Origin of the sequence: Streptomyces sp. Inha503, assembly GCF_047215865.1 — a bacterium.
Lineage (GTDB): Bacteria > Actinomycetota > Actinomycetes > Streptomycetales > Streptomycetaceae > Streptomyces > Streptomyces lycopersici.
On sequence record NZ_CP178360.1, the window covers coordinates 1,489,510 to 1,547,180 of the forward strand.

Here is a 57,671-nt window from a genome sequence, read left to right on the forward strand (position 1 = left end):
TCGTGCCGTACATGTACGCTCCACCCTTTTCGCCGCGGGGATCCTGTGCAGAAACGTTGGGTCACCGGCGAGAGTAGGGCTCGGTCACGCACTCCACCCACACATTTGGTCACGCATCGGTAAAGGTGCTTCACCGGGCGTGACGGGATGTCACGTGATTCACCTCATGTCCGTTTTCCCCTTCGTCGCAGGTGGGCGGGGTTGTGCCGGGGGCACGTGCCCGGCACCGGGGGTCGCCCGGGGCGGCCCGGGAGCCATCCGCGCCGCCCTCGCCCAGGAGCGCTACGCCGCGGAGGAGTCCTCCGGATGTCTTACGGCTCTCTTCACCGCCCGCTCCACCTCGAATCTGCTCAACCCGGCCGATGTGGCGTGCTCCGTGATCGCCGCCTGCACCCGCTCCGCCGCCGCGCGCCACCGCTCCCACTGGTCCCGGCGCTCCTCGCCGTCCAGTCCGGACACCCGCCGATGCTCTGCATCGGCGGATTTTTGCAGGTCAATCAGCTCATCAGTCACCAGATCAGACATGCGAGCGATTCTAAGGAAACCGTACGAGGAAGAGCGCGGAGGCGCCGCTGATCTCTCGCAGCGAAGGTGAGTGACTGCTGCGGCCAGGCTGTCTGGGGAGATGGTGGGGGACCGTTACACGCGTACGGCGATCCCGTGCTCAGCGTCTTCGACCCGGACTTCTTCGACGCCGGGCTGCGTCGGCGTGTCACGTTAGGCGCCAGTTGGAACGTCCGCTTCGAGAACGTGCCGCCTTACGCGGATTCCGCTGGAACAAGGGCGATCGCAGTTTCCCCGGCTGGGGTCGCCTCCCAGCCGTTCTGGCTGCGCTGGCGCGAGGGGGACGAGCGCCGGCGGCACGCGCCGGACTACTTCGTCCGACTGGCCGACGGCTGTGCCCGAGTGGTACCCGGGCCACAGCGTGCCCAGGACCAGGATGGGCGCACGTTCGGGGTCGGTGAGCAGGGAGTGCACAGCGGCGGTGATGCGTTCGCCGAGTCCTTGGCCGGCGCCGAGATAATGCTGAGCCTCGTTGAGCCAGACCACGGTGCGAGGAGCGACGCGCGCGAGGTCGGCGAGCGCCGCTTCGGCGCGGGTGGGGTCGAAGAGGTGCCACAGCCTCCACCCCAAGGGGGCGAGCGGCTGGACGGCCTCCCAGCAGGCGCGGGTCATGCCCGTCGAGGACGAGCCCACCAACACCGCCATCCGACTGTGCCCGTTCGCGGCGGCAGCGACGAGGCCGGCCAGTTCCCCATCGTGTGGGCGGGACACATAGCCCGGCAGCACAGGGGCCACATGACCCCGCCTCTGCGGGCCGCCCGCCCGGCTGCGTTTCTCGTCGGCGGGGGCGTACACGGCCGGGTGGACTTCCAAATCGTGGGGGTCCCAGTCACCGATCGGCCGGCCCACCACGCCGTCAGGGCTTTCGACTGGCCCGGAGGCGGTGGCCAGCAGATCCAGCAGAGACCGGACCTCCTTGCCCAGTCCGAGGGCACGGGCCAGCCCGGCCACGGTCTGCGCCGACGGCGCGGGCGCGGAGTCACTGAGCGCCTGATTTACGACTGTGCGGCCCAGACCGGCGCGACGAGCCAGCTGCCCCTGGGTCCCGCCCCACGCGGCATGACCAGCCTTCAGCCGGGCGCGCAGCTCTGCGAGCGCATCCGCTGGATCCCGGAAACGGTCCGTATCCACACACCCCCTGCCCGTGCCGCTGTTCGTCGTTGTTCATCTTCGACCGCCCGCACCACCCGCGCGGCCGCCGCCTTCTCCACGACCCTCACTCTGGCCGCCGCCATCACCACCGCTCTGGCCTCACTGGTCAACTAGCTGGTCAACTAGGCCGTGTCTGCTAATTCGGTTGTCCGGGGATCCAGATGCGGTGGCCGGCCAGGTCCGCAGGACTGACCCGGGGTGCGTCAGCCAGCGGGGGCCGGGACCGACCAGGAGCTCCAGGGGTGCGTCCAGGAGTCGTTCGGCGCTGATCCCGGCCGGGACCTGATCTGCCGGCAGGGCATGGAAGGACGCGTCGACGGTCCCTTCGAGCACCGCTTGGGCGGCCTGGGCGGCGTTCTCCGTGCTCAGCGTGACCGCGTCGAGGTCCAAGCAGCGTGACCTCGATGTGCCGCTCCAGGGCCGCGATCCGCTTGGAGACCGCCTGCTGGCTGACCCCCAACTCGTCGGCCCCAGCCTGGCACTGGCCGCTCTCGGCGACGGCCACGAACGTCCGCAGCGCCTCAACATCCACGCTTTCACCTTACTTCCACAACCTTTGGTTGTGTCTGGTCTGCTCAGGGTTGTTTGATCGACTGGTCTGCGCGGTGGTGAGATCAGCGCATGTCTACCCGCACAGAGCAGGTCATGCATGTCCATACACCTGAGTTCACGCGTCACGCGGAGCGGATCGTGGAAGTGACCGATGCGACGTCCCGACTGAACGTGCTTCCGTTCAGCGACAGCGAAGGCCGCGCGGAACTACTTACTGTTGTGTTCGGTGGCCCGCTGCCGGAATCGGTGACGATCTACCCGCCGTTCTTCACCGAGTACGGGCTGAACACGACGTTCGGGGAGAACGTCTTCGTCAACCAGGGATGCACCTTCATGGACAAGGGGGGCATCCGTATAGGGAACGGCGTCATGATCGCCCCGAAGGTCAGCCTCATCACCGGAGGCCATCCACTGCCCCTGGCCGAGCGCCGCGAGTACCTCTCCTTCGCCCCGATCGTCATCGAGGACGACGTCTGGATCGGGACGGCTGCCGTGATCACGCAGGGGGTGACCATCGGTGTTGGTGCGGTGGTCGCTGCCGGTGCGGTGGTCACTCGTGATGTCCCTGCCGGCACTGTGGTCGCGGGAGTGCCCGCCCGGGTGATCAAGAAAATCGACTGAGCCCGGCCGGGCCGGGCTGCTGGCCCGGGTGCGCAGCACCTCGTCGGTCTGTTCCTGATGCCTCGTCACGCCCCGCTCACCGACCGGCAGTGGGACCGCTTCCAACCTCTGCTGCCCTCCAGTACCGGTCGTCGTGGCAGGCCGTGGGCCGATCACCGCCGCATTGTGGAGGCGATCGTCTTTCGGTACCGCACCGGTATTCCTTGGCGAGACCTACCAGCCAGGTTCAGCTCCTGGAAGACCGTGCGGGCCCGCCACCGCCGCTGGGCCGCCGACGGGACATCACCCGGGCCCACCAGACGGCCAGTCTCTGCCGTTGCTGCTGGGCGACCTGCGAGTCCCCAGGACCGGAGCAGGCCGCCCGCGTACGACCCCGACCATGCTGCTCGGGAACAAGGCCTACTCCTCCCGCGCGATCCGAGCGGTTCTCAAGGCCCGCGGGATCACCGCGGTCATTCCTGAACGGCGTGACCAGCCCGGTTCAGCAGGCGGGCGTCCGTCGAATTTCGATCCGATGGCTTACAAGAACCGCAACTGGTCGAGCGGTCCTTCGCCCTGCTCAAGCAGTGGCAGGGCCTGGCTACGAGGTTCGACAAGCTCGCGATCGTCTACCACTCGGCCGCAGTCCTCGCCGCAGTGCTGGTCTGGACGCGCATTTAACGGACACGCCTTAGCAACACCTTGGCGGGCAGTACAGGATGACCTGGCCGATCCGGGGCGAAGGGTCTTCAGCGAAGTGGAGTCGTCGTACGGTGATGTGCCCCGGCAAGAGTGCCGCACTCAGCCCACTCAATGTTCGGTGAGAACCGCTTAACCTTCGCTGCGACAGGTCACCAGGTGCCGGACGCGCAGGGGCTGGTGTGACAGTCTCGGCGGCACCGCCTGCACCCCGCCCTGGTGCTGTTCGGCGACCGCTGCGGGGAGGAGCCGCTGAAGGCGGTGCCCGGCCAGGCCCACAACCTGGGCACGTTCGAGGGGGCGGGCGAGGCCAATCAGCTGCTGGCACCGCTGCGGGCGGTCATCATTCCGCCCGGTATGCGGGCATGAGCGCGCGGGGTGGCACGGGGTCCGCCCCGCGACCCCGCCCGGCACCGGCTCAGCCGGTGCCGGGCTCCGGTCCGTACAGCCGTACGGCGAAGCTGACCCGCAGCCCGAGCCGCAGCTGGTCGCCGTCGCGGACGGGGGTGCGCACACCCGCCGCGATCCGGGCCCCGTTCAGATACGTACCGTTGCGGCTGCCCGCCTCGGGCTCCTCGACCCAGGCGGTGCCGTCCGGCTCCACGGTGATCGAGGCATGGTGCCGGGAGACCTTGTTCCAGCCCTCGAACGCGGCGGCGGTCCGCGGCGCCCAGTCGGGGTGGCGGCCGAGGCGCAGCGGTGGGCCCGGTCCGTGGCGGAGCTCCAGACAGGGCTCGGTGCAGACCAGCAGCGCATGGGTGCGCGCACGGCCGCAGGACGCGCAGCGGGTGTCCCGGGGGGCCACCGGCGCACGGCAGTTCCAGCAGGGGGCGGACACCTCGACCCCGGCCGGGAGCGGCGCGGGCCGGGGTTCGGGCCGAGGTTCGGGCCGAGGTTCGGGCCGAGGTTCGGGCCGAGGTTCGGGCCGCGCCTCCGGGGCCTCCGCGTCCGCCTTCCCCGACGCGTCCGGCTCCGCCGGTGCCGCCGCCCCCGCCGGTTCGGCCGCTTCCGCCGGACCCGCCGGTGCTTCCGCCGCCTCCTCCTCGTCGTCCGGCTCGCGCCACCACCCCGCCGGAGCGGCCCCACCGCTCATCGGCCGCCGCCGGGACCGGGATCCGCGGCCCCGGTGCGCACCACCCGCAGGTCCAGCGCCACCGTTCCATCCGTGGCGGGCCGCACACCGGTGACGGTGACCGCCGTGCCCGCCAGCCGCTCCTGGTCGAACAGCGCCCGTGCCAGCGGGTTGATCAGATGCGTCTCCAGCAGCATGCCGATGCCCCGGCCGCCGTTGTCGACATCAGCCGTGCAGTAGGCGGACAGCGCCTGGTGCGCCTCGTCGGAGAGGCGCAGATGCACCCCTTGGTCCTCGCGGAGCACCCGCTGGATGTTGCCCACCTGGGAGTCGAAGATCTCGGCGGCCACCTTGGCGTCGATGTAGTCGAAGACCACCACATTGCCGCCGAACCGGTTCATCAGCTCCGGGCGGCCGATCCCCTCCACGAAGTGTTCCTTCACATTGGCCAGGATGATCTCCTCCAGCTGGTGGTACGGCATACCGGGCTCGGCCACCCGCCCTTCGCGGCCGCCCTCGCCGGTCCGCTTCCTGACCCCGAGGTTGGAGGTGAAGATCAGCACACATTCGCTGAAGTACGTGGTGACCCCCTGCCCATCGGTGAGCCGGCCGTCCTCGAGCACCTGGAGGAACTTGTCCAGCACACCCTTGTCGGCCTTGTCGATCTCGTCGAACAGCACCACCCGGAAGGGGTCGTTGCGCACCGCGGTGGTCAGCTCGCCACCCGCCTCGTAGCCCACGTATCCCGGTGGCGCGCCGAGCAGCCGGTCCACCGAGTGGGGTGCGGAGAACTCGCTCATGTCGAAGCGCAGACAGGCGTCCTCGGTGCCGAACAGCAGCTTGGCCACCGACTTGGCCAGCTCGGTCTTGCCGGTGCCGGTCGGCCCGGCGAAGAACAGCACACCGCGCGGCCGGCTGCCGGGGTGGGACGCCTGGGCGCCGGACAGGCCGAGCGCGGCGCGCTTGAGGATGTCGAGGGTCTTGCCGACCGCCTTCTCCTGGCCCTTCACCCGGGCCCGCAGATCCGCCTCGCCCTTCTTGATCTGCGCGCGGATGTAGTCCGCCTGCCACGGGTTGTCCTTGACGCCGAGCTGGTAGACCCGGACCGCGTCCCGCATCTCGGCGAACGACAGCCCGCGGTCGAGCGCCATCCGGGCGCTCTCCCGCATCGCGCGCAGGGTCAGCCCGGCGGTGGCGCGGGCGAAGGTGTCGAGGTCGTGCTCGTCCGGCGGCCGTCGCTTGTCGAGCCGCACCGGCCCGTCGCCCCAGTTGTCCCTGTCGTCCCCTTCGTCCCCGGGTGCGGACGCGGCGGTGTGCTCCTCGGCCAGCAGCTCCGCCATCCGCCGTCTGCTGCCCAGGTCGGGCAGCGGAATGCCGATGGTACGGACCCGTTCGCTGCCCGCCACCAGCCAGGTGGGCAGGTCGCGCTCCCCGTCGGCGAGCCAGATCACGGGGTTGAACAGCCGCCGTCCGCTGCCCGGGGAGTGGATCGGCCGCGCGTCCTCGGCCAGCTTCAGGCAGTTGAGGAAGAAGTCCCGCTCCGCATCGCTGAGCCGGGTGACATCGGTGGGGATCCGGGCGGCATAGTCGATCAACAGCACCACCCGGTAGGGCTGTTGGCGCTGTGCGGTATCCGGGCGGGGGCGTCCGTCCGGTGTCTTCCGTTGCCGCCCCTGCTGCTTCCAGCCGCTGACGATGTCACCCAGGATCCGCTCGGCGTCGGCCAGGTGGACGGGGGTGTCGGTGCGGCGGGCACGCCCGAGTCCGGTGGCGTCCCGGCCGTGCAGCAGCTCGCGGACCTCCTTGTCCGCGGGGCCCGCGACGACGGTGAAGCCGTCGGCGATGTCGAAGCGGATCAGCGCCTCGTACCCCTCCTGCCACAGGGCGTTCCACAGCACCTCGGTGAGGGTGTGGTGGGCGTCGTACGTCCGCTCGGGGCCGCCCTCGTCGGGGTCCTTTTCGTGGCGGACGAGGTGGATGTCCCGGATGCTGCCGTGCAGGACGTACTGGGAGTGGACGCTGAGCGTGCCGACCAGCTCCTCGGCGAAGGCCGGGAGGCTGCGGTCTCCGCGGTCCGGGGAGGTGGCTGCCTCGGTCATGACTGCTTCTCCTGGTCACGGTGGCGGACCTTGGGTCCGGTGCGATGGCCATGGGCGGGGCGGGCCGCCGGGCGCGGGACCGGCCGCGCGGGTGGCTCGTCGAACTCGAACGGCACGCTGAGCCCGGCCCGTTCGGCCAGCTTCCGCAGCTCGCGCAGATGGTCGGGGGCCTCGACGCACCGCTGCCAGTCGAGGTCCAGATCGTCGTCGGTCTCCTCGGCGGGGTCGCGCTCGCGGTGCATGGTGGAGACCCGGGCGGTGCCCTCGGCGTCCACGCTGACGCGCAGCCAGTGGTCGTCTCCCCAGCCCGGCGGGGTCCAGTCGATGTACTGCACCGCTCCGGAGGCGGCGTATCCGGCCGTCTCGGGCTCCGACCGCTGGACCGCCGCGCGGATCACCTCCGCGGCGTACATCCGCTGATACGCGTCGACCCGCTCTCCCACGCGGGCCGCGACGCGGGCGCGCTCGGCCTCCTCCAGCGTCCCGCCCTGGTGCAGAAGGCGCTCCAGGACGGCGATCTCGGCCCCGGCGTCGGGCAGTGGAACGGGCGTGCCGGGGTGGTCGGCGCGGAGGAAGGCGAGCTGCTGGGCGGCCCACTCCTCGGTCTCCTGCCGCCGCTCGGCGTCACGCGAGACCCGCTCGGCGAACCGGGCGGCCTCCCGCAGATGGCGCTTGGCCGCGGCGGGCCGCCGGGCGGCCACCTCCGCGGCGACGGTGACCTTCTCCTCCACCAGCCGGTAGTCGGCCACCGCCACATTCCGCGGCAGCATGGCCAGCAGATCGGCGCCCAGCCGCGCCACCTCCGCCTCGCTCGGGGCCGCGGTGGCGGCGGGCGGCTGCTGCGGCAGCGCATCGCGGGCCTCGGTTTCGGTGGCGGCCTCCTCGTACGCCTCCAGGGCCTTGACGCGGCGGGCGCGCAGGGTGGCGTGCCAGCCGGAGTCCGCGGGGTGCGTCCCGGCCACCGGGCGGGCGGCGGCCTCCATGGTGGCGCGTGCGTACGCGGCCTCCGCGTGGCGCAGTCGGCGGTCGGTGTCGGCCAGCCGTCGCCACACCTCGTCCAGGCTCATACCGGTCAGGGCCAGCGGCGGCGGCAGGTCGGGCGGTTCCGGGGGCCCGTCGGGTCCGGCCGCCGTGGCGGCCCGCCGGACGCGCGCGCGGAGCGTATCGAGGCGGGCATTGGCCCGGACGGCGGCGAAGGCGGCGTCCCGCCAGCACTCGGCGGCCTGCCGGGCGTCCAACTGCCGCTGCCGCAGCTCGGCCTGGTGCTCGGCGGCGCGGATGGCGGCGGCCGCGAGCACCTGCGCCCCGGCCATGGTGGCGCGGCCGACGAGCAGCGCCCCGCTGAGCGAGCCGAGGCCGATCAAGGCGGGCACCATCAGGTCGTGCAGCTGGTCCATGGCGGCGTGCAGCGCATGGCCCCCGGCGTTCTGCACGGCGTCGCCGAGGTGCTGGCCGACGCTGGTACCGATGTGGTCCGAGAGCCCGGTGCCCTGGGCCGTCTGGTGCGGCACTCCGGTGTTCTGGACGGTGTCCTGGACCGTGTGCTGAAAAGTGTGCTGAAACGTGTGCTGGACGGTCTCGGCTGCCGGAGGCTGGGGGAAGTACACATCCGGCATCACATCGCCGATGCTGGGGATGGCCTGGCCCGAACTCATGTGACGCTCCCTGACGTCGGCGGGGCGGCCGCCCTCGGCCGGCCGGGGCGGACCCGGCCGTCCCGGCCGCGCAGCTCCGCCATGTAGCGGCGCCAGCACCGCGTCCGGTGCCAGGTCCACCAGAGAAGAACGGCCACCGTGGCGATCGGCCACGCCCAGGGGGCGTAGGCCACGGTGGCCCACAACAGGGCGATGGCCGGGAGGATCAGCAGGCCCTGGACGGGGAAGCGGGAGCCGGGACGGCGGATGAACCGGGCCACGGGCAGCGCACGGTCGATCAGCAGCCCGGCCAGGGAACGGTCCGGATGGTAGCCGGGGCTGCCGATGCGATACGCCGTCCACAGCTCCAGCGCCAGCACGGCGGCGGCCGCCGGGACGGCCAGCATCCACGCCGTCAGCACCGCGCGCTGGGCCGGCCATCCCACCAGATCGCCGAGGCCGATCGCGAAGATCCACGGGAAGACGAGGCCGATGGCTCCGCCGAGGGCCCAGCCGAGAGTGGGCAGCGTGTCCTGTCTGCGCACCCACAGCGTGGCCACGTCCAGGTCGCGCTCCTGGCGGAGGAGGGCGCGCTCGTCGTTCACCCGGCGCTGCGCCTCCGTGGACTCCTGCTCGGCGAATCCGGCCAGCCACTCGGCCAGTTGCATCCGCACCAGGTCGTCGGGGTCGCGCAGCAACCGGCCGTACCAGGCCACCGGCTGTGGGAACGCCGCCTGGATCCGGGCGGTCCGCTCCTGGAGCCTGCGCCGGTGCGCGGTGGGCGCGGCGGCGAGCGAGAGGAGGGCGGTCAGCCGGGAGCGGTCGAGGCGGGTGGCGGCGCGCACCTCGGCGCGGCGGTCACGCAGCCAGGTCGACGCGTGCAGCGCCTCGTCCACGGTGTGCTGCCAGCGGGAGCGGGCCGTCAGCCAGCGCTGCTGCACCTCGGCGAGCCCTTCGCCGCCGGGCCGTGAGTCCAGCAGCGGCAGGATGGTGTGGTCCCGCAGGTCCGCCACGACGGAGAGGGCGAACTCATCGCCGCGCCCGGCCTCCCGCAGCAGATCGCCCAGTCCCGCGTGGTCCAGCGGCACCCCGCGGTAGGAGGCGTCGAGGGTGGGGCCGAGCCAGGAGATCAGCCGCACCATCGTGACCGGCTTGGGCTCACGCGGCGGCGTGGCGGGGTGTTGCGGCTCCAGGAGGCCGAGCAGCGCGGTCAGTTCCTCGGCGTCACGGCCCGGGGCGCCCTCGAACTGCCGTAGCCAGCGGGTGAACTCACCGCGGCCGCGCCGCCGGGCGAGCAGCTGCCGGGCGGGCCGCCAGTTCTCGCTGAACGCCCTGGCCAGTTGCTTCGGCCGGGTGTAGCGCTCGTCGAGGAAGGCGAACGGCTCGATGTCCGGGTCGTCCGCCGGGTCCGGGGCGCCGGGGGCCGCGCCCGTCTCCCAGGGGGCGACCGGCGGCGAGCCGCCCACCAGCCACTGCGCCACCTCGTCGGTGCCCCAGCGGTGGTCGGGGTCGCGGGTGAGCAGCCCCCGGCAGAGCAGCCGCAGCCGGTGGTCGGTGACCAGGGACAGGTCCGGGGCGCGGGAGCTGATCTCCTCCCGGACGAAGTCGTTGTCGGTGAACCGGATGGGGTGGCGTCCCCCGGCCATCTCGGCCACGATCATGCCGAGCGACCACCAGTCGGCGGGCGGATGGATCAGCTGGTGGCGCAGCGACGCCTGCGGGGACATGTAGAGGGCGGTGCCGACCCAGCGCTCGTCCCGGGTGTAGCGCTCGGCGGGTTCATGGGCGGAGACGGCGAAGTCCACGAGGACGAGGTCCGGGGCGGCCGGGTCGAGGCTGCCGAGCACGACGTTGGCGGGGCTGAGGTCCCGGTGCACGATGTTCAGTTCGTGCAGAGTGGTCAGGGCCTCGTGCAACTGCCGTACGACGCTGTGGATGAGCGCGGGGTCGGCCGGGCCGGGATCGGCCCTCAGATGTCCGGCCAGGTCGGTCTCGCCGTAGGAGGGCGCCAGGTCGTACGGATGGCCGTCGGCCCCGGTGTCGCTGGTCTCGGTGAAGTGGGTGAGGTGGCGGCGCGGCCGGTCCCGCAGCAGCTCCCACACCCGGCGGTCCGGGGCGTGGCCGCGGTGGTACCACTTCAGGATGTGGCTGCCACGGTCGTCCTCGACACGGTAGACGGCCGCCTGGTGCGGATGGTCGGGGCGGCGCAGCACGGCCCTCAGCCGGAACCGGCCGCGCAGCGAGACGGGCAGCGCTCCGGTGTCCCCGCGCAGGTCGCGTCCCCCGTCCGCGGCCTGCGCCGAGGCCGCCGAGGGGATCTCGTCCTCGGTGGGTCCGGCCGATGCGGCGGCGGCCGACGGGGGCGGCTCCTCGTGTTCGGTGGGCGGCGGCCCGGCGTCGTGCGGGCGCCGCCGCTCTTCGGGCTCCCCGGAGACTCCGTACTCCTCGTCGTCCTCGTATTCCGTGGGAGGCGGTTGCTGGTGCGGATGGGTCACAAAGGTCACCTCGTGAACGGGCGGGCGCTGTCGGATTCGTGGCGGCTTCATGGCGGCTTCATGGCGGCTTCATGGCGGCTTCATCGCGGCGACGACGGCGGCCGGGGGCCGCCGGACCGTGGATCATCCGTGGGTCAAGAAAGCGGAATCCCGGAAATCGGAAATCTGTTCCAGCACGGCGTGAATTACCGGCGACGCAAAGCCCGGCAGGGAACGGCCGCCGGGAGACCGATTTCCTCTTTCCCGGCCGGTCGCTAGCCTGGTGACCATGAGTCAGGAGCCATTTGAGTCAAATTTGCCCACATACGATCAACTCCTGGAAGAACTCAAAGGCATACGCAGGCCCGGACTGCCAGATCTGCGCAGCATCGATCGGCCGGCGCTGCGCGCCGCGGCCGTGGCGGGCGGCTTCTGCGATGGCTCCGACGACGCCCCGGCCGGTATCGAGGCACTGCTCAAGGAGGCGGTACGGCGCCTCGGCGAGCGGGATCTGCTGGGCCGGGCCGCGGCCCACACCTTCGGACTGCTCCCCGACCGCCGGGGCGCGCCCGCCCATGACCGCCGTAAGACGGCCGCCGCCGTGTACGGAGTCACCTCCGAGCGATTCCGCAAGCACCAGGAACCGCAGGTCGTCCAGCAGCTCGCCGAGGCCGTGCTGACCGTCCTGCGCGAGCCGCCGGCCCTCTCCGGCGGGCAGGGCTCGACCGGACGGAGCCCCGGACCCGGCGCCGCGGCCCGGACCCCCGCCGAACCGAACGCGGCCGGGCAGAGCGCACTCGCGCCCGGCGGTCGTACCGGCCGGACGGCCCGGATCGGCCAGGAGCCTCCGCTGCGGGTCGACAGTGTGCCGGTGGACGCGCGGAGCACGGTCACCCTCCATGTCTCCCCCATCGAACTGCTGCGGGACATCGAGGTGCTGGTCTCCTCGGAGAACGTCTACCTGGAGATGTCCAAGACCTTCCGCCCCACCGTCTCGGGCGCGCTGCGCCTGGCCGCCGCCGTACGCGACCCCGCCGGGGAGATCGTCGACGATGTGCTCGCCCGCGAACTGGCCGCGTGGCTGCGTGCCCACGGCCGCCCGGGGCTGCCGGTCCGGCCGGGCACGGTGGTGCCGACCCCGCCCGGAGCACTCGCCGCGCGCGGCGTCCGGCGGATCTACCACGCCGCGGTGGCCACACCGCTGGACGATACGTACGAGGTCCGCCCGGAGAGCATCGCCCGCGCGGTCAGCGCGTGCTTCGCGCTCGCCCGGGCCGAGCGCGACCGGTACGAGCCCGCCCTGTCCTCCATCTGCTTTCCGCTGCTCGGCGCGGGCCGGGGCGGACTGGCACCGGCGGTCAGCGCGACCTGGCTGCGCTGGGCGATCCGCGATGAACTCGCCCGGGACGCCCGCTGGCGGGTGCATCTGGTGGTGCGCAGCCGGGAGATCGCCGAGGCCGTGGGCGCGCTGTGAGCACGGCGGACCGGCCCACCACGCGCCGTACCAGCCGGGCCGGCGCCCCCGCTCAGGGGCGCCAGCTCGCACCGGTGAGGGCGATCCCCGCCCGCCGCAACCGACGCTCCAGCGCGGCCAGTTCGCCGCGCCGCGGCACTCCGTAGAGCCGCACATCGCCGTCCCCCTCGACCATCTCCAGACGCGGCCCGCTCTCCGTCCGGGCCAGATGCTCCTGGTAACGCGCCCGCCCCCGCCCCGTACGCGGCCGCATGCGCTGGTTCGCCGAGCCGCGCCACACCAGGGCGGTGGGCTCGGCCACCCGGAAGCGCCCGGTCACCAGCACATCGGCGTGGCGGACGGCGGCGGAGCGCACCGCGTCGGCTTCCACTTCCGCCTCCTCGTATCCCGTGTACAGGAGGATGTCGATCTCGCGGCCCGCCGCCGGGCCGCCCGGTGCCATCGCCTCCGCACGGGCCCGCACCGCCCCGGCCAGCAGGGCCTCCAGGGCGGTGGGCTGGTCGAGCGGCTCGCCGCCGCTGACCGTCAGCCCGTCGGCACCCCGGGCCAACGCCTCGCGCCACAGCCCGAGCAGGGACGACACCGTACGGGAGGCGCCGCCCGACGGATCCCAGGTGTGCCGGGACATACAGCCGGCGCAGGCCAGCCCGCACCCCTGGGACCAGATGCCCAGGCGCCGCCCCGGGCCCAGGGTCTCCACCGGAAAGTGCGTCTGACTGATCCGGAGCGTGGGCTCCGCGCACCCTGGAACGTTCTCCACCGACCCATCTCCCATTCCCCCGAGGTCGTGTTCCGAGATTCATGATCAAAGCGGCGTGGCCCCGGAACCGTTCCAGTATGACCCGGCGTCAGGCGTCGACGAGGGCGTTCTCCGGTCGACTTCCGGGCGTTTTCAGGATCGTGTCCCATGGGGAGCATTCCCGGGTACGACCTCATCGATACGGTCTGACAGGGAATCGAATCGACAGCGACAGCGCCATCCACATCGACTGCGGGCCCTTTGCGGGAGAAAGCGGAATTCCACTGTCCGCAATGCGGCCGACCGGTGCGGGAATTCCCGCACCGGGGAAATCGGGGGATCCATTTCCATGATCACAACCGACAGTGTCAACGGGGTGGTGCGCCGGGGAAGGCTCGGCCGTACCGCCCGCTTCGCGGCCCGATGGCGGGGCAGGCGCGACGGCGCCCGCGGCGTCCCCCGCGTCCCGCTCCCGGCGCCGCCCGAGGAGGAGCGGGGCAAGACGCCACCGCCGCCCATCGAGCCACCGGCTCCCGAACTGCTCATCACCCCGTATGTGATGGAGGTGCGAACCGGTGTCCGCCGGGCCACCGAGCAGATGCGCGCCGCCCTCATCGGGCGGGAGCACGCCCTGCTCAGCAGGTTGCGCGCGGAGTCGGTGCGCGTGGTCACCCAGTACGACGTCCGGGAGGACCCCCGGCCCGCGGCGCTCGCGCGGTACGGCCACTGGATGGGCCAGTGGCGCACCAGCGTGGACCGGTGCCGGTCGCATGCCCAGGCCGTCGTCGACCAGGCCAATCAGCGACTGGCCTGCTACTGGGACGCGGTGCGCGAGACCCACCCCCAGCTCTCCCGGCTCCCCCGGCGCCCGCCCGGGGACTGGCTGCCCGGCCGGGTGGAGCTGGACGGGTCCTGGTACCAGCCCGACGTCTGGCTGCTGGACGACGACAGCGCCGGGACGGCCACCTCACGGGCGCTGCGCATACTCGAACGGCAGAATACCGACCGCGTCGACGGGAGGACCGCGCGATGACCGTCCAGACCGTCCACACTCCCGCTCCGGAGCGTCCGGGCGCCCGGCGGCGCCGGAATCGGCGGCGCGCGCTCACGGCCGCGCTGGCGCTCGCCCTGGCGGCGGGCGGCACCGCCTGCGGCTCCGACGAACCGTCACGCTACTCCCAGACGTGCGGTGTCGTGGTCGACGGCTCCGGCTCGGCGGCCGCCACCCGGACCGGCTTCGACGCTGAGGCCAAGCTCAAGGCCACCTTCCAGACGTTCCTGGCGGACAGGAAGTGCCGCAAGACGTCCTTCGCCCCCATCACCAAGGTGTCCAAGGCGTCCAAGTGCCAGGTTAGCCCGCTGGACCTGGATCCGGACACCTCGAAGACCGCCGACCGCGAGCGGACCCGCACCACCATGCGCGCGGTGGCCCTCTCCAACGCCCTGAAGCTGCTGCGCTGCGCCCAGAAGGAGGAGCCGGGCTCCGATGTGCTCGGGGGCCTGTCGCGCATCGCGCTGTCCAAGCCGTCCGGCGGCGACGCGTCGTTCGACGTCCTGGTGGTGAGCGACTTCGACCAGGGCGACACCGACTTCCGGCTGGGGCGGCAGGACCTGTCCACCGCCGCGAGCCGCCGGACCGTCATCGACGGATTCCTGAAGTCGCACGGCAGGCCGGAGCTGTCCGGCGCCGACGTCTACCCGGTGGGCTACGGCATGAAGTACGGCACCGACACCTCCCGGTACGAGCAATTCAACTCCTTCTGGACGGAGCTTCTGGAGGGGAGGGTGAAGGCACATGTCCACACCACCTACCGCCGGTGACGACGAGACACCGCGGCGGCTGAGGCTGCGCCGCCGCAGGGCCGACGCCGACCGCGGGCGCCGCGGCGGGCGGACCGCCGCGCGGCGGTTCCCCGACGGGGCGCTGCCGCAGCCCGAGCCCGTCGCCTCGGATGTCATCCGGGCCGGTGACAGCGCCTGGCTGCTGGACCGGGCGCGCAAGCACGGCGCCTCGGCGGCCACGCGTCAGGTCTTCGACCCCTGGGTGCTGGCCGGCCCGGACCGGGTGCCCTACTTCGCCGAACTGGCCAGTCTGCGCAACAAGGTCAGACACCGGCTCGCCGAGGAGCAGGCCCGCGCGGAGGAGGACGGCGCGCTGGAGGCGAGCCGGGTCCGCGCGGCCGCCACCGCCGCCGGAGTGCGGCTGGAGCGGGCGGGCCGCCGGCGGGCCGCCCTGGAGCAGCGGCAATCGGTGACCACCGACCAGCTGGACCGGCTGGCGCGGCGGGCCGACCGGTGGCAGACCTTCCGCGACACCGTACGGGGCGGTTTCGAGCGCCGGTGGCTGCGCGCCCGTATGCCCGCCGAAGGCGACGACGCCACCGGTCCCGAACGGCCGGGCGCCACGCGGCGCGAGGACGAGCCGGAGACCACCGGCGGCCACGCCCGCTGGCAGGCGGTGTCCGACGTCGATCCGGTGGCGGAGGCGGACGCGGCCCAGCGGGCCCTGTCCACCAGGGCGGCATGGGAGGGCGCGGCGGCGCGGCCCGGCATGCCGCGCTGGATGAAGTTCGGGGTGCTGGCCGCCCTGATCGTGGTCGAACTGCCCGTCTACTACTCGGTGTTCGAGAATCTGCACGGTGTCGGGCGGTTCGCCGATCTGCTCTCCTACAGCCTCATGGTGGCCGTGGCGGTGGCGATGATCCTCGCCCCGCATATCGCGGGCTGGATCCTGCGGCGCCGCTCGGTCACCGGCGGGGTCCGGCTGTCGTCCGTGCCCGCCCTCGCCCTGCTGGGCATATGGGCGTACGGCGCCTGGGCGTTGGGGGATCTGCGGGCCAAGGTGGCGTTCCGGGAGGAGCCTCCGCTGGATCTGCCGCCCGACGTGGCCGCGGATGTCGGGGACAGCGTGCGCAACCCACCGAGCCTCATCGAGTCCCTGCACCTGGACCCGCACAGCGTGTCCTGGATGTTCGTCGCGCTGCTGCTGCTCTCCGGTGGCATCGCCTTCCTGATCGGGCTGGGCGAGGAGCACCCGTATCTAGCGGCGTACCGGAACACGGCCGAGCGGCTGCGGGAGCTGGAGCAGGACATCGAGACGGATCTCGCCGGCTCCGAGCGCGCCAGGGAGGCCGAGGCCACCGTGAGCGCCCGCGCGGGCGCCCGCCGCGCGGCCCATGAGGAGCGGCTCTACGCGGTCGACGAGCTGTACGAAGCGGCGGCCCACGCCTACCTGGACGGCGTGGCCATGGAGGCCGGCGATCCGGCGGTCACGGAGGCCGCCATGCGGCTGTCCAGCCAGTGGCCGCTGCTGCCGCGCTGAGGGCCTGTGGCACACCGGGAAGACACACTCAGATCCACGGGGGGTGGCGATGGAGCCGACGGCACCGTCGCAGTACATACTCATCACACAGTGTCTACAGAACGACTTCTTCGGCAATCTGGACTGCCAGTTGTCCCTGCCGGACAGCGCGGTCTCCAAGCTGCTGCTGGACAGTGAGAGCGGTGCGTCCCTCCGCACGGAGGGCCACCGCCGGGTTCTGTCCGAGTCGGAGCTGCGCCGTTCGCCACTGGCCCGCTTCCTCGACGCCACCGTCGGCTCCCGGATGCGCGGACACGGCGACGGGGTCCTGCACCTGATCAACATCCGTGACTGGCATGTCCCGGGAGAGGCGTACGACCTGGAGCGCAGGCAGTACGGGGCGCATTGCGAGGCCGGCACCTGGGGAGCGGCGTACATCGACGGGCTCGACGATCTGCTGGCCCCGGATCAGCGCGCGCCCGCGGACGCCGAGGACGGCTGGGGCGGAAAGCTCCGTGTCCACCATATGCGGTCCAACACCCTCTTCGACTTCCAGCACAGCTCCGGCGGACGCCCCGACCTCGGCGAACCGGCGCCGCTGACGACGCTGCTGGACGGTCTGCTGGGCGACGGGCGGCGGGAGACCACGCATGTGGTGGTGATCGGTGTCCTCACCGACATCAAGGTCCAGCTGCTGCTGACCGGTATCCGCTCCCGTTACGACGTGCGGCAGCTCGTCGTCTCCGACGCGCTCACCGCCAGCAGGACCCTGGAGCGCCATCTGACGGCCCTGGACTTCTGCCAGCGTGTGCTGCACACCGAGGTGATGATCGGTCTGGCGGAGCTGGCCCGTTTCCTGGGTTCGCGGCCGGACGACGACCGGCCGCTGTCCCGCGGCGGGGACGCGGAGTTCGTCGGCTACTCGTCGTACATCCAGGACAAGCAGGGCATCCTGTCCTACGAGGACGCCAGGATGCGGGACTATCGCATCCAGACCGCAGAACGCCTCCGACGGGCGCAGCACACGGTGGGCTTCGCCAGCAAGTTCCTGCTGGGGCTGGGCGCGTGTCTGCTGGCCGGCGCGCTTGTGCTGTCGCTCGTCGGCGTCTTCCTCCCGGACCGTATCGGGTGGCAGAGCCCCGCCGTGCTCGGCGCGCTCGGGGTGGGGCAGATCGTCACGTTGTTCTTCGCCCGGCCGGTCCGATCGGTGCAGGACGCGCTGGCGGAGGAGACCCGCTACCGGATGATCCTGGAGAGCCGCAGTCTGAAGGTGGCCCTGGCCCGCTTCCACATCACCACGGCGGCCGCGCTCCGACGGCATGACGATGTCGAGGGCCAAACCGACGCCCTGGCCCGGCAGTTGGAGATCCTGGAGAAGATGGACACGGCCGATTTCGAACAGCTGAAGCAGCTGGGGGTGGACCCGCGCACCGAACCGCCCGGGGCGGGCCGCCCCCGTAGAAGGAACCGCTCACAGGTCTCCTGACCACCTCGTCCGGCTCACCGGTGCCTGGAGTTCCGTGACCCACTCGTCGCGGTTCTCCGGGCACTCCAGGTTGATCTCCCGGGGGTAGCCGACCGACCGGTAGCCGTTGCCGTCGATCCAATGGGCCAGGGCCTGGGCCGTGGGCACCACGGCGTCCATCGGGCCGCGGTGCACGATCGTCGCGGCGCTTTCGACGGCCGGCAGATCGAGGATCCTCAGGTCCGCACCGTCCCGGAGCGGGGCGGCGACCTGGACGGCGGCGTGGACGGTCACGGCGCCATCGCCTTCCGGGGCGTCCTCGTAGTACGCGACACCGGGGCCCGTCGGGGCGATGCCCGCCGTGTCGAGGCGCCGGAACAGCTCGTCGTAGAGGGGTGAGATGACCGGGCCGATGTCCTGGGGGTCGAAACCGGCGGCGGTGGCGGTGAGCTCCGCCACCCGCACCGCGGGGAGGGTCTTGATGACGACGTCGTTCGTGGGCATGCGCCCCTCGCTCTCGATCGACCGGAGCCTCGCCTCGACCTGCACCAGCCGTGCCGCCGTCGCGGCCACCGTGGCCTCCAGCTCGGCCCGCCGCAACCGCAGCATGCCGCGCAGCTCCTCGGTGCCGACCTTGTCGTCCACGATGTCCCGCACCTGCTGGAGGGTGAAGCCGAGCTCCTTCAGCGCGATGATCCGGTTCAGCCGGCTGAGCTGGGCGGCCGAGTAGGAACGGTATCCGGTGGCGGGGTCGACATGGGCCGGGTGCAGCAGTCCGGTGGCGTCGTAGTGGCGCAGCATCCGGACCGAGACGCGGCCGTGCCGGGCGAAGTCTCCGATGGTGAACATGATGGCTCCGAGTTCAGCGCCTGACACGGTGTGAGGGTCAAGGGGTGGCCGGATCAGTCCGGCAGCCCCCTGGCCAGCAGAACGGCGCCGTGCAGTGACGACAGCCCACCCAGTGTCGCAGGCCGGACCGGCGGCAGCGGATGCCCCGGCCGCTCCAGCGCCGTCGTCCGCTCGGCCACCATCGCCACGAGCTCCGGCATCGCCGCGGCGAACCCTCCGCCGATCAGCACGAGCGAGGGATGGACCAGCTCGCACACACCGGTCACGGCCGTGGCCAGGGCCCGGCCACTCTCCCGCAGCGCCGCCACGGCCCACTGCTTGCCGTCCCGCACGGCCTCGCGCAACGCGGTGAAGGCCACCTCCTCGCCCCGCCGCCGCGCCGCCCGGCGCAGGGTCGCCGGTCCCGAGGCAGCCGCCTGGACGCAGCCGCGCCGACCGCAGTCGCACAGCGGGCCGTCGCGGTCCACGATCAGATGGCCGACCTCGCAGGAGCCACGGCCCACGCCGGGGACGGGCCTTCCGTTCAGCACGATGCCACCGCCGATCCCGGTGCCAACGCCGAGGTAGAGCAGATCGGGGCAGCCCGCCTCGTGTGCCTCGGCGAGGGCGGCCAGATCGCCGTCGTCGGCGCAGCGCACCTCGGCCTCGCCGAAGAGCGCGGACAGCGCGCCCCGCAGATCCACTCCGGCCCAGCCGGGGCGGCCGGGCCAGGCGGTGACCGCGCCGGTGGCGTCGAGGGTGGCGGGCAGTGCGACCCCGACGCCGGTGAGCCGCTCGGGGTGGCCCGCGCACAGTTCACTGACGTGCCGCACCAGCAGTTCCAGGTCGCGGGTGGCGCCACCGGACGTCATGGCGTCCGTACCGTCCGGTTCCGCCCAGCGGAAGGAGGATTCGCGGATGCTCAGGTCGTCGTGTTCGAGGCGCAGCGCCACTTTGGTGCCGCCCACGTCGATTCCCAGATGACTGATGGTCGTCTCCCGGCTGGTCAGCCTTGGCGGTGTGGGGTGACGGCTCGGCGGGCGCTCAGTGCGGCACCTTTTCCAGCAGGGCGCGTGCGGCGAGCCGGTAGCCCACGGCGCCGAGCCCGAAGATGACGCCCGCGGCCAGCGGTCCGGTCACCGACTCATGGCGGAACCGCTCACGGGCCCAGACATTCGACAGATGCACTTCTATCCAGGGCCGCGGATAGTTGGCCAGCGCGTCCCTGAGTCCCCATCCGGCCATCATGAGGGCGGCCGGATTGATGATGGCGCCGACCGTGTCGTAGTTCCCCTGAATGGTTTGGATGATCTCCGCTTCGCCGTCGAACTGGTAGGAATCCACTTTCCAGCCGCGCTCCGCGACCTCTTCTTCGACCCAGCGCTCGATGTCCTTCAGCGTATCCGTGCCATAGATCTCGGGCTGGCGCTTCCCGAGGATGCCGAGATTCGGTCCGTTCACCAACAACAGCCTGCTCACTGCGCACCTCACCATGTGGGATCGGCTGAATTACAGCGGCTCATCACGGAAGTGCCATTTATAGCACGGCCCCCTTGGCCTCGGCGTGGGAGTTTGACCAACCGCGTTTTTAAGGGGGCTGTAGGGGGGCCCTGAGGGGGAATGACGTTTGGCCCTTCGTCCGGTTAGCGTGCTAATGCGTCCGCCGCGGACCTGCCTCCATAACGCATTAAGGGAGTAGGGAAATCATGAGCAATGATGTGCGACTTGGATCCGAGCTGCCCGCATGGCCGACTTACGGCGACGAGGAGCGCGAGGCCCTGGTCCGGGCCCTGGAGCAGGGGCAATGGTGGCGCATCGGGGGCGGTGAGGTCGATGCCTTCGAGGCGGAGTTCGCCGCGGCCCACGGCAGCGAACACGCCCTGGCGGTCACCAACGGGACGCATGCGCTGGAACTCGCCCTCGAGGTGCTGGGCGTCGGCGCCGGCTCCGAGGTGATCGTTCCGGCGTTCACCTTCATCTCCTCCTCGCAGGCCGCGCAGCGGCTGGGCGCGGTGGCCGTTCCGGTGGACGTGGACCCGGACACGTACTGCATCGATCCATCGGCGGTCGAGGCGGCCATCGGCCCGAGGACCCGCGCGATCATGCCGGTGCACATGGCGGGTCAGATGTGCGACATGGACGCGCTGGACAAGCTGTCCGCCGATTCGGGGGTGCCGCTGATCCAGGACGCGGCCCACGCCCACGGTGCGCGATGGCGCGGCAAGAGGGTCGGCGAGCTGGGCTCGGTCGCGGCGTTCAGCTTCCAGAACGGCAAGCTGATGACCGCCGGTGAGGGTGGCGCCGTGCTCTTCCCCGACGCCGAGATGTACGAGAAGGGCTTCGTCCGGCACAGCTGTGGACGTCCGCGCACCGACCGCGGCTACTTCCACCGCACCTCGGGCTCCAACTTCCGGCTGAACGAGTTCTCCGCCTCGGTGCTGCGCGCCCAACTCGCCCGTCTGGAGGACCAGATCACCACGCGTGAGCAGCGCTGGCCGGTGCTGGGCCGACTGCTCGCCGAGATCCCCGGTGTCGTACCGCAGTCGCGCGACGACCGCGGCGATCGCAACCCGCACTACATGGCGATGTTCCGGGTGCCGGGCATCACCGAGGAGCGCCGCGCCAAGGTCGTCGACGTGCTCATCGAGCGCGGGGTGCCCGCGTTCGTCGCCTTCCGCGCGGTCTACCGTACGGACGCGTTCTGGGAGGTCGCGGCGCCGGATCTGACGGTGGACGAACTCGCCCGCCGCTGCCCGAACTCCGAGGCGCTCACCCGCGACTGCATATGGCTGCACCACCGGGTGCTGCTGGGCAGCGAGGCGCAGATGCACGAAGTGGCCGCCGTCGTCGCCGATGTGCTCGCGGGCGCATGAGCGCCCCGCACATCGGCGAGACGCCGATCCGGACCGCCGTGGTGGGTCTGGGGTGGGCGGCCCGCTCGATCTGGCTGCCCCGGCTGCGCCGCAACCCCGCCTTCACCGTGACCGCCGCGGTGGACCCCGACGAGCGCGGTCGCGCGGCCGTGGCGGAGGCCGAGGCGGCGGGCGCGGACCGGTTGCCGCTGCTGGCGGCGGTCCATGACCTCGATCCCGCCGAGGTGGATCTGGCGGTGGTCGCGGTGCCCAACCATCTGCACTGCGCGGTCGCCGGCGAGCTGCTGGCCAAGGGCATTCCGGTGTTCCTGGAGAAACCGGTGTGCCTGACCTCGGAGGAGGCCGAGCGGCTGGCCGCCGCGGAGCGCTCCGGCGGTGCGGTGCTGCTGGCCGGAAGCGCGGCGCGCTACCGCGCCGATGTGCGCGGGCTGTACCGGATCGCCGCCCGGCTGGGCCATATCCGCCATGTCGAACTCGCCTGGGTGCGGGCGCGGGGCGTACCCGACCGGGGCGGCTGGTTCACCCAGCGGTCGCTCGCGGGCGGCGGGGCGCTGGTCGACCTGGGCTGGCATCTGTTCGACATCGCCGTTCCGCTGCTGGGCACCGCCGCGTTCCGGCACGCCATCGGCACCGTGTCCGCCGACTTCATCGCCCAGCGGTCCTCCCGGGCCGCGTGGCGCGGCGACGGCGGCGGCCCGGCGCTCCCGGGTGCCACCGATGGCGCCACCGATGTCGAGGACACCGCGCGCGGGTTCCTCATCACCGAGGACGGCCGTTCGGTCGTGCTGCACGCGAGCTGGGCCTCGCACGAGGCGCTGGACACCACCCGGGTCACGATCGACGGCAGCGGCGGCAGCGCGACCCTGCGCTGCACCTTCGGGTTCAGCCCGAATCGCCTCGAGAGGTCCACCCTGACCCGCACCGTCGACGGTACGACCCGCCCGGTGGCCGTACCCACCGAACCGATCGGCACCGAGTACGACCGGCAGCTGGACATGCTTCCCGCGCAGCTGCGCGATCCGGCGGGGCGGGGGCGGGTGATCGAGGAGGTCCGCCGGACCATCGGCGCCATCGAACGGGTCTACGCCTCCGCCCGGATCCCCCGGGAGGTCCGGGAGTCGGCACCGGTGTGAACCGCGCCGGTACCGGCTGTCCCCACCTCCCACCGCCTCCTCGGCTCCGCCCTCGTCGCCCGCACTACGGGAGTGCTCAATGACCAGCCACCCGATCAGTCACGGCGGCCCGCCCTCCGGCGCGGGTATCGCCCCGGTCACCTCGGTGGTCTTCGACCTCGACGGTGTCCTCGTCAACAGCTTCGCGGTGATGCGCGAGGCATTCACCCTCGCCTACGCCGAGGTCGTCGGCGACGGTGAGCCGCCCTTCGAGGAGTACAACCGCCATCTGGGCCGCTACTTCCCCGACATCATGCGGATCATGGGTCTGCCACTGGAGATGGAGGGCCCGTTCGTCCGCGAGAGCTACCGGCTCGCCCACCTGGTGGAGATGTTCGACGGTGTGCCCGAGCTGCTGTCGGAGCTGCGCCACCGCGGCCTGCGGCTGGCCGTCGCCACCGGGAAGAGCGGCCCGCGGGCGCGCTCGCTGCTCAAAACCCTCGGTATCGATGGGCAGTTCGATGTGATCCTCGGCTCCGACGAGGTGGCCCGGCCCAAGCCCGCGCCGGATATCGTGCTGAAGGCGATGGACATCATGGGCGCGGACCCCGACCGGACCGTGATGGTCGGGGACGCGGTGACCGACCTGGCCAGCGCGCGGGGGGCCGGAATCACCGCGGTGGCCGCGATGTGGGGTGAGACCGATGAGAAGACCCTGCTCGCGGCGGAGCCCGATGTGATCCTGCACAAGCCGTCCGAACTGCTGTCGCTGACGGCTCCGTAGGTCCGTCCCCGAACTCCGGCAGTTGGCGCTGAAGCTGATCGCGGGCGCCGTGCGCCGGCCGACCGGGCGCGGCGGGCAGCCACTGATGCCTGCCACCCGCCGCGCCCCGCCTCACCGTTCGGCCGGCTCAGCCCGCCAACCGCACCGGTTCCGCCGCCTTTTCCGCCGCGGCCAGCAGTGCGTTGATGTCCTCGCGGGCGCGGGCCACACGGGAACGTACGGTGCCGATGGGGCAGCCGGTGGCGGTGGCGGCGTCCGCGTACGGCAGGCCGAGCACCTTGGTGAGGAGGAACATCTCACGGCGCGCCGGGGCGAGTGCCGCCAGCAGATCCATCAGCGCCACCCCCTCGTCGAACCCGGGGAGGCCGATGGGCTGCGCCCGTTCGGCCACCTCCTGCCAGTCGTCCGCGTCCAGGGTGCGGGGCCGGGCGGCGGCCATGCGGTAGCGGTCGACGACCACGCGGCGGGCGATCGAGAGCAGCCACGTCCGGGCCGATGAGCGGCCCGCGAAGCGCGACAGTCCGGTCAGCGCCCGTAGATACGTTTCCTGGGCGAGATCCTCACAGCCGTGGGGGTCGGCGCTGAGATGGAGTACGAAGCGGCGCACATCGCGGTAGGTGGCGCGGATGAAGCGGTCGACCGCGTCGCGGTCGCCGTCGCGGGCGGCCAGGGCCCATTCGGTGACCTGCCGGTCGTTCGCCGCGGTGGCGAAGCCGTGCCCGTGCACGGCAACGGGTTGCACGGCAACGGGCCGCACGGCCCTTCTCGGTGCGGCGGACGGCATGGGGGAAGGCATCGTCAAACGTCCTTCGGAAGGCGATGAACGGCACACCGGCATGCGCCACCGGCGCGCCAGGACGCGGCGGGGCGGCGAGAGGCCGGCGGTGCCGACGGATGGGGCCGACGCCGGACAGGCGCCGGTACTCCGCCCGTCACCGGCGCTCATCCCGGACCGGGGCGGTGCCCCGGATCGGGTCAGCCCTCCGCACCGGGTCAGGACCCCGCATCGGGGCGGGGCCCCTGATCGGTGCAGGGGAAGGACGGGCGGTTCAGCGGACGGCGAACCGCGCCGGTGGCCCTCTGCGGAGGATGACGTGCCGTAGCAGGACTCCGCGCAACCGGCGGGCGATGGCCGGTGCGGACGGCCACGTGGGCAGCGGAGTGGCGCCCGCGCCCAGGACGCGCAGGGCGAGAGCGAGCGGGACGAACAGCAGGGCCGCGAGCGCGCGGCCGAGCCGGAAGACGGCCCGCTCACCGCGCCACAGCCACAATCCGCAGATCAGCGCGGCGAGAAGGTGGGCCGTGGCCATGCCGGGCCCGCCCGGACCCGCCCAGGGCCACGGCAGATGGTCCAGGGATGGGGTGGTGGTGGACATCGCGTCCGCGCCGTGGTGCATATGGCCCATGGCGCCACCGCTCATCGGGGTGGCACCCATGTCCCGTGTCCCCGGCGCCCCGGCGCCCGTGGCGCTTCCCGCCACGGGAGCGGCTGTCGCCTCCGCGAACCGGAACGCCATGTGCAGCCCGAGTTGCGCGACCACCGTCGCACCGGTCACGACCAGCGCTCCGCGCTCGCGCCCGGTGACCCACCACGCGGCGGCCGTCGTCCCGGCGAACGCGGCGGCCACGGCCCACACCGGCAGGGTGTCACCGGACATCAGCGTGTGTCCGAGCGCCGTGACCACGACGCACACCGCCGCGAACACGGCGGCTCGTGCGAGGCGGAAGGGTGGCCCGGCGGACATGGCAGCCATGGTGCCAGCCGTGGCCGGTGAGCGTGACGGGGGCTCAATCTTCATCACACGGGTGACAAGCGTGGCCCGTGAATCGCCCCCACCCGACCCCTGTGAGCCAGCTCACAGAAGTTGCCCGGAACTCATCCACGTGCCCATCCGACGACTCAACCGGCGCGGCCAGCAATGCGTCCGCCTACCGCCGTTGCCCCGAACCAGGAGTCGTCCATGTCCGCTGAACCCCTCGCCCCGGCCACGGGCGACTCCCCGGACGATGCCACCGACACCGAGCAACGCTCCCCCACCGGGCCGGGCGGCACCGGGCCGGGCGGGTCCGCCTGGGCCGCCCTGCGGCCGCTGGTGCTGCGGCTGCACTTCTACGCGGGCGTACTGGTCGCGCCGTTCCTGCTGGTCGCGGCCGTGACCGGGCTGCTGTACGCCGGGTCGTTCCAGGCCGAGAAGCTGGTCTACGGACATGAGCTGAGCGTCCCCGCGGGCGACCGCGAACTGCCCATCTCCCAGCAGGTGGCGGCCGCGCGCAAGGCCCACCCGGAGGGTGAGATCAGCGCCGTACGGCCCTCCCCCGAGGACGGCGCCACCACCCGGGTACTGCTCTCCGGCGTCCAGGGCGTCGATCCCGACCACACTCTGGCCGTCTTCGTCGACCCGTACACCGCGAAGGTGCGCGGGGCGCTGGAGCAGTACGGCTCCACCGGAGCGCTTCCGCTGCGCACCTGGATCGATGAATTCCACCGCGATCTGCACCTCGGGCAGTCCGGCCGCCTCTACAGCGAACTCGCGGCCAGCTGGCTGTGGGTCATCGCGCTCGGCGGTGTGGTGCTCTGGCTCAGCCGTCGCCGTAAGAAGCGCACACCGCGGGCCGTCGCCCTGCCCGACCGCGCCGCCACCGGCCGCAAGCGCACCATGTCCTTCCATGGAGCGGTCGGGCTGTGGGTGGCGCTGGGGCTGCTGTTCCTGTCCGCCACCGGTCTGACCTGGTCCACCTACGCGGGGGCCAACGTGGAGGATCTGCGCACCGCCATCGGCCAGACCACCCCGACCGTCTCGGCCACCGTCGGCGGCGGCGAACACGCCGGACACCACATGGGCTCCGGCTCGATGCCGGGGATGGACATGGGCGGTACGGGCGAGAAGGCCGGGCACACCGCCGATGTGGGCCTGGACGCCGTCCTGCGCGCCGCCCGCGCCGAGGATCTGGACAACCCCGTCGAGATCGTCCCGCCCGCCGAGCCGGGCAGTGCGTATGTCGTCAGCCAGATCCAGCGCAGCTGGCCCGAGAAGCAGGACTCGGTGGCCATCGACCCGGCCACGGGTGAGGCGACCGACGTCCAGCGGTTCGCCGACTATCCGGTGCTCGCCAAGCTCACCCGCTGGGGCATCGACCTCCACACCGGAAACCTCTTCGGCATCGTCAACCAGATCGCCCTGGCCGCCCTCGCGCTCGCGCTGATCCTCTTGATCGTCTGGGGCTATCGCATGTGGTGGCAGCGCGGCCGCGCCTCCGCGTTCGGCCGCCCGATCCCGCGCGGCGCGTGGCGGCGGGTGCCGGTGTATGTCCTCCTCCCCCTGGCCGCGGCCATCGCCGTGATCGGCTACTACCTGCCCCTTCTCGGCATCCCGCTCGCCGCTTTCGTGGCCGTCGACATCGTCGTGGGCGGGATCGCCCGCCGACGCGGCACCACACCGGCCTGAGCCGACGAGTCCGAGTCACGGCCGTTTGCCACCTCGGCAAGTAGGTTTGCCTCGCCCCGGGACGGGCTCGCATGGTGAGCCGTGGAGGTGGTCAAGGTGACCGATGAGCTGAAGAACGCCTACGACGTGGTGGTGATCGGCGGTGGCGCCGCGGGGCTGAGCGGAGCGCTGATGCTGGCTCGGGCGCGGCGCTCGGTGGTGGTGATCGACGCGGGCTCCCCGCGCAACGCCCCGGCCTCGGGCGTGCACGGACTGCTGGCCCGGGACGGGATCCCCCCGGCCGAGCTGGTGGAGCGGGGCCGGGCCGAGGTCCGCGGCTACGGCGGTCAGGTGGTGTCCGGCGAGGTGAGCGCCGTGGCCCGGGAGGAGACCGGGTTCCAGGTGACCCTGGCCGACGGCCGGAGTGTCCGCGCACTCCGGCTGCTGCTGGCCACCGGGCTGGTCGACGAGTTGCCGGACGTCCCCGGGCTGCGGTCCCGGTGGGGGCGGGATGTGGTGCACTGTCCGTACTGCCACGGCTGGGAGGTCCGCGACCAGGCCATCGGCGTACTGGGGAGCGGGCCGCTGTCGGTGCACCAGGCGATGCTCTTCCGGCAGTGGAGCGAGGATGTCACCTTCTTCACCCACACCTTGCCGATGCCGACCGGTGAGGAGGCGGAGCAACTGGCCGCCCGTGGCATCCGCGTGGTGAACGGCGAGGTGGCGTCCGTGGAAACCGTCGAGGATCGCCTCGTCGGCGTGCGCCTGCGCGACGGCGACGTGGTCAAGCGCGAGGCGCTGGTCGTCGCGCCCCGGATGGTGGCGCGCACCGGCTTCCTGGCGGAGCTCGGGCTGCGGCCGGTGGAACATCCGAGCGGCGCCGGTGAGCACGTCCCGTCCGACGCGACCGGCCGTACCGATGTGCCCGGGGTGTGGGTCGCGGGCAATGTCACCGATCTGTCCGCCCAGGTGGGTGCCGCCGCGGCGGCGGGCGCGACCGCGGCGGCACATATCAACGCGGATCTGATCGCCGAGGAGACCCGAGAGGCGGTCGCCGCGGCCCGGGCCCACGGCGAGGCGGCGTTCTCCGGGGAGGCGGCGCTCCCCGGGGAGGCGGCGTTCTCCGGGGAGGCGGAATCGCGGGTCTGCGAGGCGGTGTTGGGCGACCGACGTCACGGCCTGTGACGCCACCACCGCCGCGGGCCGGTGTCAGTAGACGGTGAGGCCGTAGGCGCTCAGCACCTCCTGGATCGGCTGGTAGTAGGTGGTGCCTCCGGAGGCGCAGTCCCCGGAGCCGCCCGAGAGAATGCCGATGATCTTGTCGCCCGCGTAGAGCGGACCGCCGCTGTCGCCCGGCTCGGCGCAGATATTGGTCTGGATCAGGCCGTAGACGATGTCACCGCCGCCGTAGTTCACGGTCGCGTCGAGCGCGGTGACCACACCGCACCGGACACCGGTCGTGGCGCCCCGGCGGCAGACCTGCTGGCCGACGTGGGCGGTGGCGGTCCCGGTGATGTCGACGGTCCCCACGGTCCCGGGGTGCGGAACGGCCGTGTTGGTGTACCGGACGACGCCGTAGTCGTCGCCCGGGAAGCTGGTCCCGGTCGTCGGGCCGACCTGCGTGGTCGTACCGGAGCCGGTGTACCAGGTGGCGTTGCCATCGGCGCAGTGGCCGGCGGTGACGAAGTAGTACGTGGCGCCGCTCTGCACATTGACCCCCGCGGAGCAGCGCACCCCCGTGGAGGAGTAGATCCCGTCGCCACCGGAGAGGAGGGTCCGCAGCGGGCCGTCGACCCGCTCGACGGTGACGGCACCGCCGAAGCGCTCAGCGGTGCGGTCGATCCTGGCCAGGTCGGCGCCCCGGACCGTGGAGCCGACGAGGACACGCAGCGTTCCGGTGCGCTCGTCCACGGTCCAGGCGGTGCCCGGGACATCCAGGGACTCCACGGCCGAGGCCGCACCGGACACGGACGCCGGCGCGGACGTTCGCGCGGACGAGGACGTGGACGGGGACGTGGCGGTGGACGCGGTCGTGGGCCCGGAGGAAGCGGCCGCGCTCGTGCCGACAGTCGCGAGGGCGGCCGTGACGAACAGACCGGACACCGCGGCGATCAACCGGAACCGACCACGTCTTCTGGTACGGCGTGCTGTTCTCACCCGAACCTCCTTGAAAGGGGCGACAGTTGGTCCAGCCGCCCCATTGTGCCCGTGGCCGGGCGGGGGCGTAACCCACCTCCCCGCGCCATCGCGGACCACCCTTGATCAGCGCATTGATCGATCGAGCGGTGCCGCGGACGTGCCGCGGACTCCCCGCCGACCGCGACGGCGAGGATGTTATAAATGCCGTTATGAGCAGACATGCTCGTCCGGCCCGGAGGCGGCTGGGGCCCCTGCCGCATCTGCGCAGCGTCGCCGGGCAGGCGTTCATCCTCCAGCTCCTGCTGATCCTGATCCTGGTGGCCGCCGCGGTGGCGGCCGTCGCCGCGGATGCCCGGGCTCACGGCACGGTCGACGCCCGTCGGCGATCGCTCGCGGTCGCCGAGACCTTCGCGCACGCTCCCGGCATGGCCCGGGCCATGAGCGGCGACAAACCGACATCGGCCCTGGAGTCGCATGCGGAGGCGGCACGGAAGCGCTCCGGCGTCGACAGCGTCGTCGTGTTCGACACTCGTGGCATCCGCCTCACCCACCCCGAGAAGCCCTTGATCGGCAAGCGGATCGTCGGGCCCGCCGGGCTGGTGCGGGACGAGCTGCGCGGAAAGACGATCTCGCAGACCTTCCGGGCCAGTCAGGGCCCGTCCGTCGTCTCGGCGGTCCCCGTCACCGGGGCCGATGGCACCTTCCTCGGCGGAGTGTCGGTCGGGGTCAAGATCCAGAGCGTGCACAGCACGGTCAACCGCCGGCTGCCGATGCTGCTCGGCAGCGGCGCCGGGGCGCTGGCCCTGGCCACGGGCGGGGCGGCGCTGCTGAACAGGCGGGTGCGGCGGCAGACCCACGGCCTGGGCGCCGCACAGATGACGCGGATGTACGAACACCATGACGCGGTGTTGCACTCGGTCCGCGAAGGGGTGCTGGTCCTGACGGCGGACAAGCGGCTGCTGCTCGTCAACGACGAGGCCCGGGAGCTGCTCCGGCTGGCTCCGGACGCCGAGGGGCGCCACATCGGCGCGCTCGGCCTCGAACCGCATCTGGCGGAGCTGCTGACGTCGGGACGGCGCGTCACGGACGAGGTGCACGCCTGCGGGGAGCGGCTACTTTCGGTGAACGTGCGGTCCACGGGCCGTGCGGGCACCCCCGCCGGGAGCGTGGTGACACTGCGGGACACCACCGCGCTGCGGGTGCTGTCCGACCGGGCGGTGGAGACGGGCGAGCGGCTGAAGCTGCTGTCCGAGGCCGGTGTGCGGATCAGTTCCACCCTGGAACTGACGGGCATCGCCGAGAAGCTGGTGGACGTGGCCGTCCCCCGGTTCGCCGATATCGTCGCCGTCGAGCTGCTGGGCCCCGTACTGCGCGGCGAGGAGCCCCAGCCGCCGTACGAGCCCCTGACACCACACCGGACCGCCGTCGGCGGGGCACCCGCCGAAGCCCCCCTCTTCCGCGTGGGCGAGCGGGTCGTTCACGCCCCGTCCACACCGCAGAGCCGGGCCGTGCGGACCGGAGCCGCCGTCCTCCTCCAGGCCGATCCGACGACCGCTACCGGCGAGTGGTCGGGCGAGGAGGCCCGCCGCCTCCTCGACCACGGGATCCACTCGCTGATCACCGTCCCGCTGCGGTTCCGCGGTGTCACCCTGGGGCTGGCCACCTTCTGGCGGGCCCGGCACCGTGCGCCGTTCGACGAAACGGATCTGGCGATCGCCGGGGAGCTCGCCGTGCGCACCGCCGTGTGTGTCGACAACGCCCGCCGCTACGCCCGCGAACACTCCATGGTCACCGCCCTCCAGCGCACCCTCCTCCCCGGCGCTCTGCCCGACCAGGACGCCGCGCGGGTGGCGGCCCGCTATCTGCCCGCGCCGGGCGGGACGGGCGGAAGCTGGTTCGATGTGATCCCGCTCCCCGGCGCCCGGGTCGCACTGGTCGTCGGGAAGGCGGCAGGGCAGGGCCTGCACGCCGCGGTCACGATGGGCCGGTTGCGCACGGCGGTGCAGAACTTCTCGGCCCGGGACGTGCCCCCGGATGAGCTCCTCTCCCATATGGACGAGCTGGTCACCCGACTCGACCTGGAGCATGACGCCGACGCGCACGGCCTCCGCATCGCGGGCGCCGGCTGTCTGTACGCGATCTACGACTCGGTGTCGGGCCATTGCACCGTGGCCCGGGCCGGCGATCCGGGCCTCGCGCTGGCCCACCCCGACGGCACCGTGGACATCCCCGCGGTGCCGGTCTCCCCGCCCCTGGGCCTGGGCGGGGAGCCCTTCGAGGCGGTCGACCTCGCACTGCCCGACGCAAGCCGTCTGGTGCTCTACACCAACGGTCTCCTCGAAGGCCACGACCGAACCGCCGACACCGGCCTGGACCTGCTGGGCCGCGCCCTCGCGGCCGATCCGCACCTCGACCCGGACGAGACCTGCCGGAGCCTGTTCCAGACTGTCCTTCCGCCCAGCCCGAGCGACGATGTCGCCCTCCTGGTGGCCCGCACCCGTCTGCTCGACCCGGAGAACGTGGCCGAGTGGGATGTGCCGCCCGACCCGGCGGCGCTCGCCCCGCTGCGCGCGGCCTGTGCCCACCGGCTACGGGCGTGGGGCCTGGAGGACGCCGTGTGCGCCGCCGAGCTGATCATCAGCGAACTGATCACCAACGCCCTGCGGTACGGCGCCCCTCCCGTACACCTACGACTGCTGCGCGGCCGCAGTCTGATCTGCGAGGTCTCCGACGGCAGCAGCACCGCACCCCATATGCGCCGCGCCGCGACCACCGACGAGGGCGGGCGCGGACTCTTCCTCGTCGCCCAGTTCGCCCAGCGCTGGGGCACCCGCTACACCCCGCACGGCAAGGTCATCTGGGCCGAGACCCCGCTGGACGGCCGCTGAACGCAGCGGCCCACGGATGCCCTGGCGACGACGGCCGATCGCCAACTCCCCGTAGCGGCCCATGCTTTGGCAAGCACACCAGACAACCAGCGGGAAGGTGCTTGGCTTCCCCCACCTCGGTGGTCGAGGCTGTGATCATGCACGAGGGACGGGGCCGCCAAGAGTACGTCGTGACGTCCGACCCCGAGGCGGTGTCCCGCGTGCGGGCCTCCCTGCTGCGCCACCCTGCCGGTGGCCGCGTGGGCGGGGGTGGCCGGCGCCGCCGTCATCATCGCGGCCATGGTCCTCCTCCTCGTCACCGTCGGCGCCGGCGCCTCCCGGCTCTGGGTGCTGGTGTTCGCCTGGCCCGCGGTGTTGTTCCTCTACGACGCCAGGCGCCGGTTCACCGCCCTACGGCGCCTGAAGCGGACCTGGGCGGTGAAGGGCGTATCCCCCGTGGCGATGCGCCTCTCCCCCGAGGGCCTGCGCTGCACCATTGACGCCGCGCCCGCCCCCGTGGTCCTCCCCTGGTCCGCGATCGCCCAGGTGCGGGTTACGGGCCAGGACCTCAGCGCGGTCCGGGTCGACCTCGTCCCCGGCGTGTCCGCCACCACCCCCGGAGTCGGCGGACTGGACCAGCCCGAGGCCCGCACGCGCATGCGACGCACCTGGAAGGGCCGAACGCGGCTGCGCTTCGCCATTTACGCCGTCCGCGAGCCCCTCAGCGACATCGACCAGGCGCTCGGCCACTTCTCGAACGGGCGCGTCGGCGTCCGCTGACGCGAGGGCGCGGGGCGCGGGGCGCCGGATTCGGGCATCAGGCGCCGGACATGGGGCGCCGGGCACCCGAAACGCCATGTCCGAATCCCGCCAGCTTTCCGGGTCCGAAAGACGCATGCTGGGAGCAGCGCAAGACAGAACGGCGACAAGAAGAGAGGGACCACAGCCATGACGGTCCACACGACGATCGACAGCCCGCTCGGCGAGCTGCTGCTGGTGGGCGAGGTGTCCGCCACCGCGACGGGGGGTACCGCGCTCATTTCCCTGTCCGTGCCCGGGCAGAAGGGCGGGGCCGTCGTCCAGGACGGCTGGAACGAGGACGCCGACGCGTTCACCGAGATCGTCTCCCAGCTGCGCTCCTACTTCGACGGCGAGCTCACCCGTTTCGACATCGAGTGCGTCGAGGGCGGTACGGAGTTCCAGCGCAGGGTCTGGCGGGCGCTGGAGTCCATTCCGTACGGCACCACGGTCAGCTACGGCGACATCGCCCGGCAGATCGGCGCCCCACGCACCGCGGTCCGCTCCGTGGGCACCGCGATCGGCCGCAATCCGCTGCTGGTCGTCCGGCCCTGCCACCGTGTCATCGGCGCCACCGGCGCGCTGACCGGCTATGCGGGCGGGCTGGAGTGCAAGGAGCGGCTCCTCGTCCACGAAGGCGCCCTCCAGACGGCCTGAGTCCTCCAGACGGCCTGAACACCTTCCCGGATCCCGGAGAACCCGGAGCACACCGATGAGCACCACGACCGACACCGCACGCCTCCACCAGCGCGTGGCCGCGGCCGACTGGACACAGCTGGCCGAGGAGCTGGACACCTACGGGTGCGCGCTCACACCACGGCTGCTGACCCCCGCGCAGTGCGCCCGCGTCGCCGGGCTCTATGAGCGGGACGAGCGGTTCCGGAGCACGATCGACATGGCCCGGCACCGCTTCGGCTCCGGCCAGTACCGCTACTTCACCCATGACCTGCCCGAACCGGTCGCGGAGCTGCGCGAGGCGCTCTATCCGCGGCTGCTGACCATCGCCCGTGACTGGGCGGAGCGGCTCGGCCGCCCGGCGCCCTGGCCGGACAGCCTCGAGAAGTGGCTGGCGATGTGCCATGAGGCCGGACAGGGCCGCTCGGCGCAGATCCTGCTGCGCTACGGACCCGGCGACTGGAACGCCCTGCACCGCGACGTGTTCGGCGAGATGCTCTTCCCGCTCCAGGTGGTGATCGGACTGGACGCGTACGGCACGGACTACACGGGCGGGGAGTTCCTGCTGGTCGAGCAGCGGCCCCGGGCCCAGTCCCGGGGCACCACGACCGTCCTCCAGCAGGGCCACGGCCTGATCTTCACCACCCGTGACCGCCCTGTGGCCACCAAGCGCGGCTGGTCGGCCGGGGTCATGCGGCACGGGGTCAGCACGGTGCGGTCCGGGCGGCGCCATGCGCTGGGGCTGGTCTTCCACGACGCCACCTGATGTCTCCCGCCAGTCCTCGTCCGCGGAGAATCCCCGTATGAACGCCCTGATCCCCCGCCCACGTCTCGAAGTGGCCCCCGGCGCCGTCCATGTGCCGGGCTGGCTCAGCCTCGAGCAGCAGCGGGAGCTGGTCGTCGCCTGCCGGGGCTGGGCCACCGGCCCGGTCCCGATCCGGCACACCAAGCTGCCGCGCGGGGGCGTCATGTCGGTGCGGACGGTGTGCATCGGCTGGCACTGGCAGCCTTATGCGTACACCCGCACCGCCGACGATGTGAACGGCGCCCGGGTCGCCGAATTCCCCGACTGGCTGGTCGAGTTGGGCCGTAGCGCCGTGGCCGACGCGTACGACGACGAGACGGCCGCTGAGGGTTACACCCCCGACACCGCACTCATCAACTTCTACGACGCCCAGGCGAAACTCGGCATGCACCAGGACAAGGACGAGCGGTCATCCGCCCCGGTGGTCTCGCTCACCATCGGCGACAGCTGCGTTTTCCGCTTCGGCAACACCGAGACCCGTACCAAGCCGTACACCGACCTCGAACTCGCCTCCGGGGATCTGTTCGTCTTCGGCGGCCCCTCCCGCTACGCGTACCACGCCGTCCCCAAGATCCTTCCGGGAACCGGCGACCCGGCCACCGGACTGAAGTCCGGACGGCTGAACATCACCATGCGGGTCACCGGCCTGGCCGATCCGACGCCGTCCCGCGATCACCCGGCGCCCGCGGGCCGCTGAGCCTCGAACTCGACGGGGAGCGTGGTCAGCGAGCGGATGAACGGGTTCTTGCTGTGGCCGATCTCGGAGGCGGGAACGCCCAGCCGAAGACCGGGGAACCGCCGGACCAGGCTCTCCAGGGCGATCTGCCCCTCCACCCTGGCCAGTGGCGCACCGATGCAGTAGTGGATGCCGTGGCCGAACTGGAGATGCACGGCGGATTCCCGCGTCAGGTCCAGCCGCTCGCCGTCGGTGAAGTGTGCCGGGTCGGAGTGTGCGGCGTCCATGTCCAGGAGCACCTGGTCGCCGGCGCGGATGGGTACGGAGCCGATCTCCACGTCCTCGTTGGCGAAACGCACGACGAGGATGCCCGGCCCGGCGTGCCGGAGCAGCTCCTCCAGGCCGCGCCCGGTCAGCTCGGGGTCCTTGCGCAGCAGCTCCATCTGGTCCGGCCGGGACAGCAGCGAGAAGACCGCGTTGCTGATGAAGCTGCCGGTCAGCTCGTATCCGGCGATCAGCATCATCCGGGCGGTGGCGACCACTTCGCGGTGGCTGAGCCGGTCGTCCTCGTGTGCGGACATCAGATCGCTGATCAGGTCGTCCTCGGGGGCCTTTCGCCGGGCCTCGGCGAGATCCTCCATATACGCCCACAGCTTGGCGGAGGCGTCCTGGGAGCGCGCGGCGGTGTCCGGGTCCAGCGGGGGCATGAGCATCAGATCGGCCCACTGGTGGAATTCGGTGCGGTCGGCGATGGGCACGCCGAGGAGTTCACAGATCACCTGCATGGGCAGCGGGATGGCCAGCGCGGTGACGAGATCGGCCCGGCCGTCGACGGCGATCCGGTCCAGCAGTGCGTCGGTGATCTCCTGCACCCGCGGCCGCAGGCTCTCCACCCTGCGGGTCGTGAACGCCTTGGCGAGCAGCCTGCGCAGCCGGGTGTGCTGGGGCGGATTGGTGCCGGGCAGCGTGTCCTCGAACAGCCCGCTGACCGGAGTGGTCTGGCCCTGGGAGGCGGCGTAGGCGGCGGCCGGGCTCATGGCGGGGTGTCCGAGACAGTCCCGGACGTCTTCGTAGCGGGAGACGAGCCACGCCGTGGTGCCGTTCATCGTGATCTGCCGGGGCGGGCCGTGTTTGCGCAGCTCCTCGGCGACGGTCTGCGGGTCGAGGATGCGAAGTCCTTCTTCGGGGGTGTCAGCCATGGCGGTACCACGTTCTCCTTCTGCTTGGGTGATGCCGATGCGGATGCCGGGTCGGCTGTGGTGTCGGCTCTGGCTCCGGTGTCAGCTCTGGCTCCGGGCGGGGATGATGTAGTCGGGGTCGGCCGTCCGTGGCGGCTCGCGCCGGGCCATGGCCGCGTCGATGGCGGGCCGGAGCCGGGCCGCCTTCAGCCGTTCGGCGGTCTCGTCGCGCTCCTTGAACTCGGGCATCACCTCGTTGGCGAAGAGCTCCAGCGATGCGCAGATGTGCTCGTGCCGGGTGCCGCCGCCCTGGACGAGGAAGATCGCCTGGTCCAGTCCGGCCTCCTCGTGCAGCCGCAGGAAGTCGCGTATCTGGCGCGGGGTGCCCACCGCGCCCCGGGCCGGATTGCCCAGTGGCATACCGGGCTTGCCAAAGGAGGAGCGGCCCATGCCGTGCTTGTCGCGGTCGCGCTGGAACTCCTCCCACAGCCGGGTGCGGCCGGGTGCGGCGGTGCCGAAGCCCGCGTAGAAGCCGAGGCCGAAGTTGAAGAACTGGACGCCGTCGACGGCGCGTTCCACCGCCGTGGTCTCGTCCTCGTGACAGAACATCGGAATGGTCGCGGCGATCTGCGCATTGACCGCGAACCCGGCGGGCACGCAGTCCGCCGACTCGATGCCCGAGTAGTAGGCGTCGACCCACTTCTTGGTCTCCGCCGGTCCGAAGAAGGAGAAGTTCAGCGCGCCGAGGCCCTTGGTGGCCGCGACGCGGATCGCGTCCCGGTTTCCGCAGGCCATCCACATCGGCGGATGTGGCTTCTGCCGCGGCTTGGGCAGCACATTGCGGATGGGAGCGGACACATACTTGCCCTCGCACCCGGCGAAGGGCTCCTCGACGAACATACGGGCGACGGCGTCCACCGCCTCCGCCCACTGGTCCCGTTTGACGGAGCGCTCCACGCCGAAGCCGCCCAGCTCGGTGGGGGTGGTGGACTCGCCCGTGCCGAAGTCCACGCGCCCGTCGGAGAGCAGATCCAGCGTGGCGATCCGCTCGGCGACCCGTGCCGTCGGATTGAACCCCGGGGGCATCAGGGCGACCGCATGGCCGATGCGGATGCGGCTGGTGCGCTGGCTGACCGCGCCGAGGAACACCTCCGGCGCCGACATATGTGAGTACTCCTCCAGGAAGTGGTGCTCAGGGCACCACACATGGTCGAAGCCCAGCCGGTCGGCCAGCTCGATCTCCTCCAACATCTCCTTGAACAGGCGGTGTTCGGAGTCCTGGGTCCAGGGGCGGGGCAGCTGGGCCCCGTACAGCAAGCCGAATTTCATGGCGCATCATCACTCTCGTCTGCTGGTCGTCGGCGGCGCCGGCTCGGTCAGTCGCGACCGTCCCAATACGTGTCGAGCACCTTCGCGCGCTGTTCCGGATCGACGAGGAGGGTGACCTTCTCATGGCCGTCCTCCACGATCGTGAACATGTTGTTGGTGAGGAAGACCTGCCCCTTGTCGATGGCGCGCCTGCGCCGACGCATCGCGGCCAGGATGGCCGGGCCATTGCCCTCACCGACACCGGCCCAGGCGTCATAGCTCCTGGGCCGGGTGGTGAAGCGGTAGGTGGTGCGCCAGTCGTGGTCCAGGGTCTTGGCCTGAAGCACGAGATAGCCGTCCCGCCGGATCAGCCGGAACGCACAGCCGTACTGCCACTGCACCTCCTCCTCGGACAGACGCAGCGGCTCGGTGAAGCACAGACCGGCATGGCCTACGTCGGCCAGCCACTCCTGCTCCTCGATGCGGACGAGCATCAGCATGTGTTCGGGGTCGGGGGCGAAGGTGTCACCGGGCAGATAGGTGCCTCCGCTGACGACGTCCAGGTCATAGCCCAATTCGCGGAGCAACCGGGCGAACAAGGTGTTCAGCTCCAGACACATGCCACCGTCGCCGGTCGGCACGATGACCTCGAACGCCTTGTCGATGTCTATGTCGGCCATGTTCTCCGCGCTGAGGCGGTGGGTGTGGTTGGTGTCGTAGGGGACCGTCATCAGATGGCTGCGGTGCAACTGCCGCAGGTTCGGCAGGGTGGGGGCGGGCGGCTGGGAGAACCCCAGATGCGCCAGGTATGTGTCCGTGTTGAACATGTGCGAGCCCTTTCTTGCCGCTTCGGTCGGTGCCGGTCCGGCTGAGCCGGGTGCGCTGGGTGCGCTGGGCGGAGTCACTGGTCACTCCCGGGCGGCTCCGGGAGGATCATCCGCATCGGCTTTCTCCAGCTCGTCCCGCAGTTGCCGGGCCAGCATCCGGAGCGTCGGGTGGTCGAAGACAAAGCTGGGAGGCAGCCGCAGCGCGGTGCGCTTGGCCAGGCGATCGCGTAGTTCCACCGCCATCAGTGAGTCCAGACCGATCTCGGTGAACAGGACGTCGGGGTCGAGGGTGGCGGCCGCCGAGTGTCCCAGAACCCGGGCAGCCTCCCGCTGCACCATGTCCAGCAGAATCCGCTCCCGCTCCTCCGGGGTGGCCCCGGTCAGTCGGCCGGTCACCAGGCCCTGATCGGCCGTGGCCCGAGGGGCAGCGGCTCGGCGAGCCGCCGGGGCGAGCCTGCCGAGCAGCGGGTGGACCGCCCCGCCGGCGGCTTGGGTGCGGAGCGCGCCGAGGTCCAGCTTGATGGGGAGGACCGTGGGTCCGTCCGTACGCAGCGCGGTGTCGAACAGTTCCATGCCCTCGGCCGGGGACAAGGGGGCGACACCGCCGCGTGTCATACGGCGCTGATCGGCATCGCCGAGGCGCCCTGTCATCCCCGTTCCGGCGGCCTGCTGCCACATGCCCCAGGCCAGGGACACGGCGGGCAGCCCCTGGGCCCGGCGCCGATGGGCCAGCGCGTCGAGGTAGGCGTTGGCGGCGGCGTAGTTGCCCTGGCCCGGGTTGCCCAGGGTGCCGGCGGCGGAGGAGAACAGGACGAAGGCGGAGAGGTCCAGGCCCCGGGTCAGCTCATGCAGATGGAACGCCCCGTCCACCTTCGGCCGGAACACCGCGTCCATACGCTCCGGGCTCAACGCCGTCAGCACACCGTCGTCCAGAACACCGGCCGTATGCACCACCGCCGACAGCGGAGCATCCCCGGGAACGGCATCCAGCAGCCCGGCCACCGCATCCCGGTCCGCCACATCACACGCCACGAACCGCACCCGCGCACCCGCCCCCACCAGCTCCGCCTCCAACTCGGCGGCGCCCACGGCCTCGGGCCCGCGCCGACTGGCCAACACCAGACTCCGCACCCCATGCACCGCCACCAGATGCCGCGCCACCACCGCGCCCAGCCCCCCCGTACCACCCGTGACCAACACCGTCCCGCCGGAACCCAAACCACCCGGACCAGCTTGGGGCACATCCGCGATACGAGTGAGGTGTCGGGCGAAGCAGGTGGCATCGCGCAGGGCGAGTTGGCGTTGGTCACCGGCGAGCAGTGCGGATGGCAACGCGGTGGGTATCGGCGCTTCGTCGATGTCGAGGAGGAGAATCCGCCCGGGGTTCTCCGCCTGTGCGGACCCCACCAGGCCCCATACGGCGGCCGCTGCTGGATCGACCGGATCGGCCTCCCGGACGGCGACAGCACCCCGGGTCACCACGACCAGTCGGCTGGACGCCAACGAGGGCTCGGCCAGCCACGCCTGTACGACCCGCAGCACCCTCCCGGTCAGCTCCCGCACATCGCCTTTACCGCCGCCGAGGTCCAGCAGCAGCGCGTCCGGCGGGAAAGTCTCCGGGGTGGTGGCCAGATGGTGTACGTCCTCGGTGTCGCCCACCGATACGGGTTCCACGGTCGTGCCGTCCGGCCGAACCGGCAGTTCCTCCCACGCGATGCGGAACATCCGGTCCGCCGTCGCCGCCGTGCCGAACTGCTCGGCGCCGACCGGACGGGACACCACCGAGCCCACCGAGGCCACGGGGGCACCGCTCTCATCGGCCAGTTCCAGGGACATGGTGTTCGGACCGGACGGTGTCACACGTACCCGCAGCGCTGAGGCCCCGGAGGCATGCAACGCCACCTCGCGATAGGCGAACGGCAGTACGAGCCCCGCATCGGCTTCGTCGCGATCGTGGAAGGCGATGGTGTGCATGGCGGCATCGAGGAGTGCCGGATGCAGCCCGAACCCCGCCGCCTGAACCCGATGTTCCTCCGGCAGAGCCACCTCGGCACACACCGCACCATCCAGCCGCCAGGCCGCCCGCACCCCCTGAAACACCGGCCCATACCGATAGCCGACCTGTTCCAGGCCGTCATACAGGCCCTCCACTTCCCCCGGATCCACCGCCACGGCACCCGCCGGAGGCCACACCGACAGCCCCGTGTCGGGAGCGGAGATCTCATCCGCGCGGCACAACGTCCCTGTGGCGTGCCGCACCCACGCAGCCCCCAGACCGGCATCTTCCGCCCGCGAATACACCCGCACACCGCGCCGACCGTCCTCATCGGCCGCCCCCACACTCACCCGCACCTGAACCGCCCCGCTCTCCGCCAACACCAGCGGAGCCTCCATCACCAGCTCCTCCACCCCACCGCAACCGACCTCATCACCGGCCCGGACCGCCAACTCCACAAACGCCGCCCCCGGCAACAACACCGCACCCGCAGCCACATGATCAGCCAGCCACGGATGAGACCCCAACGACAACCGCGAGGTGAACAACACCTCACCCGACCCCGGCACCTCCATCACCGCACCCAACAACGGATGCTCCACCCCCGCCAGCCCGGCAGACGTCACATCACCGGCGCCACGCCCGTCCCCCACCAACCAGTAATGCTCACGTTGGAACGCATACGTCGGCAGATCCGAGATATGGGCGGGCAGAACCGTGTTGCCGAACAGGGCACCGAAATCGATGCGTACGCCTGCCACATGCAGGTGCGCGACGGCGGACATCAGCGCCCGGGGCTCGTCGCCCTCCCGCCGCAACGACGGCACCACCACGGGCTGCTCGGCCGCCTCTTCCGGCACGCAGTCCCCGACCATCGCGGACAGCACCGCATCCGGCGCCAATTCCAGGTACGTGCTGACGCCATAGTCGGCAAACGCCCGCACACCGTCCGCGAACCGCACCGCCGAACGGACATGCTCCACCCAGTACTCGGGGGAACACACCGTCTCCGTGTCTGCTAGCCGCCCGGTCACGTTGGAGACCAGGGGGATCAGCGGTGCAGCGAACGACACGTCGGCGATCGCCTCCCGGAACTCCTGAAGCATGGGCTCCATACGTGCGGAGTGGAACGCGTGCGAGACGGTCAGACGCCTCGTCCGGCACTCCTGCCCCGACAACTCCTCCGCCACCCGTAGCACCGGCTCCTCATCACCGGAGAGCACCACCGCCGCAGGCCCGTTCACCGCCGCGATATCCACCCCCGACACCAGCAGCGAACGCACCCGCTCCTCACCCGCACCCACCGCCACCATCGCGCCACCCTCCGGCAACGCCTCCATCAACCGACCCCGCGCCGCCACCAACACCGCCGCATCCCCCAACGACAACACACCCGCCACATGCGCCGCCGCCACCTCACCGATCGAATGCCCACCGACGACATCCGGCACCACACCCCACGACTCCACCAACCGGAACAACGCCGTCTCCAGCGCGAACAACCCCGCCTGAGCAAACACCGTCCGCTCCAACAACTCACCATCCCCGAACACCACCTCCCGCACCGAACCCCCCACCCCACCCGCACCCAACTCCCCATCCAACGCCTCACACACCACATCGAACGCATCCCGGAACACCGGGAACGCCTCATACAACCCACGCCCCATCCCCACCCGCTGACACCCCTGACCAGCGAACAACACCCCCAACCGACCACGCACCACCGAACCCGACACCACCCCAGCAGCCGACTCACCCCGCGCCACCGCACCCAACCCCGCCAACGCCTCCCAACGATCCCCCGCCACCACCACCGCACGATCCGACAACCCCGCCCGACCACAACCCAACGCAACACCCAGCTCGCTCAGATCGAGCTGCGACTCGTCCGCAAGGAAGGACCGCAGGCGACGCGCCTGGGCCCGCAAGGCCGCGTCACCACGCCCCGACACCACCAGCGGCACAGGGATGCCCTTCGGCCAAGACATCGCCGGGTCGGTCGGCTCGGTCGCCGACGCCGGCGCCTGTTCCAAGATGACGTGGGCGTTGGTGCCGCTGACGCCGAACGCGGACACACCAGCCCTGCGTGGACGCCCGACCTGCGGCCACACGCGCTCCTCGGTCAGCAGTTCCACCGCACCCGCCGACCAATCCACCTGGGACGTAGGTTCCTCCACATGCAGTGTCCGAGGCGCGATGCCATGCCGCAGCGCCAACACCATCTTGATCACACCGGCCACCCCCGCAGCCGCCTGCGCATGGCCGATGTTCGACTTCAACGACCCCATCAACAGCGGGCGATCGCGGTCCTGACCATATGTGGCCAGCACCGCCTGCGCCTCGATGGGATCGCCCAGCGCCGTACCCGTGCCATGCGCCTCGACCACATCCACCTCGGCGGCCGACACACCCGCACTGGCCAGTGCCTGCCGAATAACGCGCTGCTGCGACGGACCATTCGGCGCCGTCAGACCGTTCGACGCACCGTCCTGGTTCACCGCACTGCCCCGCACCACCGCCAACACCCGATGGCCACGCCGCTCCGCGTCCGACAACCGCTCCAGCGCCAACACACCCACGCCCTCGGCCCACCCCGTACCGTCAGCCGAGGCGGCGAAGGACTTGCACCGGCCATCGATCGACATGCCGCGCTGGCGCGAGAAGGCGATGAAGATGCCGGGCGTGGGCATCACCGTGACACCACCGGCCAGGGCGATCGAACACTCACCGGCTCGCAACGCCTGAGCCGCCAGATGCAACGCCACCAGGGACGAGGAGCATGCCGTGTCCACCGCGACCGACGGGCCCTCGAAGCCAAGCGCATAGGACACCCGTCCCGACAGCACACTGGCCGAGGCGCCGAGGCCCAGCATGCCCTCGAGCTCGGCGGGCACCGACTCCACACCCGACCCGTAGTTGTGGTAGGTCACCCCGGAGAAGACGCCCACGTCCTTGCCCCGCAGGGTGGTGGGGTCGATTCCGGCCCGCTCCAGCGCTTCCCACGAGGTTTCCAGCATCAGGCGCTGTTGCGGGTCCACCGCCAGCGCCTCACGTGGCGAGATCCCGAAGAAGCCCGCGTCGAACTCCCCGGCATCGTGCAGAAATCCGCCTTGGTGCGCATAGCTGGTGCCGGGGTGGTCCGGGTCCGGATGGAACAGGTTCTCCAGATCCCAGCCACGGTTCACCGGGAAGTCGCTGATCCCATCCCGGCCCTGAAGCACCAGCTCCCATAGCTCTTCCGGAGTGGAGACTCCTCCCGGCAGTCGACACGCCATGCCCACGATCGCCACCGGCTCGGTCGAAAGGGCCCCGGACGCTGATGTCGGCTCCGCGCCTTCCTCCAGGGCCTGGGCCGCTGCCGTGTCCCCGATGAGCTCGTCGCGTAGGAAGTCGGCGAGAATCAGGGGCGTGGGGTAGTCAAAGAGCAGGGTGGTCGGCAGCGTACGGTCGGTGAGTGCGTTCAAACGGTTGCGCAACTGCACGGCGGTGGCCGAGTCGAACCCGATCTGGTTGAACACCATGTCCGGTTCGATGGCGTCCAGCGAGGGATGGCCCAAGACGCCTGCGGTCTCCTGGCGGACGGTCTCCAGCAGGATGCGTTCCTGCTCCTGCGCTGACTCCCCACGAAGGCGGGCGGTCAACGCGCCGGTCTCCTCGGGCAATTCGGCCATGCCCGGTAGCTGATCGTCTATGGATCCCGCGTCGGCGGGGGCCGCACTCTTGAGCCAGTAATGCTGGTGTTGGAAGGCGTAGGTCGGCAGGTCACACGCGGTGTGTGCGGAAGCCTTGCCGAGCAGGGCGGACCAGTCGACGGGGACACCGCGTACGTATGCCTCGGCCAGGGAGGTGAGCACGCGGCGCATCCCGCCCTCGTCCCGGCGGAGCGTCCCGGTCACCACAACGGGCCCGGCGTCCGCTTGCTCCGCCGCCGCCTCAATGCTCATCGTCAGCACCGGATGCGCACTCACCTCAACGAAAGCCCGGAAGTCCTCTTCCAGCAGGCGCTCGATGGACGGGGCGAAGCGGACGGTGCTGCGCAGATTGCGGTACCAGTACCCGGCATCCAACTCGGCCGTATCCACCCACTCCCCCTCCACCGTGGAGAAGAACGGGATACGTGAGGACACCGGCCGCACCTGCGACAACGACCGGGCCAACTCCTCCTCGACCGCCTCCACCTGCGCCGTATGCGAGGCGTAATCCACATCAACCCACCGCGCCCGCACCCCCACCCCCTCGCACTCCCCCACCAGCTCCCGCAACGCCTCCCGCTCACCAGCCACCACCACCGACAACGGCCCATTCACCGCCGCCACCCCAACCCGACCCGACCACCCCTCAACCAACAACTCCGCCTCACCCACACCCACAGCCAGCGACACCATCCCACCCCGACCCGACAACCCAGCCGCGATCGCCCGACTACGCAACACCACCACACGCGCCGCATCCTCCAACGACAACCCACCCGCCACACACGCCGCCGCAATCTCCCCCTGCGAATGACCCACCACCACCGACGGCACCACACCAGCCGCCAACCACACCCGCGCCAACCCCACCATCACCGCAAACGACACCGGCTGCACCACATCAACCCGCTCCAACGACACACCACCCCCCACACCCCGCACCACATCCACCAACGACCACCCCGTCAACGGATCCAACACCCCCGCACACTCCGCCAAACACTCCGCAAACACCACACTCGACTCCAACAACTCCGCACCCATCCCCACCCACTGCGCCCCCTGACCAGGAAAGACAAACGCCACCCGACCCCGAACATCAGCCCTCCCCGCCCCACCACCCTCCGCCACCACCGCCAGCCCCGCCAACGCCTCCTCCCGATCCCCCGCCACCACCACCGCACGATCCGACAACGCGGCCCGACCACAGGCCAGCGCCGCCCCCAGCTCCCCCACACCCACATCCGGGTGACCCTCAACGAAGTCCAGCAACCTCCGCGCCTGCCCCCGCAACCCCGCACCACCACGCCCCGACACCACCAACGGCACCACACCACCGTCCGAAGCCTCCGGCACCACCTCCGTGGCCACTTCCGGAGCCTGCTCCAAAATCACATGAGCGTTCGTCCCGCTCACCCCGAACCCCGACACCCCCACCCGACGCGGACGCCCCACCTCAGGCCACACCCGCTGCTCAGTCAGCAACTCCACCGCACCCGACGACCAATCCACCTGCGGCGACGGCTCATCCACATGCAACGTCCTCGGCAACACCCCACACCGCAACGCCAACACCATCTTGATCACACCAGCCACACCCGCAGCCGCCTGCGCATGACCAATATTCGACTTCAACGACCCCAACCACAACGGACGCCCCTCAGGCCGATCCTGGCCATACGTGGCCAACACCGCCTGCGCCTCAATCGGATCACCCAGCGCCGTCCCCGTCCCATGCGCCTCCACCGCGTCCACATCGCCCGCCACCAGCCCCGCACCCGCCAACGCCTGCCGGATCACCCGCTGCTGCGACGGACCATTCGGCGCCGTCAACCCATTCGACGCACCGTCCTGATTCACCGCAGTGCCCCGCACCACAGCCAACACCCGGTGACCGTTCCGCTCGGCGTCCGACAGCCGCTCCACCAGCAGCACACCCGCGCCCTCGGAGAAGCCGGTGCCGTCCGCCGAGGCCGCGAAGGCCCTGCAACGGCCGTCCTTGGACATCCCGCGCTGCCGCGAGAAGCCGACGAAGATGCCCGGGTTGGCCATGACGGTCACACCTCCGGCCAACGCCATCGAGCACTCGCCCAATCGCAGCGCCTGTACGGCCAGGTGCAGCGCCACCAGCGACGAGGAACACGCCGTATCCACCGCGACAGAGGGACCCTCGAAACCGAGCGCATAAGACACCCGCCCCGACAGGACGCTCGCCGATGTGCCCGTCCCCATGACCGCTTCAAGCTCCTCGGGGACCCGCGCTCCGGAGCCGTAGCTGTGGTACGTCACCCCGGAGAAGACGCCGATGTCCTTGCCCCGCAAGGCGGTCGGGTCGATACCGGCGCGTTCGAACGCCTCCCAGGAGGTCTCGAGCATGATGCGCTGTTGCGGATCCATCGCCAGCGCCTCACGTGGCGAGATGCCGAAGAAGCCCGCGTCAAACTCCCCCGCGTCGCGCAGAAAGCCACCCTCGCGGACATAGCTGGTGCCCGGGTGGTCCGGATCCGGGTCGAAGAGGTTCTCCAGATCCCAGCCACGGTCCTCCGGAAACCCTCCGATCGCGTCACCACTCTCCATCACCAGGTCCCACAGCTCCTCCGGCGTGGTCACCCCACCCGGCAACCGACACGCCATCCCCACGATCGCGATCGGCTCCGACAGGCCGCGACGTATGTCGGCGTTCTCCCGCTCAAGCCGCTCGTTCTCCATGAGCGTGACACGCAGCGCTTCGACGACCTTCGCTTCGGGAGTGGTCATCCCGGCCTCCGCATTCCGAACCGACATTACTTCCCGGCCTTGCTCATGGCTCGTTGCACCAGACTGGCCACATCCATATGGGCGATGGCGGCAGCCGATCGCTCCTCCGCCGATTCCCCGTCCACCTGCTGTTCCGCTTCGGGTTCCCGGACCAGCGCCATGAGGGTGTCGAGGATGCCCAGCTCCTGGAAGCGGCTCAGCGGTGTGCCGGCCAACGCGCGGCGCAGGTCCTCCTCACTCGCAGCGAGGCCCTGCTCAGGTGGGGCATCCGGGCAGAGCTTCGTCCGCAAGTGGCGCATCAGGGCGGTGGGCGTCGGATAGTCGAAGACCAGCGTGGCCGGGAGCCGTATCCCGGTGTGGTTGGCCAGCCGGTTGCGCAGTTCCACCGCCGTGAGGGAATCGAAGCCGATTTCGTTGAACGCCAGGTCCGGCCCGATGGCGTGGGCGGAGGCGTGGCCCAGTACCCGAGCCGCCTCCCGGCAGACCAGGCCGAGCAGGATCCGCTCCTGCTCCTCGGGCGTGGCCCTGGTCAGGCTCTGAGTGAAGGCGTCCAGATCGGCGGCCGTCCGCGCGATGCGCCGACCCTGCCGGACGAGGCCACGGAGCAACGGTGGCACTGGTCCGGTGGCGGCTTGAGTCCGCAGTGCGCCCAGGTCCAGTTTCATCGGAAGCACCACCGGCTGGGGCATGCGCAGCGCGGTGTCGAACAGTGCTCCGCCTTCGCCCTCCGACAGCCCGGTCACTCCCCCGCGCGCCATGCGCCGCTGGTCGGCGTCGGTGAGGTGGCCGGTCAGCCCGACCCCCGCACCCTGTGCCCACAGCCCCCACCCCAGGGAGATGCCCGGTAGCCCCTCGGCGCGGCGCCGATGTGCCAAGGCGTCCAGGAAGGCGTTGGCCGCCACATAGCTCCCCTGCCCCGAGCCGCCGAGCGTCCCCGCGGCCGAGGAGAACAGGACGAAGGCCGCCAGATCCAGGTGCCGGGTCAGCTCGTGCAGATGGAGCGCGGCGTCCACCTTCGGGGTGAAGACCGTGTCCAGCCGCTCCCTGGTCAATGCGGTGATCACGCCGTCGTCCAGCGCTCCCGCGCTGTGCACCACGGAGGTCAGCGGTGCGTCTTCGGGCAGCGAGGACAGCAACCCGGCCAGGGCGTCGCGGTCTGCCACATCGCATGCGGCGATCCGTACTCGTGCGCCGAGTGAGGTCAGTTCCCGCTCCAGCTCGGCGGCGCCGGTGGCCTGGGGTCCGCTCCGGCTGGTCAGCACCAGATTCCGTACGCCATGCTCGGTCACCAGACGCCGGGCGGCCACCTTGCCCAGCGATCCGGTACCACCCGTGATGAGGACGGTGCCGTCCGGGTCAAGTCGGCGCGGCAGGGTGAACACGTTCTTGCCGATGTGCTGCGCCCGGCTCATGAAGCGGAAGGCGGCCGGGGCGCGCCGGATGTCCCATGCGGTCACCGGTGGCGGGGTCAGCACCCCCTTCTCGAAGAGGTCGACCAGCTCGGTCAGCATCCGCCGGATGCGCTCGCCACCGGCCTCGGCCAGGTCAAACGCCCGATAGGCCACGCCGGGGTGCTGATTGCCCACCTCTTCGGCGTCCCGGATATCGCTCTTGCCCATTTCGATGAACCGCCCGCCCCTGGGCAGCAATCGGAGTGAGGCGTCCACGAAGTCTCCGGCGAGGGCGTCCAGCACCACATCGAAGCCACGGCCGCCGGTCATCTCGAGAAACCGATGCTCGAACTCCAGGGTCCGGGAGTTGGCCAGCCGTCCGTCCGGGACACCGGCGGTACGCGCCGCGTCCCACTTGGCCGGGCTGGCGGTGCCGTAGACCTCGGCGCCCCAATGCCGCGCCAGTTGCACCGCGGCCATGCCGACGCCACCGGCGGCGGCATGGATGAGCACCGACTCCCCGCGCTCCAGCCCTGCCAGGTCGCGCAGTCCGTAGTAGGCGGTGAGGAATGCGCAGGGGACCGCGGCCGCCTGCTGGAAGGACCACCCATCAGGCATGTGGACGAGAGTGCGGCAGTCGGCGACGGCGATGGGGCCGCCCGCGCCCTCGAAGAGCCCCATGACGCGGTCGCCCGGAGCGAAGCGGGTGACATCCGGGCCGACCTCCGTGACGACGCCCGCGCCCTCGTTGCCGATGCTGATCTCGCCGGGGTACATGCCCAGCGCCATCAGCACATCGCGGAAGTTGAGCCCCGCGGCACGTGTCTCGATCCGGACATGGCCCGGGGGCAGTGGCGCCAATGCCCCCGGCGACGGCAGCAGCGCCAGGCCCTCGAGCGTTCCCGGGCCGCGGGTGCCCAGCTGCCACGCGAGTTCTCCCTCGGGCGCCACCAGTGCCTCGTCGGCCGTCGCCCGGGTCAGACGGCGTTGGTGGCAGACGCCCGCTCGTAGTGCGAGCTGTGGTTCGTCCCCGGCGAGCAGGGCGGGCAGAAGGGTGGGCAGGGCCTCCGTGGAGGCCGGTGCGCGGTCCAGGTCGAGGAGCAGGATCCGCCCGGGGTTCTCCGACTGCGCGGTGCCGACCAGCCCCCAGGCCGCGGCGACCGCCGGATCGATCGGATCGGTGTCCCGGACTCCTACCGCGCGCCGTGTCAGCACCAGCAGGCGTGAGTCCTCCAGCGTGGGCTCGGTCAGCCACGTCCGCAGCACGTCCAGAACTTGGCCCGTCAGCTCATGCGCGCGGGCCGCGCTGGTGTCGTCGCCTACGGCATCGTCGGGGCCGATCTCGTACCGCAACACGGGCGGCGCCGCGACCGACGCGTCGACTCGGGTGGCCAACTGCCGTACATCCTGCGCGGTGTGTACGGAGACGGTGTCCAGTGGTACGTCGGCGGCGTCGACCCGCAGCTCCTCCCACCCTACGAGGAACATCCGGTCGGTCGAGGTCCGTGTGGCGGCGTCCAGCAGCGCCGTCGGCATCGGCCGCGACACCAACGACTCGACCGCCGCCACCGCCGCCCCGCTCGGATCGGCCAGCCGAAGGCCCACCCCCTCCTTGCCGTTGGGTGTGATACGTACGCGCAGTGCCGAAGCGCCGGAGGCATGCAGGGACACTCCCCGATAGGCGAACGGCAGGGTGGGCCCTGCCTGGTCACCGGTACGGTCGCGGAACGCGGTGGCGTGCAGGGCCGCGTCGAGCAGTACGGGGTGCAGCCCAAACGCGGTGGCTTCGGCCGACAGCTCCTCGGGCAGGGCCACCTCGGCGTAGATCTCGTCGCCCCGCGTCCACGCGGCCCGCAGACCACGGAAGGCCGGGCCGTATCCGTAACCGCTCGCCTCCAGCTCCTCATAGACGCCGCGCACCCGCTCCTCCGGGACCGCGACCGCCCCGGCGGGGGGCCACTGCGTCAGGTCCGCGTCCAGGTCATCGGGGGTGTCCTGGGCAAGGGTGCCGCTGATGTGGCGGGTCCAGGGGGTGTCCGTACCACCGTCCTGGCCGCGTGAGTGCACTGCCAGCGGGCGTCGGCCGGAATCGTCCGCCGCGCCGACGCTCACCCGCAGCTGAACACCGTCGCGCTCGGGAAGGGCCAGCGGTGCTTCGACGACAAGCTCTTCGACGACCCCACAGCCGACTTCGTCACCGGCGCGCACCGCCAGCTCCACGAACGCCGCCCCGGGCAGCAGCACCGTGCCCGCCGCCGTGTGGTCGCCCAGCCACGGATGCGTACGCGGCGACAGGCGGGAGGTGAACAGCAGGCCCCCCGACTCGGGCAGTTCGGTCACGGCGCCCAGCAGTGGATGGTCGGCGCCCGCGAGCCCCAGCGCTGTCGCGTCCACCGATCCGCCTCGCCGTCCCAGCCAGTAGTGCTGACGTTGGAAGGCGTAGGTGGGCAGATCCATCGCGGCGAGCGCGGGGATGTCGCCGAGCAGGGCGGACCAGTTCACGGGGACGCCGCGTACGTATGCCTCGGCCAGGGAGGTGAGCACGCGGCGCATTCCGCCCTCGTCCCGGCGGAGCGTCCCGGTCACCACGACCGGTCCGGCGTCCGCTTGCTCCGCCGCCGCCTCAATGCTCATCGTCAGCACCGGATGCGCACTCACCTCGACGAAGGCCGTAAAACCTTCCTCGATCAACCGGTCGATGGACGGGGCGAAGCGGACGGTGCTGCGCAGATTGCGGTACCAGTACCCAGCATCCAACTCGGCCGTATCCACCCACTCCCCCTCCACCGTGGAGAAGAACGGGATACGTGAGGACACCGGCCGCACCTGCGACAACGACCGGGCCAACTCCTCCTCGACCGCCTCCACCTGCGCCGTATGCGAGGCGTAATCCACATCAACCCACCGCGCCCGCACCCCCGCCCCCTCGCACTCCTCCACCAGCTCCCGCAACGCCTCCCGCTCACCAGCCACCACCACCGACAACGGCCCATTCACCGCCGCCACCCCAACCCGACCCGACCACCCCTCAACCAACCGCTCCGCCTCACCCACACCTACAGCCAGCGACACCATCCCGCCACGACCCGACAACCCAGCCGCGATCGCCCGGCTACGCAACACCACCACCCGCGCCGCATCCTCCAACGACAACCCACCCGCCACACACGCCGCCGCAATCTCCCCCTGCGAATGACCCACCACCACCGACGGCACCACACCAGCCGCCAACCACACCCGCGCCAACCCCACCATCACCGCAAACGACACCGGCTGCACCACATCCACCCGCTCCAACGACACACCACCCCCCACACCCCGCACCACATCCACCAACGACCACCCCGTCAACGGATCCAACACCCCCGCACACTCCGCCAAACACTCCGCAAACACCACACTCGACTCCAACAACTCCGCACCCATCCCCACCCACTGCGCCCCCTGACCAGGAAAGACAAACGCCACCCGACCCTGAGCGTCCGCGCGTCCCACCACATCGCCACCGGCCACCTCACCCCCGGCCACGGCCTCCAGACCCGCCAGCGCCTCACTTCGGTCCCCCGCCAGCACCACCGCACGTTCCGACAACCCCGCCCGCGACGCTGCCAAGGAACGTGCCAAATGGCCCAGTTCCACGTCTGACCGCGGCTCCAGAAAGTCCAGCAGCCGCCGCGCCTGCCCCCGGAGCCCCGCCCCATCAGAGCCCGAAACGACCAACGGCATCACACCACCCGGAACCTCCGGCACGACGTCAACCGCCGCCTCCGGAGCCTGCTCCAAAATCACATGAGCGTTCGTCCCACTCACCCCGAACCCCGACACCCCCACCCGACGCGGACGCCCCACCTCAGGCCACACCCGCTGCTCAGTCAGCAGCTCCACCGCACCCGACGACCAATCCACCTGCGGCGACGGCTCATCCACGTGCAGCGTGCGCGGCAGCACCCCATGCCGCAACGCCATCACCATCTTGATCACACCCGCCACACCCGCAGCCGCCTGCGCATGACCGATGTTCGACTTCAACGACCCCAACCACAACGGACGCCCCTCGGGCCGATCCTGGCCGTAGGTCTGCATCAACGCCTGGACCTCGATCGGATCACCCAGCGTGGTGCCGGTGCCGTGGCCCTCCACGGCGTCCACATCGCCCGCCACCAGCCCCGCGCTCGCCAACGCCTGCTGAATCACCCGCTGCTGCGACGGACCATTCGGCGCCGTCAAACCATTCGACGCACCGTCCTGATTCACCGCGCTACCCCGCACCACCGCCAACACCCGATGCCCGTTCCGCTCCGCATCCGACAACCGCTCCACAACCACCACACCCACACCCTCAGCCCACCCCGTGCCATCCGCCGACGCCGCGAACGACTTACAGCGGCCGTCTTCGGCCATGCCGCGCTGCCGCGAGAAGCCAACGAAGGCGCTGGGGGTGGACATGACGGTGGCCCCTCCTGCCAGGGCCATCGAGCACTCGCCGGAGCGCAGCGCCTGCGCGGCCAGGTGCAGGCCCACCAGTGAGGAGGAGCATGCCGTGTCGATCGTCATCGCCGGGCCCTCGAACCCCAGCTCATAGGCGACCCGACCGGTGAGTACGCTCGCCGAGCTGCCCGTCATCAGATAGCCCTCGACACCCTCGGGGACCGTGTCCACATCCGTGGCGTAGTCCTGGTTGAGGGTGCCGAAGTAGACTCCAACGTCCCTGCCACGGAGACCAGTCGGGTCGATTCCGGCGCGCTCCAACGCCTCCCATGACGTCTCCAACAACAGCCGCTGCTGCGGATCCATCGCCAGCGCCTCACGTGGCGAGATCCCGAAGAAGCCCGCGTCGAACTCCCCCGCGTCGCGCAGAAAACCACCCTCGCGGACATAGCTGGTGCCCGGGTGGTCCGGATCCGGGTCGAAGAGGTTCTCCAGATCCCAGCCACGGTCCTCCGGAAACCCACCGACCGCGTCACCACCCTCCATCACCAGGTCCCACAGCTCCTCCGGCGTGGTCACCCCACCCGGCAACCGGCACGCCATCCCCACGATCGCGATCGGCTCCGACCGCGCGGCCTCGATCTCGGTGAGCCGTTGCCGCGCCTGGTGCAGGTCGGCGGTCACCCGCTTGAGGTACCGGACCAGCTTCTCGTCGTTCTCCACCGGAGGTCACCTTCCCCTTCACTCGTAGGCGCGGTCGGAATCCGCCGGGTCCACGATTCCGAACTCGTCGTCGATGAAGGCCAGTACGTCGTCGACCGACGCCGCCTCGAGCGTCGCTTCGATGTCGGCGCCTCCGGCCGGCCCGGGGGCATCGGTGCTGAGTTTGGCCGCCAGCGCCCGGAGCCGGGCGGCGGCGCCCGTGTTCTTGACACCGTCCGGTGGCCGGGCGGCCACCAGTTCTTCGAGCCTCGCCACTTCGGCCAGCACCGGGTCCTGCGTGGTTTCGGCGCCCAGGCGGGTGTCCAGGTGGTTCGCCAGGGCGAGGGGCGTGGGGAAGTCGAAGGCGAACGTGGCGGGGAGTCGCATCCGGGTACGGGCGAGGAGCCGGTCCCGTAGTTCGATCGCCGTGAGCGAGTCGAAGCCGACGTCGGTGAAGGCCGCCTCGGCGCCGATACGGCCGACCGAGGCGTATCCGAGCACATACGCCGCCTCCTGCCGGACCAGGTCGAGCAGGATCGCCCGCCGGTCCGCGGGGCCCGCCCCGGCCAGTCGTGCGGTGAGCGCGTCGGCGTCGTGCGCATGCGCCGACTGGGCCTTCTGCCGGATCCGCCGGGGCTGGGGGACCAGCCCGCGCAACAGTGGCGGCACCGCCCCGGTGGCGGCGTGGGCCCGCAGGGCGCCGAGGTCCAGTTTGATGGGGAGGACCGTGGGTTGGCGCGTGCGCAGCGCGGTGTCGAAGAGCTCCATGCCCTCGGCCGAGGTCAGCGCGGCGAGTCCGTCGCGTGCCAGTCGGCGGTGGTCGGTGTCGCCGAGCTGGGCTGTCATCCCCGTGTCCTGGGACCACATGCCCCAGCCGAGGGAGATCGCGGGAAGCCCTTGGGCGGCCCGGTGCTGGGCCAGCGCGTCGAGGTAGGCGTTGGCGGCGGCGTAGTTGCCCTGGCCGGAGCTGCCGAAGGTGCCGGCGGCGGAGGAGAAGAGGACGAAGGCGGAGAGGTCCAGGTCCCGGGTCAGCTCATGCAGATGGAACGCCCCGTCCACCTTCGGCCGGAACACCGCGTCCATACGCTCCGGAGTCAACGCCGTCAGCACACCGTCGTCCAGAACACCCGCCGTATGCACCACCGCCGACAGCGGAGCATCCCCGGGAACGGCATCCAGCAGCCCGGCCACCGCATCCCGGTCCGCCACATCACACGCCACGAACCGCACCCGCGCACCCGCCCCCACCAGCTCCGCCTCCAACTCGGCGGCGCCCACGGCCTCGGGCCCGCGCCGACTGGCCAACACCAGACTCCGCACCCCGTGCACCGCCACCAGATGCCGCGCCACCACCGCGCCCAGCGCCCCCGTACCGCCCGTGACCAACACCGTCCCATCCACGCCCACACCGCCCGCTCCGGCCTCGGGCGGTTCCACCACACGGGTGAGCCGCCGTAGGAAGCACGCTCCGGCGCGGACCGCGGCCTGGGTCTCGTCGGCGGCGAACAGGGCGGGGACGAGGGTGCTCAGCGTGGCGTACGAGGACGGCTCGTTGTCGACGTCCAGCAGCAGGATCCGGCCGGTGTTCTCCGACTGCGCGGTGCCGACGAGCCCCCATACGGCGGCGATGGCGGGGTCGACCGGCTCGCCCGGATCGACGGCGACCGCGCCCGTGGTCAGCACGACCATCCGCGTGCCGTCCAGCGCGGGTTCGGTCGACCACGCCTGGATGACTTCCAGTACGCGGGTGGTCTGCTCGCGCACACTTCCGGTCTCGGCCACCTCGACCGTCACGGCGTCGAACCGGTCACCTCGCTCGGCCAGCGCGCGCACATCCTCGGCCGTGGCCACCCGCACCGCGCCCAGTGGGGTGCCATCCGGCGTCAGCGCCGTCTCCTCCCATCCGGGGCGGAGCAGACGGTCATGTGTCGAGGCGGTCTTGAACTGCCCGGGCTCGACCGGGCGGGACACCATCGAACCCACCGAGGCCACCGGGGCGCCGGTCTCATCGGCCAACTCCAGCGTCAGGGTGTCCTCTCCGGCGGGGATCACCCGTACCCGTAAGGCCGTGGCACCCGTGGCGTACAGCGCCACATCGCGCCAGACGAAGGGCAGCGCCGTCCGCTGGTCGGCACGTTCCGCACGGTGCTGGAACGCGGCGGCGTGCAGGGCCGCGTCGAGGAGTGCCGGATGCAGCCCGAACCCCGCCGCCTGGGTCCGATGTTCCTCCGGCAGAGCCACCTCCGCGTACACCGCGCCATCCAGCCGCCAGGCCGCCCGCACTCCCTGGAACACGGGCCCATACCGATACCCGGCGCGCTCCAGACCGTCGTACAGGCCCTCCACCTCCACCGGGTCCACCGCCACCGCACCCGCCGGAGGCCACACCGACAGCCCCACATCGGGAGCGGAGGCACCCGCCGCGGGCCGCAACGTCCCGCTCGCGTGCCGCACCCACGCAGCGCCCACGCCCGCGTCCTCCGCGCGCGAATACACCCGCACCACACGCCGACCGCCCTCATCGGCCTCCGCCACACTCACCCGCACCTGAACCGCCCCGCTCTCCGCCAACACCAGCGGAGCCTCCATCACCAGCTCCTCCACCCCACCGCAACCGACCTCATCACCGGCCCGGACCGCCAACTCCACAAACGCCGCCCCCGGCAACAACACCGCACCCGCAGCCACATGATCAGCCAGCCACGGATGAGACCCCAACGACAACCGCGAGGTGAACAACACCTCACCCGACCCCGGCACCTCCGCCACCGCACCCAACAACGGGTGCCCGACGCCCACCAAGCCCGCGGACGCCACATCACCCACCCCCCGCCGCTCTCCCATCAGCCAGTAGTGCTCCCGCTGGAAGGCGTACGTCGGCAGGTCGAGCGAACCGGTGTGCGTTCCGCCCAGCACGGTCGCCCAGTCCATGGGCACGCCACGCGTATGGCAGGTGGCCAGAGCCGTGAGAAGGGCGCGGGTCTCGTCACCCTCCCGGCGGAGGGCCGGTACGAAGGCGGTGTGCCCGTCGTCCAGGCACTCGCGGCCCATCGCGGACAGCGTGCCATCGGGGCCCAGTTCCAGATACGTACTCACCCCGTACTCGGCGAACGCCCGCACACCATCCGCGAACCGCACGGCCGAACGCACATGCTCCACCCAGTACTCGGGCGAACACACCGCCTCCGCCTCCACCAACTCCCCGGTTGCGTTCGACACCAGAGGAATCTCGGGGGCCGCGAACGACAAGCCCTCGGCCACCCGCCGGAACTCCTCCTGCATCGGCTCCATACGTGCGGAGTGGAACGCGTGCGAGACCGCCAGCCGCCTCGTCCGGCACCCCTGCCCCGACAACTCCTCCGCCACCCGCAGCACCGGCTCCTCATCACCGGAGAGCACCACCGCCCCAGGCCCGTTCACCGCCGCGATGCCCACCCCCGACACCAGCAGCGAACGCACCCGCTCCTCACCCGCACCCACCGCCACCATCGCGCCACCCTCCGGCAACGCCTCCATCAACCGACCCCGCGCCGCCACCAACACCGTCGCGTCTGCCAACGACAACACACCCGCCACATGCGCCGCCGTCACCTCACCGATCGAATGCCCACCGACGACATCCGGCACCACGCCCCACGACTCCACCAGCCGGAACAACGCCGTCTCCAGCGCGAACAACCCCGCCTGAGCGAACACCGTCCGCTCCAACAGCTCACCGTCCCCGAACACCACCTCCCGCACCGAACCCGACACCCCACCCGCGCCCAACTCCCCATCCAACGCCTCACACACCACATCGAACGCATCCCGGAACACCGGGAACACCTCATACAACCCCCGCCCCATCCCCACCCGCTGACACCCCTGACCAGCGAACAACACCCCCAACCGACCACGCACCACCGAACCCGACACCACCCCCACACCCAACTCACCCCGCACCACCGCACCCAACCCCGCCAACGCCTCCCCACGATCCCCCGCCACCACCACCGCACGATCCGACAACCCCGCCCGACCACAACCCAACGCAACACCCAGCTCCGCCACCCCCACCTCCGGGTGGCCTTCGGCGAAGTCCAGCAGCCGACGCGCCTGGGCCCGCAACCCCGCATCACCTCGCCCCGACACCACCAACGGCACCAGCCCACCAGGAACCTTCGGCGCCACGTCGACCGCCGTCTCCGGAGCCTGCTCCAGAATCACGTGGGCGTTCGTCCCGCTCACCCCGAACCCCGACACCCCCGCCCGGCGCGGACGCCCCACCTCAGGCCACGCCCGCCGCTCGGTCAGCAGTTCCACCGCACCCGAGGACCAATCCACCTGCGGTGAAGGCTCGTCCACATGCAACGTCTTCGGCAACGCCCCATGCCGCAGCGCCATCACCATCTTGATGACCCCGGCCACGCCCGCCGCGCCCTGGGTATGGCCGATGTTGGACTTGAGCGAACCCAGCCACAGCGGGCGGTCCTCCGGTCGCCCCTGGCCGTACGTGGCCAGCAGCGCCTGCGCCTCGATCGGGTCGCCCAGCGCCGTGCCGGTCCCATGGGCCTCCACCGCGTCCACTTCGGACGGGCCAAGG

General features: G+C 71.3%; 36 protein-coding genes and 3 pseudogenes (2 of these 39 only partly in view). 18 read left to right on the forward strand and 21 right to left on the reverse strand.

The window, feature by feature from the left end; translation table 11 throughout:
* The 4 genes and pseudogenes from ACJX2R_RS06240 to ACJX2R_RS06255 all read right to left on the reverse strand — a co-directional run.
* Positions 1-13, reverse strand: partial view of an MHYT domain-containing protein gene (locus ACJX2R_RS06240; protein ID WP_413099170.1) — the beginning only. It extends 956 nt beyond the left edge of the window; 13 of the gene's 969 nt are visible here — the first part of the coding sequence; the start codon lies at positions 11-13; its stop codon lies beyond the left edge, outside the window.
* A gap of 269 nt (positions 14-282) precedes the next feature.
* Positions 283-525, reverse strand: coding sequence for a hypothetical protein (locus tag ACJX2R_RS06245; protein ID WP_413099171.1), 243 nt, complete (start codon positions 523-525; stop codon positions 283-285).
* A gap of 192 nt (positions 526-717) precedes the next feature.
* Positions 718-1,695, reverse strand: coding sequence for a hypothetical protein (locus ACJX2R_RS06250; RefSeq protein WP_413099172.1), 978 nt, complete (start codon positions 1,693-1,695; stop codon positions 718-720).
* Positions 1,696-1,864: 169 nt separating this feature from the next.
* Positions 1,865-2,248: pseudogene (locus tag ACJX2R_RS06255) on the reverse strand (LysR family transcriptional regulator); the annotation flags it as partial.
* A 113-nt stretch (positions 2,249-2,361) separates the two neighbouring features.
* Between ACJX2R_RS06255 and ACJX2R_RS06260 the strand changes: the two are divergent.
* The 3 genes and pseudogenes from ACJX2R_RS06260 (at position 2,362) to ACJX2R_RS06270 (ending at position 3,936) form a co-directional block, all read left to right on the forward strand.
* Positions 2,362-2,889: a sugar O-acetyltransferase gene (locus ACJX2R_RS06260; RefSeq protein WP_413105780.1), complete on the forward strand. Its 528-nt coding sequence runs from the start codon at positions 2,362-2,364 to the stop codon at positions 2,887-2,889.
* A gap of 57 nt (positions 2,890-2,946) precedes the next feature.
* A pseudogene (locus ACJX2R_RS06265) lies at positions 2,947-3,549 on the forward strand (transposase).
* A gap of 237 nt (positions 3,550-3,786) precedes the next feature.
* Positions 3,787-3,936 (forward strand): hypothetical protein, encoded by a 150-nt coding sequence (locus ACJX2R_RS06270; RefSeq protein ID WP_413099173.1) that lies wholly within the window; start codon positions 3,787-3,789, stop codon positions 3,934-3,936.
* Positions 3,937-3,985: 49 nt separating this feature from the next.
* Here the strand turns inward: ACJX2R_RS06270 and ACJX2R_RS06275 are convergent, their stop codons facing one another.
* From ACJX2R_RS06275 to ACJX2R_RS06290, 4 genes are read right to left on the reverse strand one after another with little or no spacing between them, the layout of a single operon-like run.
* Positions 3,986-4,660, reverse strand: coding sequence for an FHA domain-containing protein (locus ACJX2R_RS06275; RefSeq protein ID WP_413099174.1), 675 nt, complete (start codon positions 4,658-4,660; stop codon positions 3,986-3,988).
* Positions 4,657-6,738 carry an AAA family ATPase gene (locus ACJX2R_RS06280; RefSeq protein ID WP_413099175.1) on the reverse strand — a complete coding sequence of 694 codons (2,082 nt, stop codon included), beginning with the start codon at positions 6,736-6,738 and terminating at the stop codon, positions 4,657-4,659. Before ACJX2R_RS06280 ends, ACJX2R_RS06275 begins: the two co-directional genes overlap by 4 nt.
* Positions 6,735-8,393, reverse strand: coding sequence for a hypothetical protein (locus ACJX2R_RS06285; RefSeq protein ID WP_413099176.1), 1,659 nt, complete (start codon positions 8,391-8,393; stop codon positions 6,735-6,737). The genes ACJX2R_RS06280 and ACJX2R_RS06285 overlap by 4 nt, the downstream gene beginning before the upstream one ends.
* The gene (locus ACJX2R_RS06290) at positions 8,390-10,867 is read right to left on the reverse strand and encodes a protein kinase domain-containing protein (RefSeq protein ID WP_413099177.1); all 2,478 of its coding nucleotides are present in this window, start codon (positions 10,865-10,867) and stop codon (positions 8,390-8,392) included. Before ACJX2R_RS06290 ends, ACJX2R_RS06285 begins: the two co-directional genes overlap by 4 nt.
* Positions 10,868-11,162: 295 nt before the next feature.
* Between ACJX2R_RS06290 and ACJX2R_RS06295 the strand changes: the two genes are divergently transcribed.
* Positions 11,163-12,320, forward strand: a complete 1,158-nt coding sequence (locus ACJX2R_RS06295) for an Appr-1-p processing protein (RefSeq protein WP_413099178.1) — start codon at positions 11,163-11,165, stop codon at positions 12,318-12,320.
* A 52-nt stretch (positions 12,321-12,372) separates the two neighbouring features.
* Here the strand turns inward: ACJX2R_RS06295 and ACJX2R_RS06300 are convergent, their stop codons facing one another.
* Positions 12,373-13,080: a 4Fe-4S single cluster domain-containing protein gene (locus tag ACJX2R_RS06300; RefSeq protein ID WP_413099179.1), complete on the reverse strand. Its 708-nt coding sequence runs from the start codon at positions 13,078-13,080 to the stop codon at positions 12,373-12,375.
* A gap of 328 nt (positions 13,081-13,408) precedes the next feature.
* Here ACJX2R_RS06300 and ACJX2R_RS06305 point away from each other — a divergent pair, with 328 nt between their 5' ends.
* From ACJX2R_RS06305 to ACJX2R_RS06320, 4 genes are read left to right on the forward strand one after another with little or no spacing between them, the layout of a single operon-like run.
* Positions 13,409-14,092 carry a hypothetical protein gene (locus ACJX2R_RS06305; protein WP_413099180.1) on the forward strand — a complete coding sequence of 228 codons (684 nt, stop codon included), beginning with the start codon at positions 13,409-13,411 and terminating at the stop codon, positions 14,090-14,092.
* On the forward strand, positions 14,089-14,880 hold the full coding sequence (locus ACJX2R_RS06310) for a hypothetical protein (RefSeq protein ID WP_413099181.1): 792 nt from the start codon (positions 14,089-14,091) through the stop codon (positions 14,878-14,880). Before ACJX2R_RS06305 ends, ACJX2R_RS06310 begins: the two co-directional genes overlap by 4 nt.
* Positions 14,855-16,381, forward strand: coding sequence for a hypothetical protein (locus tag ACJX2R_RS06315; protein WP_413099182.1), 1,527 nt, complete (start codon positions 14,855-14,857; stop codon positions 16,379-16,381). The genes ACJX2R_RS06310 and ACJX2R_RS06315 overlap by 26 nt, the downstream gene beginning before the upstream one ends.
* Positions 16,382-16,430: 49 nt before the next feature.
* Positions 16,431-17,846 (forward strand): hypothetical protein, encoded by a 1,416-nt coding sequence (locus ACJX2R_RS06320; RefSeq protein WP_413099183.1) that lies wholly within the window; start codon positions 16,431-16,433, stop codon positions 17,844-17,846.
* Here ACJX2R_RS06320 and ACJX2R_RS06325 read toward each other — a convergent pair.
* From ACJX2R_RS06325 to ACJX2R_RS06335, 3 genes are all read right to left on the reverse strand, one after another.
* Complete coding sequence (locus tag ACJX2R_RS06325; RefSeq protein WP_413099184.1) at positions 17,832-18,674, reverse strand: MerR family transcriptional regulator; 843 nt, start codon at positions 18,672-18,674, stop codon at positions 17,832-17,834. The genes ACJX2R_RS06320 and ACJX2R_RS06325 overlap by 15 nt on opposite strands.
* A gap of 53 nt (positions 18,675-18,727) precedes the next feature.
* Complete coding sequence (locus ACJX2R_RS06330) at positions 18,728-19,621, reverse strand: ROK family protein (protein WP_413099185.1); 894 nt, start codon at positions 19,619-19,621, stop codon at positions 18,728-18,730.
* Positions 19,622-19,697: 76 nt separating this feature from the next.
* Positions 19,698-20,132, reverse strand: a complete 435-nt coding sequence (locus tag ACJX2R_RS06335; RefSeq protein WP_413099186.1) for a type II 3-dehydroquinate dehydratase — start codon at positions 20,130-20,132, stop codon at positions 19,698-19,700.
* Positions 20,133-20,359: 227 nt separating this feature from the next.
* Between ACJX2R_RS06335 and ACJX2R_RS06340 the strand changes: the two genes are divergently transcribed.
* From ACJX2R_RS06340 to ACJX2R_RS06350, 3 genes are all read left to right on the forward strand, one after another.
* Positions 20,360-21,526 carry a DegT/DnrJ/EryC1/StrS family aminotransferase gene (locus ACJX2R_RS06340; RefSeq protein ID WP_413099187.1) on the forward strand — a complete coding sequence of 389 codons (1,167 nt, stop codon included), beginning with the start codon at positions 20,360-20,362 and terminating at the stop codon, positions 21,524-21,526.
* Complete coding sequence (locus tag ACJX2R_RS06345) at positions 21,523-22,659, forward strand: Gfo/Idh/MocA family protein (RefSeq protein ID WP_413099188.1); 1,137 nt, start codon at positions 21,523-21,525, stop codon at positions 22,657-22,659. Before ACJX2R_RS06340 ends, ACJX2R_RS06345 begins: the two co-directional genes overlap by 4 nt.
* Before the next feature lie 79 nt (positions 22,660-22,738).
* Positions 22,739-23,422, forward strand: coding sequence for an HAD-IA family hydrolase (locus ACJX2R_RS06350; protein WP_413099189.1), 684 nt, complete (start codon positions 22,739-22,741; stop codon positions 23,420-23,422).
* Between the two features lie 127 nt (positions 23,423-23,549).
* Here the strand turns inward: ACJX2R_RS06350 and ACJX2R_RS06355 are convergent, their stop codons facing one another.
* Positions 23,550-24,218: a sigma-70 family RNA polymerase sigma factor gene (locus tag ACJX2R_RS06355; protein ID WP_413099190.1), complete on the reverse strand. Its 669-nt coding sequence runs from the start codon at positions 24,216-24,218 to the stop codon at positions 23,550-23,552.
* A gap of 253 nt (positions 24,219-24,471) precedes the next feature.
* A complete protein-coding gene (locus tag ACJX2R_RS06360) occupies positions 24,472-25,167 on the reverse strand; it encodes a hypothetical protein (protein ID WP_413099191.1) in 696 nt (231 codons plus the stop codon).
* A gap of 216 nt (positions 25,168-25,383) precedes the next feature.
* Here ACJX2R_RS06360 and ACJX2R_RS06365 point away from each other — a divergent pair, with 216 nt between their 5' ends.
* Both ACJX2R_RS06365 and ACJX2R_RS06370 read left to right on the forward strand, forming a co-directional pair.
* On the forward strand, positions 25,384-26,868 hold the full coding sequence (locus ACJX2R_RS06365) for a PepSY-associated TM helix domain-containing protein (RefSeq protein WP_413099192.1): 1,485 nt from the start codon (positions 25,384-25,386) through the stop codon (positions 26,866-26,868).
* A gap of 96 nt (positions 26,869-26,964) precedes the next feature.
* A complete protein-coding gene (locus ACJX2R_RS06370) occupies positions 26,965-28,032 on the forward strand; it encodes an NAD(P)/FAD-dependent oxidoreductase (protein ID WP_413099193.1) in 1,068 nt (355 codons plus the stop codon).
* 24 nt (positions 28,033-28,056) lie between these two features.
* Here the strand turns inward: ACJX2R_RS06370 and ACJX2R_RS06375 are convergent, their stop codons facing one another.
* Positions 28,057-29,004, reverse strand: coding sequence for a S1 family peptidase (locus tag ACJX2R_RS06375; RefSeq protein ID WP_413099194.1), 948 nt, complete (start codon positions 29,002-29,004; stop codon positions 28,057-28,059).
* A gap of 191 nt (positions 29,005-29,195) precedes the next feature.
* On the opposite strand from ACJX2R_RS06375, the gene ACJX2R_RS06380 reads away from it, so the two are divergent.
* The 5 genes from ACJX2R_RS06380 to ACJX2R_RS06400 all read left to right on the forward strand — a co-directional run bounded on the left by ACJX2R_RS06380 (position 29,196) and on the right by ACJX2R_RS06400 (position 34,828).
* Positions 29,196-31,874 carry a SpoIIE family protein phosphatase gene (locus tag ACJX2R_RS06380; RefSeq protein ID WP_413099195.1) on the forward strand — a complete coding sequence of 893 codons (2,679 nt, stop codon included), beginning with the start codon at positions 29,196-29,198 and terminating at the stop codon, positions 31,872-31,874.
* A gap of 231 nt (positions 31,875-32,105) precedes the next feature.
* Positions 32,106-32,633 carry a hypothetical protein gene (locus ACJX2R_RS06385; RefSeq protein ID WP_413099196.1) on the forward strand — a complete coding sequence of 176 codons (528 nt, stop codon included), beginning with the start codon at positions 32,106-32,108 and terminating at the stop codon, positions 32,631-32,633.
* Positions 32,634-32,801: 168 nt separating this feature from the next.
* Positions 32,802-33,308, forward strand: a complete 507-nt coding sequence (locus ACJX2R_RS06390) for a methylated-DNA--[protein]-cysteine S-methyltransferase (RefSeq protein WP_413099197.1) — start codon at positions 32,802-32,804, stop codon at positions 33,306-33,308.
* Positions 33,309-33,363: 55 nt separating this feature from the next.
* Positions 33,364-34,092: a 2OG-Fe(II) oxygenase gene (locus tag ACJX2R_RS06395; RefSeq protein WP_413099198.1), complete on the forward strand. Its 729-nt coding sequence runs from the start codon at positions 33,364-33,366 to the stop codon at positions 34,090-34,092.
* 37 nt (positions 34,093-34,129) lie between these two features.
* Entirely contained in the window at positions 34,130-34,828 is a 699-nt protein-coding gene (locus ACJX2R_RS06400) for an alpha-ketoglutarate-dependent dioxygenase AlkB family protein (protein ID WP_413099199.1), read from the forward strand.
* Here the strand turns inward: ACJX2R_RS06400 and ACJX2R_RS06405 are convergent.
* From ACJX2R_RS06405 to ACJX2R_RS06430, 6 genes and pseudogenes are all read right to left on the reverse strand, one after another.
* On the reverse strand, positions 34,804-36,006 hold the full coding sequence (locus ACJX2R_RS06405) for a cytochrome P450 (protein WP_413099200.1): 1,203 nt from the start codon (positions 36,004-36,006) through the stop codon (positions 34,804-34,806). The two genes, ACJX2R_RS06400 and ACJX2R_RS06405, sit on opposite strands and share 25 nt — an antisense overlap.
* Positions 36,007-36,087: 81 nt before the next feature.
* Positions 36,088-37,314: an LLM class flavin-dependent oxidoreductase gene (locus ACJX2R_RS06410; protein WP_413099201.1), complete on the reverse strand. Its 1,227-nt coding sequence runs from the start codon at positions 37,312-37,314 to the stop codon at positions 36,088-36,090.
* A gap of 47 nt (positions 37,315-37,361) precedes the next feature.
* Entirely contained in the window at positions 37,362-38,120 is a 759-nt protein-coding gene (locus ACJX2R_RS06415) for an arylamine N-acetyltransferase family protein (RefSeq protein ID WP_413099202.1), read from the reverse strand.
* Positions 38,121-38,201: 81 nt separating this feature from the next.
* A complete protein-coding gene (locus ACJX2R_RS06420; RefSeq protein WP_413105781.1) occupies positions 38,202-46,451 on the reverse strand; it encodes a type I polyketide synthase in 8,250 nt (2,749 codons plus the stop codon).
* Between the two features lie 143 nt (positions 46,452-46,594).
* Positions 46,595-53,098: pseudogene (locus ACJX2R_RS06425) on the reverse strand (SDR family NAD(P)-dependent oxidoreductase); the annotation flags it as partial.
* Positions 53,099-53,128: 30 nt separating this feature from the next.
* A protein-coding gene (locus tag ACJX2R_RS06430; RefSeq protein ID WP_413105782.1) for an SDR family NAD(P)-dependent oxidoreductase crosses the window boundary here: on the reverse strand, positions 53,129-57,671 show its 3' portion. The gene runs 947 nt beyond the window's last position; 4,543 of the gene's 5,490 nt are visible here — the last part of the coding sequence; the start codon falls outside the window, past its right edge; it ends in the stop codon at positions 53,129-53,131.

Excerpts from the sequence above, each read along its gene's own strand:
- ACJX2R_RS06245 (WP_413099171.1), bottom strand. The coding sequence starts at position 525 with ATGTCTGATCTGGTGACTGATGAGCTGATTGACCTGCAAAAATCCGCC.
- ACJX2R_RS06260 (WP_413105780.1), top strand. The coding sequence starts at position 2,362 with ATGCATGTCCATACACCTGAGTTCACGCGTCACGCGGAGCGGATCGTG.
- ACJX2R_RS06275 (WP_413099174.1), bottom strand. The coding sequence starts at position 4,660 with ATGAGCGGTGGGGCCGCTCCGGCGGGGTGGTGGCGCGAGCCGGACGAC.
- ACJX2R_RS06280 (WP_413099175.1), bottom strand. The coding sequence starts at position 6,738 with ATGACCGAGGCAGCCACCTCCCCGGACCGCGGAGACCGCAGCCTCCCG.
- ACJX2R_RS06285 (WP_413099176.1), bottom strand. The coding sequence starts at position 8,393 with ATGAGTTCGGGCCAGGCCATCCCCAGCATCGGCGATGTGATGCCGGAT.
- ACJX2R_RS06305 (WP_413099180.1), top strand. The coding sequence starts at position 13,409 with ATGATCACAACCGACAGTGTCAACGGGGTGGTGCGCCGGGGAAGGCTC.
- ACJX2R_RS06310 (WP_413099181.1), top strand. The coding sequence starts at position 14,089 with ATGACCGTCCAGACCGTCCACACTCCCGCTCCGGAGCGTCCGGGCGCC.
- ACJX2R_RS06315 (WP_413099182.1), top strand. The coding sequence starts at position 14,855 with ATGTCCACACCACCTACCGCCGGTGACGACGAGACACCGCGGCGGCTG.
- ACJX2R_RS06320 (WP_413099183.1), top strand. The coding sequence starts at position 16,431 with ATGGAGCCGACGGCACCGTCGCAGTACATACTCATCACACAGTGTCTA.
- ACJX2R_RS06325 (WP_413099184.1), bottom strand. The coding sequence starts at position 18,674 with ATGTTCACCATCGGAGACTTCGCCCGGCACGGCCGCGTCTCGGTCCGG.
- ACJX2R_RS06340 (WP_413099187.1), top strand. The coding sequence starts at position 20,360 with ATGAGCAATGATGTGCGACTTGGATCCGAGCTGCCCGCATGGCCGACT.
- ACJX2R_RS06345 (WP_413099188.1), top strand. The coding sequence starts at position 21,523 with ATGAGCGCCCCGCACATCGGCGAGACGCCGATCCGGACCGCCGTGGTG.
- ACJX2R_RS06350 (WP_413099189.1), top strand. The coding sequence starts at position 22,739 with ATGACCAGCCACCCGATCAGTCACGGCGGCCCGCCCTCCGGCGCGGGT.
- ACJX2R_RS06355 (WP_413099190.1), bottom strand. The coding sequence starts at position 24,218 with ATGCCTTCCCCCATGCCGTCCGCCGCACCGAGAAGGGCCGTGCGGCCC.
- ACJX2R_RS06360 (WP_413099191.1), bottom strand. The coding sequence starts at position 25,167 with ATGTCCGCCGGGCCACCCTTCCGCCTCGCACGAGCCGCCGTGTTCGCG.
- ACJX2R_RS06365 (WP_413099192.1), top strand. The coding sequence starts at position 25,384 with ATGTCCGCTGAACCCCTCGCCCCGGCCACGGGCGACTCCCCGGACGAT.
- ACJX2R_RS06380 (WP_413099195.1), top strand. The coding sequence starts at position 29,196 with ATGAGCAGACATGCTCGTCCGGCCCGGAGGCGGCTGGGGCCCCTGCCG.
- ACJX2R_RS06390 (WP_413099197.1), top strand. The coding sequence starts at position 32,802 with ATGACGGTCCACACGACGATCGACAGCCCGCTCGGCGAGCTGCTGCTG.
- ACJX2R_RS06395 (WP_413099198.1), top strand. The coding sequence starts at position 33,364 with ATGAGCACCACGACCGACACCGCACGCCTCCACCAGCGCGTGGCCGCG.
- ACJX2R_RS06400 (WP_413099199.1), top strand. The coding sequence starts at position 34,130 with ATGAACGCCCTGATCCCCCGCCCACGTCTCGAAGTGGCCCCCGGCGCC.
- ACJX2R_RS06405 (WP_413099200.1), bottom strand. The coding sequence starts at position 36,006 with ATGGCTGACACCCCCGAAGAAGGACTTCGCATCCTCGACCCGCAGACC.
- ACJX2R_RS06410 (WP_413099201.1), bottom strand. The coding sequence starts at position 37,314 with ATGAAATTCGGCTTGCTGTACGGGGCCCAGCTGCCCCGCCCCTGGACC.
- ACJX2R_RS06415 (WP_413099202.1), bottom strand. The coding sequence starts at position 38,120 with ATGTTCAACACGGACACATACCTGGCGCATCTGGGGTTCTCCCAGCCG.